Here is a 57671-nt window from a genome sequence, read left to right as displayed (position 1 = left end):
CTGACGATGGTTCCCCGTCGTATTCCGCCCAGAGAAGTCTTTCTCAAGCTCGATGGTGGTGTAGGTATCACTGGTGCTTTTGCCAATACCAAGGCTGAGACCTGGGAACAGAGCCAGCCTTATGTCGAAACCATCCGGTCAGTATTCCGAAAGATTGCTCTTGGTGAAGTCCCTCAAGGTTACACGTTGAACCGCATCCCTGCTGGTGCTGCGGTGCCGAGCTGCGCTCATCCTGGGGTAAAGGTGGATTTTAGCAAGGGGCAATACATGATGGGCCACCACCTTAACGTGTTCATCGGTGTCGCCCTGAACGTCTCTGATCAGCCTATTGAGTTCAAAGAGGCGTTGTGTGGGAGCTGGGATGTGGCTGCGGTGACTACGTGGCCGCTTAACGTGCTTGAGCCCGGCCAGAAGACGGAGATCTATGTGGCGAAGAAGCAGAAGCGTGGTCTCGCACCAACGTCTAAGCGTCCATCGCTGCTGGGAGGTGCCCAATGATTAAGCGATTTTGGACACAGTTAGACCCCAACAAGAAGCGTTGGGTGTCTATCGCTGGCGGCGTCTTCGTTCTTTTTGCGGTCGTGACAATGTTCTCTGGTGAACCCAAGAAAGAAGAGAAGCGCGGTCGCCAAGAAACCATCAAGCACGTTCTCACAGACAAAAACACCCGTGAGATCGGGATAGATTCGTTGTCTGCCGATGTGAAGATGGTGTCTCGTGAAAACTCCGACCTGAAAAAGGAGCTGGAACGAGTCAAGAAAGAGCTGGAGGAAACCAAAACCACTGCCGGGAAATCCAGTGATGTTGGCCGTGAGATGACCCGCCTTCGTCAAGATTTGGACCGCCTGACCCAGAAGAACATGGAATTGGCTAAGAAAGTCGAAACCGGCGCTGCTGGTGGAAAAACATCCTCTTCATCAGAGGATGCCAGAGCCGATGTTAATGGTGCATCTGGTGGTGATGGTCAGTTCATGGAGAAAAAGCTCGACTACAAAGATCCAGCATCCTTTTTTCGGGACGCACCGCTTCCTGACTCGAAGGGTGGGGCTCCTGCAACTGGCAAGGGAGACGGTCGTGATGCAACTAAACCAGGCATCCAAATAGTGAGCTACTCGCAGAAAGCGCCAGAAGTTGAAGAGAAGGACAACAAGGATGATGAGTCTATCTACCTACCTTCTGGCTCCATCCTGACAGGGGTGCTCATCAACGGTATGGACGCACCAACATCTCAAGGTGCTCGTCGAGATCCGTTCCCTTCGACCCTCAGGATTCAGAAAGAGGCTATTTTGCCTAACCGCTTCCGTGCGGATGTTCGTGAGTGCTTCCTGATTGTTTCAGGCTATGGAGATCTCAGTTCAGAGCGAGCGTACCTGCGTGGCGAGACCTTCTCGTGCGTTCGGGATGATGGGGGGGTCATAGAAGCGAAGCTGGATTCCTATGCAGTGGGTGAAGACGGTAAGGCCGGTGTCCGTGGTCGCGTCGTATCGAAGCAGGGGCAAATCATCGCCAAGAGCTTGATGGCAGGCTTCCTTGGTGGCGTTTCCGAAGCCTTTGACGTCAATCCTGTGCCGGTCGTCAGCACTAACCCTGGCTCAAATACCCAGTACCAGTCTGTGTTCTCCGACCAGATGTTGCAGGGAGCAGCAGTGAAGGGGGCCAGTAAGGCGCTAGATCGCATCGCTCAGTTCTATATCGACATGGCCGAAGGCATCTTCCCCGTTATCGAGGTCGATGCTGGCCGTCAGGTAGACATCATCGTGACCAAAGGAACCAAGCTACAAATTCGTTCCACCGGGGGAACCAAGAAATGAAAAATTTGAACATTTTGACCAGAAAGGGCAGTTCCAGAGGCGAGGCTCAAAAGGAACAGGCAGTAAGATCCGCAAAGATGTTGGGGGTGGGTGCAGCGCTACTTATTTTGTCGGGCTGTTCGACGTTCAACATCGGCAAGGATGAGTATAGCTGTCCGGGAATGCCGAATGGTGTTCAGTGTATGTCAGCGCGAGACGTTTACGCCGCAACCAATGACGGAAATGTCCCGCGCCCAATGAAACCAGAGGAAGTCGAGGCCAAAGCGGAAGCGGATGGCGAAGGTTCCTCAAACGTTTCAGCGAACTCATCTAGCTCCGGAGACCCGGTGATTGACAACTATGTCGCACCGCGTCTTCCGGATCGCCCGATTCCAATTCGTACACCAGCACAGGTTATGCGGATTTGGGTAGCTCCCTGGGAGGACACCAATGGTGATCTCATCGTGACAGGGTATGTCTATACCGAAATCGAACCGCGCAGGTGGGTGATTGGGGATGGCACACCGCAAAGTGAGCCAGTTTTGAGACCGCTGCAAACGGTACAACACGAACCGAAGTCTGAAACAACCAAATAGGAGATGTTCTTGATGAACGCAAATCAGTTGGCGAATGCCTCAAGTAAAAACAACGCACTCTTCCTCTTCCTGGGGTTGATGGTGGTAGCCTTCCTGCTCGTGCCGGATCAGGCCCACGCTGGTACTGGTGGTACAGCGTTTGACGACGTATGGGTAACTCTCAAGGATTGGACCCAAGGTACTTTGGGTCGAATCGTTGCGGGTGCGATGATCCTGGTCGGTGTTGTTGGTGGTATCGCTCGCCAGAGCCTCATGGCTTTCGCTATGGGTATCGGTGGCGGTATGGGCCTGTACAACTCCCCGACCGTAGTGGAATCCATCATGTCTGCTACTCTGGAACATGCAGAGAAGGTCATCCCGGCTGTTGTGCAACTCAGCAATGGCCTGGGGGTGTAAAAGACACCTTGCCGTTAATCAACGGGTGATAGGGGCAGCCTAAAAGCTGCCCTTATTTTTTGGCAAAAAGTCCAGTCATAACAAATTCCAACTATTTCCTTATTTGCTCAAAAAGGGCACTTCCACAGCCCATGTTTATGCACTCCCTCCCGTAACCTCCAGCATTGGGTTCTTGTAACTCAAAACGAATGGAGAATGCGATGATCAATTTCAAGCCTAAAATTCCGGCGATGCTTGGGGCTCTGGCGGTTCTTACCGCTGGTGCTGCTCATGCAGAGCTGCTGGAATACACCTTTAAGGCTCCAGATGGTACGCAACGGTCTCTGACTCCGAATGCCAACTATGCCAACCCAACGGGCAATATCTCGTTTGCCTTGAGTGCCGGTATCGACCGAAAGGTAAAGATTTCGGTGATTCGGTCGGATGGAACAGTGGTTTCGACAGCGACCAGCCACCTTCTTGGGGCTACTGATCGCATCACAGTGGGTGGAAAATCCTACTATGGTGCGGAACTTCAACTACCGGCTCCTTCCGAGGGAGTCTACAAACTAAGGGCCGAAATACTGGCGTCAGACGGAAGTTCCGTTCAGACTGATGAATACCCGCTTCAAGTCGATACGACAGCGCCAAGTTTGGCAAACGTGACAGTAAAAGGGGAATGGAACCGGGCGCTTTCTGATGGAACGCTACTGCGAGGTCCTAACCGATTTTCAGGTATAGATGTGTCTGCATCTGATGCCGGTTCTTCGGTTTCCTCTATACAGGCGTATGCTGTAGATAGCAAAGGCAAGAGGAGTCCTGTTGTCTCGGTTAATTACGCCAACGGCCAAGGCCAGTTGTTGAACTGGAGCACTGTGTTCCCTAATGGGGAGGATCTATATACGCTTCATTTCGAGGCCCTGGATAAAGCAGGGAACAAAGGGTCAATAGCCTATCCTATTGCTTGGGATTCAGTAGGTGCAAAGTCTGGAGAGAATCCTGAGCCAGTAGCAGTGTATGACCCTAAGAACCCGCAGGCCTCAACTTTTAAGGTTAATGGTCAGGCCCTATCAGGTTTTGCGCCTTATCAGAACGGAATGACCATTTATTCCGATACCTACAGGGTGCTCTACCGGATACCCAAAACAAACTCCTATCCTTCTTCACCTTACGGTGCTCAAAGCGGTAACTGGTGTGATTATAAAAACTGTATTGAAGGCAATATCATTGCCGAAGACGGTACATATGATTATCGGCAGACGCAAGCTGATGTATTCCAGCAACATGGGACAAAAACTAAGTCGTTTATTATTTACGACTGGGTTATGAACTCTCTTGGTAATACATCCGTCAGTGTGAAAGCTGATCCATCGGTTAGCTTGGCTCCCATCGGTAAGTATGTTGAATATCTTAGGGATGATGGTCAGTGGGTCCGCGGTGAAACCATTAATATGAGCTCAGTTAACCATTATAAAAAACTGAGATTTCATGTTGAGCCGAGACCTTACGCTCAGGAGTTATGGGGATCTTGGTTGCCTACTACTAAAATTCCGGCAAATGCTTCTTATGCAGAAGTGGATACGGATATATCGTTCAGTGGGCGCTCATGTTCATGGCCTGGATATTGGTCTCGACCGGAAGGGAAGCCTGAACTTCCGTCTGATCGGATTGGGGCAACGTTCTGCTATGACCTTAACCCTCCTGAAATTGCTGGGTTAGAACGAAATGGGCGGATTTTTAAAGCTCATTTCCGTGAGCCTGATTCATTTGACGGTTGGGGTGTTAACCAGTGGGTTATTTCTAACAACTCAAGTGCGTCTGCGATAACCTCGACTGGCGAAGAACGTCCGTTGTCTCGTACTGAAGTTCTTCGTAGTAGCACAAATGATTGGTTTTTCACATTTTCTGCTGAGAATCTGTCAGAGGGCACATATACCGGCATATCTCTCGTAGCTAAAGATGCTTTCGGTAATGAGGTTAAGCAGGTATTCACTGGCTCCCAATATGCTATGAGCATAGATAATTCAGCGCCGACACTAACCGTATCGATCAGTGATGGAGCACCAATCCAGTCTTTGGATGATGTTGTAATCACCTTGACTGATACTGCCGACCCGAGTCCTAAGCTGACCTCTATTGCCCTCGTCGGAGGCCCAGCCGATGACAAGGTGCAGTTGTCTTGGCGTGAGGAGTCGAAAGGTCGATTCCGCCTTGAGTACCCGGTAATGTTCCCGTCTTTGAAGGAAGGGGAATCTTACACGCTGACTGTTTCCGGTGAGGACGCACAAGGCAACGCGGTTCAAAAGGCGGTTGGCTTCGAGTACAAACCGCGTCAGGTGATGCTGGCGGATGGGATGGATGGCAAGGTTATGGTCCCCGCTGTCACTCATGAATTTGTTCATGCAGATGGCAAGCGGATCATCGAGACCAAGCCGCTGACGCTCAGTGATGGTGCTGTCGTGACAGGTTCATACGACGTGTTTGCGACCCTCCGTTCTGATGCGAAAGTGCCGCTGGTGGTGAATGGGGTGCGTATCGAGCCGGGCCAGACAATGGGGATCATGAGCCAACATGATTTCGGTGCATCAGGTGGTCGTTTGAGCATTCCGGTTAAACCGGCTGTTCCTGATGTGGTCGGCTCTTCCAGTCTTCTTGTCATGACCTCCGCGCCGAACTCACCCATCTTGGTTGTGGACATCAATACCTGGAAAGGGACGGCCAAGCTCTCGGCTGAATCATGGACAATTCGCCAGGTTATTGACCCGGTGAAAATCTATGCCCTGCCAGAGTCGGGTGTGCCTTGCCGGTTCACCACGAAAGAGGATGTGGCTATGGCCGCAGACCCAATTCGTGACCCGGTGTGTTTGCTCCAATGGGACAGAACTCCGGATGAGGCTGAACAAACTACGCAGGACAACAACGGGATGAAAGTTGCCGGGCTGGTGGGGCAGGCTGTGAGCATTGGTGAACAACCTGTCGAATACAGCCTGTACCTGTTCAGTGGTGACGGTTCCAAGGTAAAAGTTGGGTCTGGCTCTCAGAACCTGACGGTAACTACTGCCTATGGCTCTGTTGGTTACACCCCGATTGATGACATTGCTCAGGTGAATCGCGTCATTGAAGACTTTGATGTGAACTTCAAGCAGAGCAAAGGTCCTGATTGTTCAATCACTCTCAGTGCTGACCGTGCGAAAAACGAGGCCGCGAACAAAGCTGTTGGCAGTGCAAGCCGCACCTGTCTGTTCGAGTGGCAGCAGATCCCCGATGGACTGGTCCAAGACCCGTTATCGGAATCTCCTTCGTTGTCAGGTTCCCTGGCCGAGAACGGTGATCACCCTCTGGGGTGGCGGGTAAGTATTTTCACCCGTAACGGCACTCGGGTGACGTTGAACGACGAGACTTTCAATGTCGAAGCGGTTGACCCACCAGCTCCGACCGTTGAACTAGCCTCCGACTACAACTTCAAAGACAACATCTACTTGGTGCCGATGACAGGTAACTACCTGGGTGATGCCATTATCAACTCTGAACGAGCTGATCTGGATATTGCCATATCGCGCAACTCTGATGTTCTTGAGTCTGAGACCTTCACTCCGGGATGGGGTGCCACCAATAAGGTGTATCGCCGCATCAATACCGATGAGCGAGCGTTGTGGGAGGAGACCACCTACAAGGTGAACGCGGCCTACAACAAGGTGCCTGATGTGAAGACTGAGGTTGTCTACCGGGCTATCTCTGCACCTTCTGACAGTATCCGTCCTATCGTTGAAGTTAAAGGTGATACCGCGATTGACACCCAGGCATTGCCGGTTAGGGTTCTCATCCGTGATCAGTACAAACCTGATGGTGACTATGACGCTAACACGATGGGGGTGTGGAAAGTACGCCTGATCCAGCAAAAGGCCTACAACGAGACGGTTGCGCTCACTGATTATGCGGAAGCATCGAACGGTGAAGCTCAGTTCTCAGTAGACCTGTCTGGTGTGGATACTTCCTCCGTCCGTATCGCTGCTGAGGCTGTTCTGGAAAGCCCTGTTGAGGGTTACAACCGCACAGAGTTGTCTATCAGACCTGCCTTCTTGACAGTGCTTCGTGGTGGTGCCATCGGTGCTGGCGTGGAGGCTCGCAAGTTGTCTGGTGAAGCTCCGTTCACTGCTGTGTTCAAGCTATCTTTGGACGACCGTCAGGATCTCCGGGCTACCGGCCAGGTTGTGTGGGAAACCAGTAAGGACGACGGTAAAACCTGGGAGCAGTTCATCCCAGAAGATCGATACAAGTATCAGCTTGTGAAGACCTTCGACAAGGGGGAGTACCAGGTTCGGGCCAAGGTGGTGAACGTCAACTCAGGTGCGGAAAAGTACACCGAAGCGGTCAGTGTTGTCGCTTACGACAAACCTGATATTGCTGTTATCGGCCCGACCACGTTGTTTGTCGGAAGTGAAGGCAAGTACACAGCGAACCTGACGTTGAACGATGAGCCAATCTCCGGTGGCAATGCCATTGTTGAGTGGTCTACTGACGGTGGCAAAACCTACGCGCAGACAGGGGATAGCATCACGCTTTCGAGCGATGAAGAAACCCGATACCGCCTGTGGGCTCGTGTGCGCTCTGCCACTGCACCGGCTGATGACGGCTATGCCTATGAAGTTGCGAAAACGGCAGTTGACTTCCGAGCAGTGAAGGCCCCCCGTCCTTACGTGACAGGGCCGCGAGTCATTGAGACCGGTAAGAAGTATGTGTTCAAAGCCGAAACCAGCCTGCCTTACCGTGGGATGGACGTGAAGCTGAACGGGTTCTTCACGCTGCCTGATGGCTCAATTGTGCAGGGTGATACTGCTGAGTACGTGCCTTCGGACACTGACCTCAACCAGGCTACTGTAGAAACGAAGTACACCACCTGGATCGAAGGATACCGAGATCAGGGTGCAGAAGCCTCGCATAGCCTACGCTCCCGCGTGTGGCAGTATGTATGGCCGAGCTTCGGAATGCAGGTCAGGAAGAACGCTGACGTGGCTCCTGCGACGATCACCGCGTCAGTGCGGCCAATTGCCTTCAACGGCAAGCTGGAAGAACCGACCTACGAGTGGGAGTTGCCGGAAGGCGCAGTGATTCAGGATCAGCGGCAGGATATTGTCCGGTCCTTTGTGATCAATGAGCCGGGCGATTACAACATCAAGGTGACTGTCCGTGATGCTCGCGGCCATGAAACCGTGATCGAGCAACCGCTCAAGATCGGCCAGGCAGAGCCCTATGCTATCGACCTGCAATACTCTGGCTCGAACAAATACGAGCGTGAGCCTCTGGATGTGCTGTTGCGACCGTACATTTCTGGCGGCCACCCACGCGACCGTATTTCGACTCGCGTCTACTCGGTAGATGGTACGCCGTTGGAAAGCAGCGGTTACTACGGCAGAGCAACTCTGGGCGCTGGTGAGCACAGCATCAAGCTGAAAATAACCTCAGAAATGGGGCATGAAGCTGAGGGCGAGGTGAACATCAATGTGGCAGAGAACAAGTTGCCTGCATGTAGCCTGAGCTCACGAGAGACCGTTGGGTCGTGGATCGTTTATGCGAACTGCGAAGATACCGATGGCCGCATGAAGTCCTACGAATGGACCATTGCCGGTGAGTTGCAGAGCATCAGCTCTGATCGAGTGACTATCAGCAAGGGCACCTATGAAACGATGCCGACCATCTCTCTGGTTGGGGTCGATGACTCTGGTGGCAAATCCGAAGCTGTTACCATGAACTAAGGTTCATTCCTCTCAAAGCCCGGTTCAGACCGGGCTTTTTTTTGTATCGCGCTGGAATTGTCCAAATTGGGCTATTACAGAGGCGAGTCTATTTCCCTCCCCCGGATACACTGCCCAGCATCCAGTAATCCAATCTTAGGGGATAGACATGCGGACAAAATTACTCGGGGCGCTGATGGTGTTCGGGATTATTACCGGCACGGCTCATGCGTCATCGAAATTGGAAATCACCGATCCCAGAGCGGCGAAGATAGAGGACATCGTAGAGCTACCCATCAAAGGGGTTCGAGCCGTCCAAAGTGATGGGCAGATCATGTTCCTCTCTGAAAACGGGCGATTTGTTATTTCAGGACAAATCTACGACCTGTGGAGCAAGAAGCCCCTCAACACGATGTCCCAAATGAGGGATGTAGCGGAGCGTATCCACTTCAAGAGCATGGGCATGGATGTGGACACGCTGAACACCGTTTCGATGGGGCGTGGTGACAAAGAGGTGGTGGTCTTTGTCGATCCTAGATGCGCGGTTTGCCATCAGCTCATGGGTGATGCCAAATCGCTGGTGGATGATTACACCTTTAAATTTATCGTGATTCCTGCTCTGGGTGCTGAGTCCAACCGCTTGGCAAAGAACTTGTACTGCGCGAAAGACAAAACCCACGCGCTCGATGCGCTGATGAACAACACCTTGGGTTCCCTTCCTTCAAAAGAAACCTGCGACCCCGGCCAATACGATCAAACGCTGCTGACAGCTCATTTCATTGGGATTGAGGGCGTTCCGTTCGTGGTTGCTCCGGATGGTCGTGTCAGCAAAGGACGTCCGAAGAACCTGAAATCATGGTTGGAGAGTGTTGAATGATCGTAACCATCAAAAAGAAACTCGAAGAAACGTTGATCCCGGAGCACTTGCGAGCTGCCGGGATTATTCCTGTCCTGGCCTATGACGAAGACGATCATGTCTTCCTTATGGATGACCACAGTGCAGGCTTTGGTTTCATGTGTGAGCCCCTGTGTGGTGCCGATGAAAAAGTTCAGGAGCGAATGAACGGTTTCCTGAATCAGGAGTTCCCGTCGAAGACTACGCTCCAGTTTGTTCTGTTCCGCTCCCCGGACATCAATCAGGAGATGTACCGGATGATGGGGTTGCGTGATGGCTTCCGTCACGAGCTGCTGACATCTGTCATCAAGGAACGGATTAACTTCCTCCAGCACCACACGACAGAACGCATATTTGCCAAGACCAACAAAGGTATCTACGACAATGGCTTGATCCAAGACCTCAAGCTGTTCGTTACGTGCAAAGTCCCCATCAAGAACAATAACCCGACTGAAAGCGAACTCCAGCAGCTCGCACAGCTTCGCACGAAGGTCGAATCATCGCTTCAAACCGTTGGTCTGCGTCCCCGCACAATGACGGCGGTGAACTACATCCGGATCATGAGCACCATCCTGAATTGGGGGCCGGATGCTTCATGGCGACATGACTCTGTGGATTGGGAGATGGATAAGCCCATCTGCGAGCAAATCTTCGATTACGGCACTGATGTGGAAGTCAGCAAGAACGGCATCAGGCTGGGGGACTACCACGCGAAAGTCATGTCAGCGAAAAAGCTGCCTGACGTTTTCTACTTTGGTGATGCGTTGACCTATGCCGGGGATCTCAGCGGCGGCAACTCCAGCATCAAAGAAAACTACATGGTTGTGACCAATGTGTTTTTCCCTGAGGCAGAAAGCACGAAAAACACTCTGGAGCGCAAACGCCAGTTCACTGTAAACCAAGCCTACGGGCCGATGCTCAAATTCGTGCCGGTGCTGGCGGACAAAAAGGAGAGCTTCGACACTCTCTATGAGTCCATGAAAGAGGGGGCTAAGCCAGTCAAGATCACCTACTCGGTGGTTTTATTTGCTCCAACCAAAGAACGTGTTGAAGCGGCGGCGATGGCCGCACGAAACATCTGGCGTGAATCTCGGTTCGAGCTGATGGAGGATAAGTTCGTTGCTCTGCCGATGTTCCTCAACTGCCTGCCATTCTGTACAGACCGGGATGCAGTGCGAGACCTATTCCGCTACAAGACCATGACAACCGAGCAGGCGGCTGTGGTCCTGCCGGTGTTTGGGGAATGGAAGGGGACCGGGACCTATCATGCAGCGCTGATTTCCCGCAACGGCCAGCTCATGAGTCTGTCTCTTCACGACAGTAATACCAACAAAAACCTGGTGATCGCAGCCGAATCCGGCTCGGGTAAATCGTTCCTTACCAACGAACTGATTTTTTCCTACTTGTCCGAGGGTGCTCAGGTCTGGGTTATTGATGCCGGTAAGTCCTACCAGAAGCTGTCGGAAATGCTCAATGGCGACTTCGTTCACTTTGAAGAAGGAACGCACGTCTGCCTCAACCCGTTCGAGCTCATACAGAACTACGAGGACGAAGAAGACGCGATTGTCAGCCTCGTTTGTGCAATGGCGTCGGCCAAAGGCTTGCTGGATGAATGGCAAATCTCTGCGCTGAAACAGGTCCTTTCTCGCCTGTGGGAAGAGAAAGGTAAAGAGATGAAGGTTGACGACATCGCTGAGCGCTGTCTGGAAGAAGAAAACGACCAGCGCCTCAAGGATATTGGTCAGCAGCTCTACGCCTTTACGTCGAAAGGTAGCTACGGGAAATACTTCTCTCGCAAGAACAACGTCAGCTTCCAGAACCAGTTCACTGTACTGGAGCTCGATGAACTGCAAGGGCGTAAGCACTTGCGTCAGGTTGTACTGCTCCAGCTTATTTACCAGATCCAGCAAGAAGTATTCCTGGGTGAACGTAACCGCAAGAAAGTCGTCATCGTGGATGAGGCCTGGGACCTGCTCAAAGAGGGCGAGGTCTCGGTCTTCATGGAACATGCCTACCGCAAATTCCGTAAGTACGGTGGCTCCGTTGTCATTGCAACGCAGTCCATCAACGACCTCTATGAGAACGCAGTGGGCCGCGCCATCGCGGAGAACTCGGCCAGCATGTACTTGCTCGGCCAAACCGAAGAAACCGTGGAATCTGTTAAACGTAGCGGTCGTCTGACCCTTTCAGAGGGCGGGTTCCACACCCTCAAGACGGTACACACCATCCAGGGCGTGTACTCAGAAATCTTTATCAAATCGAAGAGCGGCATGGGCGTCGGACGCTTGATAGTGGGCGACTTCCAGAAGCTGCTTTATTCGACCGATCCGGTGGACGTTAACGCCATCGACCAGTTTGTGAAACAAGGCATGAGCATTCCTGAGGCAATCAAGGCCGTGATGCGAAGCCGTCAGCAGGCTGCATAACCAGGGAGACAGTAATGGACATTAAATCAATCGCAATCGCCGCCATTCTCGGTGCCGCTGGTGGCTTCGGCGGTAGCTACTACGTGATGAGCGAACAAACGGCAAGCATCCATCAGCGTTTGAATCAAACCCCGCCAGTGGTCGTGGTTGACTTCGCTAAAGTGGCGTCGGCGTATCCCGCTGGTGCCTCTCAGGAGGAAGTTGAAAGACTGATGGTCAAGACCAATGACGCAATTTTGAAGTTGAAAGACGCAGGTTATTTGGTCCTTGACGCAAGTGCTGTCGTCGGTGCTCCAAGTGACGTGTACCTCCCTGATGAGGTGCTGAAATGAATTTTCCACTCAAGAAGTATTTCGTCAAAAAGGAATCCTGGAAGCGCTTCGGGGTTAAGGCCGGTGTGACACTACTGGTTCTTTGGGCTGCTGGTGCGGCCTTTGCCAGCCGCTACCGTATTGGCATTGATCCACAACAGGAGAAGTGCCTGCCGGGTTACACCTTCTTCCTCATTGATCTGAACGACCAAACTCTGGAGAGGGGAGCTGTTTACGCCTTCCAAGCCAAGAACATGCAGCCTTTCTACAAGGACGGGACTCGCATGGTCAAAATCCTCACCGGTATGCCGGGGGATAAAGTCGAGATCAACGATAAGTGGAAGATCACCGTCAATGGTGATGTCGTCGGAGAGGGGCTCCAGCTCGCAGGGAAACTACATCTGCCAGAGAGCCACTTTTACGGCAAGACCACGCTGAAAGAGAATAACTACTGGTTTATGGGCAAAAGCCCATTCAGCTTCGACTCACGTTACTGGGGGACTGTGAAAAATGATCAGATCATTGGCCGCGCATATCCCCTGTTCTAAGAGCGTTCTGGTGGCGTTGATATTCTCTGTGGCTGGCGGGGCATACGCTCAAGAGTCTCCGCTCACAGAGCAGGATAAGGCGCTTATTGAGAAAGGAAAGCAAATTGCCCAAAAGGCCCAGAAGATGGAAATGCCATCTCTGTTGCAAAACCAACACATGGACGAGGCTCAGGCCGAAGCCAAGGCATTTTTCAAGCAGCTCCAAACTACTAACCCAACGCTCAAGGAGATGCACCGGAAACAGGCTGAAAAGGGTATCTACTCTGACCATCGGATACTGGTTTTCGCCTCGTTGTCTCTTGGCGAACAGGGGTTAGATGACGTCCTAACGGCGGTGTCAGGCCAGCCTGATTCTGTAATTGTGTTCCGTGGCATCCCGGAAGGAATGAACTTGGGGCAGGGAGTTAAAGCTATTCAGGCGCTCGCGGCCAAAAAAGACCCAGTGCCGAACATCATCATCAACCCTACGTTGTTCAAAACGTACAACATCACAGCCGTTCCCACGATTGTGATGCTGGAGGATGAGCCGCTGCCTGGCGAACAACCAAACGTCGTCGCCCAGGTCTCCGGGTTGTCCGACCCGGTATGGTTGGCTCGGGAAGTGGATAACGGAGAAAAAGGCGATCTCGGCGTTAAGGGGCCGGTGGAGAAAATCAGTGAGCCAGACCTTATTGATGTTGCCAAGAAACGCCTTGCCAATATCGACTGGGAAGAGAAGAAGAAACAGGCTATAGAGCGCTTCTGGACCAAGCAGAATTTCAATGAGCTGCCCAGAGCGCCAAAATCTCGAACACGAGAAATTGACCCTAGCGTCATGATCACCAGTGACATCAGCACTCCGGATGGCACTGTGTTCGCTCACGCGGGTGACGTGATCAACCCATTGTGCGATCCGAAGGAAGTTTGCAAGCCTGGAACGCGGCCATTTACCCAAGCGGTCGTAGTTTTCGACCCGCTGGACAAAAAGCAAATGGAGCTGCTCGCCAAGAAGCTGCCTGAAATTAAGCAGGAACCTGGCGTACAACGGATTACCTATATCGCCACAGAGTTCGACAAAGACAAAGGCTGGGATTCCTACAAGAGTGTCACCGACAACTTTGACGCGCCGGTATATCTGCTGACGCCAGATCTGATTACCCGGTTCGAGCTGGAGCACACACCGAGCGTCATTACTGCCAGAGGCAAGAAGTTTGTTGTCCGCGAACTTGCTGAGGAGGGCGGTGAATGATTTTTGCCCCGGCTTTCCAACCAATTAAAGACGTCGGCACAGGTTCGTTTGTCGCTGCTGAGGTACTGGCTCGTTGGTACGACGAAGGCCGGGTTCTTACACCATCCTCTCTGTCATCACCTCCTTATTGGGGGCTGGTGGATATGGAGATGGCACGGTTCATTCAGGACAACCTTCATTATTGCTTGGATCTGTACCCAGCTCTTTTTCTGAATGTCTCTGAACATACTTTGCAATCAGACGTCATTTTCAAAGCGTGGTGGAGGGTTGTCCGCGACATTGCTAAGAATCACTCATCACGGCTTGTCATCGAGATTACCGAGGGCATTCAGGATGCCTCTCTCGCATTGAGATGGGAGGCTCTTACCGAAATAGGGGTTGAGCTGGCGCTGGATGACTATGGAGACAAAAACTCTTCGCTGGAGCGCCTGAGTCGTTATGACTGGCACTATTGCAAGTTTGACGCGAGAAGACTGCGGTCGCTTGAAGACTACTCGGCCATCCTCCACTGCCGCCGAAAAGGCATACAGCTCATTGCTGAGCAGGTGGAGAGCTTCCCATTGGGGGAGAGCGCCAAATTACTTGGACTGTCATGGCAACAAGGTTTCTATCACGGGAAGCCTGCTGTCATGGAGAAACACTTGAATTACGTAAAGGCCTTACCATGATGCAAAAAATTCTACGGGTCATTGCCGTTAGCGCGGTCTTTTGGGTTCGTTCGGTATCGGCTGACCCTGGGTGCCAGAATGCGGAAGTAATCGGCGGAAAACTGATTACTGACATCTGCTGGAGCTGTATTTTTCCCATCAAAGTAGCAGGGGTTCCTATAAGTGGTGGAGGCGGATCATTCCCGAGTGAAGCCGTAAGCAACCCTCTGTGTATGTGCGAGGATAATCTAGGGGTCCCTCGGCCTGGAGTCACCACTTCTATGTGGGAGCCAGCACGGCTTGTTGAATTTCAGAGAGTGCCTGGCTGCTCATCTGTCTTGAATGGTGTCAGGTTCCCGTTTGATAGGACTAACCAAGGGCATCATGGCATGGGAGACATGGATGGTGGTGATGGTTCTTTTATGCACTATCACTACTATGCGTTTCCTCTGTTGGTGATGCTCGATTTATTTATTAAGCAGACCTGTAATGCTGATGGGTATATGGATCTCGACATCATGTACATGTCGGAGCTCGACCCGACCTGGAACAATGATGAGCTCGCTTTTTTTACCAATCCAGAGGCGGCGGCAGTAGCAAACCCAATTGCGGCGGCTGCGTGTACTGCTGATGCTGTCTCATCAACCGCTGGAAAACCTTTAAAACAGCTTTTCTGGTGTGCTGGTTCATGGGGCACCCTGTATCCATTTAGTGGCAACCAGAATGGTGGAAAAGGTGTTATCCGCGATAGCAGTCTTCTTAGCACAAGGGTTCTGGCTGCTTTGCATCGCCGGGGGTTAGCGTGGAAGACAATGGGTTCTGAGGCTATGTGTAGAGGTGTTATTAGCCCAACACTACCCAAAACGCAGTACAAATTCACGCTATTGCATCCGGTTCCAGAGACAAACTCATCTCACGTAATTGGCGAATCCACTCTTACGTGGGGTCTGGCGCGAACTATACCGGCAATTGGGCAAGACCCTATTTACACCATCTGGCGATGGAATGATTGCTGTAACAATTGAGCAGACCCTAACGAATTTGCACGGGCATTTTAGATTATGCCCCAAAAGGGCCACTACACGTACAGGTGGCCCTTGTCTTCTCAGATAGCATGGGAAGGTTGAAATGGAGAACACAATGCGAAGTCATAATTACTTTATGAAAGCTGTGGCCTCGCTGTTGACAGTAACCATGTCTGCGCTGCCGATACATTCCTACGCTAACGGTAGCCAAGACCAGGACATCACAGCGGTGGGTAAAGAGGCCCAGGCTTTCGGACAAAACCTCTCAAACTCATTCAAGTCGAGCTCGGGGACTGTGCAAGATGGCACAATCTCTATGCCGACGTTGAAAGACGGTCAATTCCAAATGAACGGGGGGAGTCAGATTAATGTCAATGATCTATTCCCCGGAACGAGCGGGACCAACAATAAACCTGATAGTTATTACTTCCCTGATGCCAATAAACCTGATGTGGGCGGTCTGCAAGGCATTTACGACTCTGGCGATGACATGGACAGCGTGGGGAATAATGCAAAAGGGTCGCTGTGGAGTGATGCCAATAGTGCTAATCCATCAATCTCTGGTGCGGCATACAAGGTTCTTCTCGATGCCTCTAATCGATCACGCCCTGATTTCAGTAATGACCCTGTACTAAATCTAAGCAAAAAGACCTATGAGGATATGGACCTCATCGCAGGTGGCTTTGGGGATTGTTCTGCCGAAACAACCATCAATCAGAATACTATCAACGCCCACATTCCAGAGTATGAACGGTGTCAGCGTGTTGTAGATCAAAGCGCGGACTGTGAGGTTGTCCATGACTACGATGCCTCTGTGGTGAAGCACTATGATGGTCCATATAACCTCAAATCTTGTGGAGAAGGCTGTACTGAGTTGTGGATTGGCCGAGTTGGTAACGACTACTGGAGTGGCAACTGTTCGATTTATGAGGAATACACGCGGGTCCAAGTCAGTAATCCAGACGCCATAGTGTCTGCAACTCTTGAGTACGCCAAGTGGGATGACTACATGCAAGTTTGGGTTGGTAAATCAGGTCAGGAAACTAAAGTATGGTCCGGCCCTGACGGCAATTTCCCTCCAGAAACGGCTGGCCGATGTGAATTGTCAACAAGTTGGGAGCGAAACCCTAATATTGATGTCACTCCCTATTTCAAGAATGTGAAAGATGGTGATGTTGTTACGTTTAAGATCCGCGTTTCAGTAACTGGCGCAGGTGAGGGTTTTGGCCGCATAAAGCTACGCTATGACCCATCAAAAGCCATTACCAAGGATGAGTGGGCTCCACAGAGCTGCATGGATTCAGCCAAAGGGGTTGTAGATGGTTTTGCGGAAGGCGAGATCACATGTATAGATGACCCGACTGATGCTACGGGCTGCACAGTCATCAATGGGATCAAAGTTTGCGAATCTCAACTCAAGCCGTCACCTTTGCCTGGTATTCCAAAACTATGCAAAAAGGTTCGAGTTAAAGCTGACTATGACTTTTATAAGGGGCAAATGGACTGCTGGACAGACCCTCAAGGTGAAACGCACTGTCCGGTAAACACGGGCGGGAATCTCGATAGCTGTCAGAAATATGAAGAAAACCCTCAGTGCGGCTTCATCAGTTCCAAATGTGTTGATGGTGCTCAGGGAAGTTCTGGTACGTGCTACGTCCACGAGGATACTTATGACTGTGGTACAGATGTTTCTGTTCCGACCTTGGAAAAGGAAACTGAGTACCAGTGCGGTGGGCCTATACGCTGCATGGGAGATGACTGCCTTGATTTGACCAAAACACAAAGCACTGATTTTGCTCGCGCTACTGCGTTGCTCAATGCAGCCCAATTCATGACGCAGGATATGAGCTGCACAGGCCAAGATGGGGATGACAATCCTACCGGGGATGAAAACGTTATTTGCTCTGCTTTTGCAGGGGAAGCTGGCGAATGCAAGATAGCTGTTGGGGGAGTTTCTGATTGCTGTGAAAAGCCAACCAATATATCTCTTGCCGATTATCTGAACCTAATAATGGCCGTTCCAAAGCTCGATGGCGCAGTGATGGGGCTGACTGATGGTAATGCGCTTAAAGGTGCTTATCAGGTACTTAGGGAACCTGCCCTTCAAGGGTGGACAGAAGTCACAAAACCGTTCACAAGTTATATAGAGAACGTTTCAGGTGCTGTTGATTCGTTCTTCCAGCCTGTAGAGCAGTTTGTTGATCAACTCATTGACCAGCTCAAAGAGCAAGTCAAAGAAGTGATGATGGATGTCATGAAATCAGCAGGCCAAGATGCAGCAACAGAGCAGGCGGCTGCCGCAGCATCTGAACAAGCTGCCGAAGCAATGATGGAGACTGCGACAACATGGCTTAGCACTGCCATGACGATATATACCGTCTATGTCGTTGCGATGGTGATGATCCAGATGATTTATAAGTGCGAGGAAGAAGAGTTCACTATGAACGCCAAAAGAGCGCTCAAGAATTGCACCTATGTAGGCTCTTATTGTAAATCTAAGGTGTTGGGCGCTTGTATTGAAAAAAGAGAAGCGTATTGCTGCTTCAATTCTCCGCTCTCTCGTATTATACAAGAACAGGTTCGCCCTCAATTGGGGCAGAACTTTGGAGACCCCAAAAATCCTCAGTGTGAAGGGATTCCACTAGATAAAATTGCCGAAATTGATTGGAGCAAAATTAATTTGGATGAGTGGCTTGGGATATTACAGCAGAACGGTAAATTCCCTGATCCGGCCTCAATAAATCTCGACTCGCTGACTGGAGCAGGGAATGACTTCAATATTGACGGGACGCGGAAGAATGCTCAGGAAAGGGCGTTGGAGCGGTTGGAAGGGATTGATATTGACGCGAAGCGAAAAGAGGCGACAAACAGCATAGACCCTCAAACAGGCGCGCCAACTGGTGGTGGTGGATAAAAAAAGGGGCCTTTCGGCCCCTTTCTCATGTAGATTGATTACGCTTCTGGGTAAACAAATAACTCTGCTTTTCCCTGATCAAGAAGGTAAGGGAAAGCAACTTTTTCGCCATTATCCAGCTCAACCGATTTTGGAGCAAGGTAGAGGTAGGCCCAAGCTGGTAGCTGTTTGCTAATAGCTGCGTAGATCGCTTGCTGAGGAGCATGGCTTGCTGCCCCATTACCGACATTCACAAAGTTGTATGCGGTCTCATGGCCTGATGTGAAGGCATACGCTGTACCTTGAACGCCAGAGACAAAATTAGGAGCTGACCCTAGGCGAGGCTCCACGATTTTCACCTTAACGGAACACATGTCAGCTACCTTACTTTGTCCGTTCACCCACGTCGGGCAACCCCATTCATTCTTGTAGAACTGATAGGTTAGGCGACCATCTTTGTCATACAGAAGCGTGAAATTGGCACCCAAATCAGTCAGCGCTGACTCAATGGAAACTTTCACATGTGAAAGAAATTTGGCCTGAGCGTCTGCCGGTGAAACTGCTTCGTTAGCAGGCATCCAAGCGATCAAGCTATTGCGAGCGCCATGCTGTTTGGGGCCGATAGCCCAGTTCGCAAGGTTGACCAAGCCACCTTGCCAGTCGGTCATTCCGAGCTGAGGGGACATGTAGCCAGACAGCACGTAGGCTGCCCCAAACGTTTTGGTGTCGGTCAGACGCTCCAGCTTGTCACGCGGAACAGAAGCGTCTTGGATGCCTGTTACCAGGCCACCGGCCTCCGCGATGTTGTAAGCGCGACTGTGATTGGTTTTGTACGCTGTGGGTTCGTAACTGCTGGTGGATGCACAGCCAGATAGAGCTGCTACAGCCAGAGCCACGGTGGTGATTAAAGCCTTTTTCATGTTGTTCTCCGTTCTTACCTGAGTTGAATCTGATTTACTTCGATAATATCACAGCATCAAAAAATGCAACCATAAAAGACAAAAAAAAGCCCCTCGGGCGAGGGGCAAAGGTTTGGGCTGGGTTATGCTGCTTTTGTTTTCTCGGCTTCGTCTGCGATTTCCTTGTCGCCGGTTGCAGATTCCGGAGCGGCTTCGGCCACTTCACCTTCTTTGCCTTTGCTGTGGGCGGAAATGCGAGCCCGTTTCTCGATGCCGATGATTCGACCGGCCAGCTTGATGAGGCGTTGCTGCCATTGGTAAGTGGCGTCGGTGCGCTGCTTGCTGGTCAGTACGGTGTTCAGCCAGAGAGTGTCAACGATCCCCATCAGGGTATCCAGTTTGCGGATCAGGTGTGCAAACTGAGCAACCTGAGGAGAGTTGATCTCGATGGTGTATTCATTCGGGTTGGTGTAGCCGGGCATCATGTCGATGCCGTTGTCTTCCATCAGCTTGTTGAGCTGGGCGGTAGCTTTGTCCAGGTCTTCGGAGACCTTGGAAATGTGTTCCAGGATGACGGTTTCAACCTGGTCGATTTCGTCCTGCTCACCGATGATGCGAAGGATCACGTCGATGGAGAACAGGGAGTTGGAAACTCGCTCAAAGCTGCGTTCCATGACGCGCTGAGCTTGGAGGCTGTTTACTTTCAGAACTTGCTTGAAAACAGGGCGAGAGTAGTGGTTGCTGCGGTCGTTGTTTGTGTCCAGTGCTACTTGTGCTTCTGCCATTAGAGATACTCCTAAATTTGAGGTACAGATAAACGCACTGGAAAGGATAAATGCGGTCAATCTGTAACCTGACCTCTCGAAGTGCCCAAAATGGACAGTTACAGCGTTTTCTGTTTAGCAAAGGTGAGCTATATTTGAATCATCTTAGTCGCTCTGCGGCTATAGGTGAGATAGCTGGTCTCCGAAAACAAACAGCATCTAGTCTTATGCCGTATGGCATTACTTAACCCCAAGCCGGGGGCTTCTCCCGGTTTTCGGGTGTTGCCCCTGTTTTTTTACATAGGAGCAACACCATGCACATCATCACTTTCATTGTAGTTCTGCTTGCATCTCTGGGCGCACTGTACGTAGGCGCGAAGGCATTTGCTTTTTCCTTCATCGTTCTCGCTAAAGTGTTCCAGCGTATCGGTTTGTTCCTTTGGAACAAATTCGCAGTTCCTGCAATGCGGTCTGTACAGGCCGTCATCAAAGAACGTGCTGCCAAGGCTGAACAAGCCAAAGCAGTCGTTGAACCTGAGGTAACTCAAGTTCAAGAAGTCGCTAAACAAGAACCTGACTGGGATTATCTCGAAATCCCGACTTACCTTCGTAAGGGCAAGGAACTTGTTTGGTAATAACTGTCGCTGAGTAATCTTCGACACTTTCAAACCCATCGGGGCAACCATACCCCGACGGGGATGTTGCCCCTTTTTGCTTAGGAGCAACATCATGGAAATCGCTATCATCGCTTTGTGTATCCCTACTGGTTGGGCAATCTCTCGTCCTTTCGTGAGAATCGCTGAATCGTTCGGTTACTGCTGATAGTCAACGCAAAGGGAGGGGGCAACCCCTCTCTTTCTGGTCAAGCCTCTGTGGCTTGTCCTCAAAGTCTTCTGGTGTCAGTTGGCTTTGACGACAAGCTACAGGGGGAATGTCGAATGCAACAGAATCTTCATGTTTACGACGATCACGCAGGCATCATCTATCTGGCTGATGGACGCGAGGTGAAATTTGATCCGAAACTGTATTCCAGCTCCTACCAGGCGCACAGTGAAGCAGTGAAGTGGGCCAAAGAAACCGGGGTCATTGGTCAAAACGACGATGTGGTGATGTTCGTCCATTGAGGGAGTGGCCTCCAGGAGAGGCTACTCTCCTCGCTCCTTAAAAGTCTTCTTACTCATGGTGAATACCATCAGTAAGCAGATTTTGTTCTCTTCGGAGAGCGAAAAGTGCGATAGCTGGTCGCCAAAAACAAACAGCAAATTAACGTTAATTTACTAGCCCAACCGGGCGCATCCGCCCGGTTCGGGACGTGGTGCGCCTGTCACAATAGGAGCGCACCTATGTCTCAATACTCTCAATTCTCAGTAAGCAAGGTTTTCGGTATGCCCAGCATTCCGGAGAAGGTAACGGCCATCGGCTACGCTGACGGTTCAAACCCTTTCATCCCTGCCACTGATACCAACTACGTTTTCCGCAAAGAGTTTCTGCGAGAGGTCTTGGCCTATCTCAAAGAGCCTGGCGGTGACGCATTGTTCGTAACCGGCCCTACCGGGTCTGGCAAAACCTCAGGTATCACCGAGATCGCTGGTCGTCTCAACTGGCCTGTTCAGCAAATCACTGCCCACGGGCGGATGGAGCTGACAGATCTGATTGGACATCACGCTCTGGTCGCGGAAAAGCCTGGTCAACCACCTGTCATGAAGTTCATGTATGGACCTCTGGCAGTCGCTATGCGTGAAGGTCATCTGCTCCTCATCAACGAGGTGGATTTGGCCGACCCTGCCGAGCTGGCTGGTCTCAACGATGTCCTTGAAGGGCGTCCCCTTGTGATCGCTCAGAATGGCGGGGAAATCATCAAGCCGCACCCGATGTTTCGTGTGGTCGTTACTGGTAACTCTACGGGGTCCGGTGATGCTTCTGGTTTGTACCAGGGGGTGATGATGCAGAACCTCGCAGCTATGGATCGCTATCGTTTCACCAAAGTAGGGTATGCGGATGAGGAAGCTGAACTCAGCATTCTTGGCCGTGTTACTCCGAAACTTCCGGAAAATGTGCGGAAGGGAATGGTTCGGATTGCTAATCAGGTCCGCAAACTGTTTCTTGGCGAAAACGGTGAAGATGGTCAGATCAGCGTCACCATGTCCACTCGGACGTTGGTGCGTTGGGCGAAACTGTCTCTAGCGTTCCGTGGTGCCCCAAATGCTCTTGAATACGCCCTGGATCAAGCTCTGCTTATCCGTGCGGCCAAAGAGGAGCGTGAAGCCATCCTGCGTGTTGCGAAGGATGTGTTCGGGGACCAATGGCGCTAAGGGGTGACGCATGAAGAAAAATGACTGTTTGTGCCGTCGTTACACTGCTAAAGAGTGGGGCAATGACGAAACCACAATAGAAGTCTTCATTGGCTACAAGTTGCTCCGGGAGCCCAGCTCCTCGGAGCCAGGCCAATTCACGATGGTCGAGCTACGCCGAACCGTCACTGATGGGAAAGCTGAAAATTGGTCTGAGACAAAGCTCGAAGGACCTTTTGAAGCTAACGGCCCAGACACGATCCCAATGTCCTACAAGGACAAAGAAAGCCAGTATGTGTCACAGTTTCTCAGCCAGGGGTACACCTTTCTGGATGAGGTGCTGGTAAACGCAGAGACACAGACGGTGCTGGAAGGGGGGAATGTTTCAGCCGGACAAACAGCCAGCTTGGGATCTCTCAACTGGCTGTTATCTCCGCCCTCTGAGTTACCTCCAGGTGACATAAACCTCTTCAAAGGTTTTGTTGCTGGGGTTTTTGCCAAAGGAGCCGGTTTAATCGGCTTTGAGGTTGCTCGGAGCGAAGGCTCAAATGACTTGCTACCCAGTGTGCTGATGCGTACTGACAGCGGTTATGAGCTTGGGGTTAGCACTGGACTAGGCGAAAACACTATCCATCCAGCTACGCTGGAAGGCGCTGGTGAACTCCGCCCGGAACATGGTCACAAACCCCTGCTGATGTTGGTTTACCTGCAACAGCGTTTCGCGGATGACTTTTCAAACGTAGAGAAGCCGCTGGTGGCATTCTGTGATGAACAGGGTGATACCTTCGACTACGAGCGTTTTGATTCACTAAAACCCCTCATTGAACGGTTTGGTTTCAGCTACGACGAAGTAAGAGCAGATGCAGAAAGGCTTGGCCTTGTATCTGAGCTGATTCGCCTGGCAGAGATCGACGCCGAACAAGAGGATCACTTTTTTTAACCCTTACGGGGGCTTGCTCCCCGAAAGGGGCGTTGGCCCTCTCCAAATAACTTGGAGGTCATGATGTCTAAAGGCGTCAACAAAGTAATTCTGGTCGGTAATCTCGGTTCTGACCCGGAAATTCGCTACATGCCAAGCGGAACTGCCGTTGCCAACTTCAACGTTGCAACAACGGATACGTGGCGCGATAAGCAGTCTGGCGAGCAAAGAGAGCATACTGAGTGGCACCGTATTGTGCTTAAAGGTCGTTTGGCAGAAGTCGCTGGTGAGTACCTGAAAAAGGGCTCCCAAGTCTATCTCGAAGGGAGCAACCGCACCCGGAAGTGGACTGACAGCCAACAAATCGAGCGCTACACCACCGAAGTACACTGCGTTGAAATGCAGATGCTTGGTGGTCGTGGAAATGCACCTCAGGACAACTCTCAACGTGCAGCGCCCCAAAAAGGGCAACGTACAGGAGCCGGTACGCAATCTGCTCCTGTGCAGCAATCAGCACCGCAAGGTGGTATGGGCGGAGGCTATGGTCCCGCTCCTGATGGCTGGGATGATGACATCCCGTTCATGCGGCTGCACCACTTGGCTGGCGGGTAACACCGCCAACTCTTACTAAACCCCACGGGGGCACTCATGCCCCGAGGGGGTCATGGTGTCCTCAAACCGTTCATTCGTGAATTGGAGAAACACCATGTCTGATAACAAATCTCTTGTAACCCGTATCGCAAGCCGGTTTGGCGTGGACACCCGAAAGTTCTATGAAACTTTGAAGGCGACCGCATTCAAGCAGCGAGATGGAAGTGCCCCGACCGATGAGCAGATGATGACGCTCCTGATCGTGGCTGAACAGTACGGTTTGAACCCTTTCACTCGGGAAATCTATGCGTTTCCTGACAAGCAAAATGGGATCATTCCGGTAGTAGGTGTTGATGGTTGGAGCCGCATCATCAACGAGCATCCCCAGTATGATGGCGTCGAGTTCGTGTATTCGGACAAGATGGTCAGAATGCAGGGGGCGAAAGTTGACTGCCCTGAGTGGATTGAATGCGTGATTTACCGTAAGGACAGATCTCGCCCTATCCGCATCAAGGAGTTCATTGATGAGGTGTACCGTGAACCGTTTCAGGGTCAAGGTCGCAATGGTGCTTACACTGTTGATGGCCCCTGGCAAACGCACACCAAGCGTCAACTCCGGCACAAGTCGCTGATCCAGTGTTCTCGTGTCGCATTTGGTTTCTCTGGTATTTATGACCAGGATGAAGCTGAACGCATCCGTGAAATGGAGCAGGCATCGGCCATTAACCCGGCTATTGCCAATCTCCCTTCACCATCTCAAGTTCAAAGCCAAGAGCCTTTGGCTATTGAGCACAAAGAGCTTGACCCGATCCTAACCAAACTCGCAAATCGCGCCATTGCTGAAAACGCATGGTCTGCGGCGCATGAGTATGTGAAGGGACGGTATGAAGGTTCGGAACTGCAATATGCGACTCAATTCCTTCGTGACAAGGAGATGGATCAAATGGAGCCTCCGAAACCTGACTACCAGGAAGCGCACGAGCAAGAGTCCGCCGCTGGTGGTTCTGCAAATGCTGAACCTGGTGCCGAAGAAATGCCGCCTTTGAGTGACGAGGACATGATCCCTGTTACAGAAGAGGAGGGCGCGGAAGGCAGTTACTACTAACCCCAACGGGGGGGACTCCCCCGCTGGGGGAGATCTCCCTCCTAACCATTGGAGAGAGGTCCATGAAAATAGTCAACCTATCGCAACGAGAGGAAGATTGGCTTGATTGGCGGCGTCAAGGTGTAACAGCCACTGACGCCGCTATCCTGCTCAATCGGTCTCCGTACAAAACACGATGGAGACTGTGGGCCGAGAAGACTGGGTATGCGCGTGAAGTCGATCTGAGTCTTAATCCGCTGGTTCGCCGGGGGATAGAAAACGAAGATGCTGCAAGACGCGCTTTCGAGGAGAAGTATGATGACATGCTGCTCCCCGCCTGTGTCGAATCGGTTCAATACCCGCTCATGAGGGCCTCCCTGGATGGCCTGAGAGATAACGGGGAGCCCGTCGAGCTGAAAAGCCCGAGTGCGACTGTCTGGGAAGATGTTTGTGCTGAGAAAGCAAACAGCAAGGCATACCAGCTTTATTACCCGCAGGTGCAACACCAGCTCCTGGTAACGGGGGCCAAGCAAGGCTGGTTAGTCTTCTACTTTGAAGGTCAGATTCAGGAGTTTCCAATACTCCGAGACGAAGCCATGATTCAAGAAATCTTGGCCGAGGCTAAAAAGTTCTGGCAACAGGTAGTAGACAAGAAGGAGCCCGACAAAGATCCAGAGAGAGACCTGTACATACCGCAAGGTGAAGAGGTCAACCGTTGGATTGCTGCTGCTGAGGAATACCGCCTCTATGATGCTGAGATTCAGGAGCTGAAACAGCGACTGTCTGAGCTTCAAGAAAGGCAAAAGCCTCATCTCGACACCATGAAGTCCCTCATGGGGGAATACTTCCATGCCGACTACTGCGGTGTGATGGTAACGAGATACAAAGCGGCTGGCCGGGTAGACTACAAAAAGCTGTTGGCTGATAAGGCGTCAGGCGTGAAGCCTGAGGATGTTGACCAGTACAGAGAGAAGTCATCAGAGCGGTGCCGTGTAACGGTTACTGGCTCTGTGAAGCCACGGTACATTGTTGATGAGGACGTGCTTGCTCCTCTTGATGATTTGCCGGAAGAAGTAGAGACGTTCTACTGGTGAGTGGGGGATTTTCCCCCGCTTTCCCTTGGGGATTCTGGGAGTCTCCAACGGAAAGCAAGATTTTGTTCTCTTCGGAGAGCGAAAAGTGCGATAGCTGGTCGCCAAAAACAAACAGCAAATTAACGTTAATTTACTAGCCCAACCGGGCGCATCCGCCCGGTTCGGGACGTGGTGCGCCCCCAACTTTTTGGAGTGCATCATGACTAAAGTGAACCATCTACAAAGCCTCTGTGTTATCCACGTAGACTTTGACATCTGGAGTGGACAAACCCGTTTGTCTGCATCTGATCTCAAGCTGGGCGAGGGTGGTGAAATTCCACCTGAGAAAGTAGCTCAACTGGGAAGTAAGAAGATCTGTGATCCGGCTAAGCTGAAAGGCTTTCATCGCCTGAAAACAGAAACTCGTCGCCTCCTGCTGAAATTCGGTATGCCGTTCATGAACGGATTTGCCGTACCCGTCAGCAAGACCGATGAAATCTGTAACAAGCTGAATGACATAAACTTTCAGTTTAACCAACTGAAACAGGATTTCATCAAAGGTTACAACAAAGCCGTGGATGAATGGTGTCAGGAGAACCCTGAGTATGAACGAGCTATCCGTGCCGGAGCCCTTCCAAAGGAAACGGTCGAGGAGCGGATTGGCTTTGAGTACCAGGTGTTCATGATCCAGCCTGTGAACGAAGATGAGGCCAACGCCAAACGCCTTAACCGCAAGGTTGAGCGCTTGGGTGACGATCTCATCTCCGAAGTGGTTCAGGAAGCGAATAAGTTCTATATGGAACGTTTGGCCGGTCGAGACCAATGTGCGGTCACTACTCGGCAGACACTCCGTAACATCCGCGACAAGGTGGATGGGCTTAGCTTCCTGAACAGCGCTTTTAACCCTCTGGTCAAGCTGCTCGACCAAACCCTCCGGGGATACGAGCAACATGCCGATGGCCGAAACATCGTTGCGCCTTTCTTTTATCAGGTCGTGGCCGCAGTGCTGATCATGAGCGAGAGGGACCGCATCGAGCAGTATGCCAATGGCTCGATTACTGTAGAGGGCATGGCTAATGACATTGGCGGTTCGGGAGCCCAGATGGGGGACCGTTCTAAAGATGAAAAGGCCGAACAGAAAAGCGATAAAGCCGGTGAGCTTATCCCTGCAACAGAGGGTGGCGAAACCAAGCAGCAACAGGTAGGTGGTACTGAATCTGTTCAATCAGAACAGACTAACAGCGGTGGTAACGCTGTTGACCTGGATGAAGACATCGACAACTTCTTCAAGAGTTTTGCAGAACGAGGCGAGGGTGAATCGGAAGATGAATCCAATGCCGGTGATGTGGTTCGAGAAGAGCGCGTTGATGTTGAGGATGAGCCGGTTTTGCCTGAGGAAACTCCGGTAGAGCAAGAGCCTGTCCAAGAGGAGCCGACAGAGGAGCCTCTCAACCAGGAGCTGCCTAAAACTGACGACGATGGCGACTATTTCTTCTAATAGTCACTTCAACTAAACCGACCCGGAGGGGATAGCCATTCCCTCCAGGGGTGGACTATCTCCTTCCCTACCAGGAGAAAAGATATGTCCAAAAAACGCACCATTTACAGCGCTCTACCAATCGTGGCCGCAGCCTATGGTGAAAAACTCGGTGTCAAAGTCGCCATCGGTAACGATGACGCATACACCGATGGTAAGACCATCGTGGTTCCGAATATCCCCGACGACTATCCTCACATGGATGCTGTCTGGGGGTATTTGGCCCATGAAGCAGCCCATGTCCGGTTTACGGACTTTGGTGTTGAGCGCCGCAGAGGTCTTCATGCTGAGTTGTCCAACGTTTTGGAGGACTGCCGCATAGAACGGGCCATGATGGAACTCTTCCCCGGTACGTCGCAGACCCTGAATGAGGTTGCTCGCTATATGGCTCAAGCTGGTCATTACGAGCACGTCACAGACAAAGAGGCCCCTGCCTCCATTCTGACAGGGTTTTGTTTGTACTGGTTGCAAACCAAGGCTGTAGGGCAATCCGTCCTTCAACCCTATCTCGATTCGGCTACCCCCGTATTCGAGCGCGTGTTCCCTCAGGGTGTTGTTGTTCGGCTGAACGCTTTACTGCGTAAGGCTGTGAACACTAAGTCAACCGCAGAGGTGACATCCTTGGCCGACCAAATCATCAAGATGATCGAGGAGGAAAAGGAGAAAGAAGAGCAAAAGCCCCTGAATGGTCAGGATGGTAACAACCAGCAGAATGCTGGTGGCAACCAACCTCAGAACAGTCAGGGCGGAAGTGGTAACGATCAAAACCAAGGGCCTGATGCCAATGGTGGTGATCAGCAAGGTAAAGACCAGAAGCAAGACGATGCTAACGGGAAATCTGATCCGAAAGGACAGGGCGACCAAGGCAAGTCGGATACTGATGGTGGCAGCAAGGCAGGACAAAGCCAGGCTGGTGGCAATTCTGACGCGGCGAAACAAGACGCGGCCAAAATGCTCCAGCAGGTTCTGAATGCCGGTGCCGGTGATTTGCGTGGTGACGCGCATGATGCACTTAAAGCCGAGCTCAACCGGGTGGCTCAAGATAAGGGGGACAGTAGCTATATGACTGTTCGCTCTGCTGTGAACACCCAGGACAACCCTGCTGTTGGCAAAAGCCTGGTAGGGGATGTGAAGAGCACCACTTCAAAGATAAGAACGCAGCTCTACGGATTGGTCCAGGCCAGCCAGCGAGTTGCTCACCGTAACCAACGATCAGGGAAGCGTGTGGATGCTCGGAAACTACATCGTGTAGTGACGGGTGATACCCGCGTATTCCTCAAGCCGGAAGCCAAGAAACGCCCTAATACGGCGGTTCACATCCTGGTTGATATGAGCTCCTCGATGGCCTACAAGGCCGCCAATGGAAAGGAGCGTCAAGACATTGCGCGGGAAGCGTCCTTGGCTATTTCGATGGCTCTGGAAGCAATACCCGGCGTAAACCCGGCAGTCACCTTTTTTGGTGGCAACCGGAACCAGCCAGTGTTCAGTGTCGTGAAGCATGGAGATACGGTTCAGAATCGGGCCGGTTGGTTTGGGTTCAAAGCAACTGGCGGTACGCCTATGGCGGAAGCTATGTGGTATGCAGCTTTTGAACTCACCAAGACCCGTGAAGAGCGAAAAATGTTGATCGTAGTGACTGACGGGCAGCCTCAAAGCGCCCCGGCATGTCGCTCAGTGATTGACCTCTGTGAACGAAGCGATGTTGAGGTGATCGGCATAGGGGTAGAGACTACCGCAGTGTCAGGACTGTTCCAAAAGAACATTGTCATTGATGATGCGGCAGCTCTGCAACGCACACTGTTTAAGTTGATGGAGCGGTCATTGACTGCTTTTGCAGCTTAACAGGAAGTGAAACGACAAACGGCTATCCCTTCGGGGGTGGCCGTTTTTATTTGGAGAGTCTATGAACCAATTCCATTCATCTTTGGATTTGTATCATCGGAACAAAGGTAGAAGGGCTACAGTGCCGGAGACGCCTTTTTTACTGCTTGCTAAGCGCATTCCTCCGATGTACTGGAGACTGTTCCAGGGTGTTACTTTGGATAGTCGTATGGGATACACAGGCAGGCGGCAGTTCCACAGTCTTGGGCAAGCAATCGACTGGGCAAAGTCATCAGTTGGCGATTCCTGGTCAAATAAGCGCTTTCACAAGCCGGTAGGCCTCGATGTATTGCTGGCCTGTACTGCGAGTAAGGTGCCTGAACATCTGGTCGAAGAACTGAAAAGACGGGGCAGTTGATGCGTCTTTGAGCTTTGCACCCGAAAAGGGCAGTTTGAGCGTTCCTGTTCACACAGCTCTCGTGGAACAATCAAAGTGAGGAGGGAATACCCTCCCACTTTCTCAGAGGCCTTCATTGAGGGTTGCTGAGAAAGTGAATTTTGTCCTCTCTGAGGGCGAAACGTGCGATAGCTGGTCGCCAAAAACAAACAGCATTCAACCTCAGCCTAAGGGCGCACTGCGCCTGACAGGCTCTGTGTGCCCAAGTTACTTTAAGGAGCACACATGTCTCATCTGAACAATCTCAAATCCGTAATGATCTCTCTCGCCGCCGAACATAAGCTGCCTGAAATCTACCAGGATGACATCACTACCGATGTGGAGTCTCTGGATCGATTCGATGGTTTACGTCTGGTCTGGCTGTTGCGGTCTTGCGGCAGCGTATTGGTGCCAGCGGAAGTTGGCGTTAATCCGATCTATATCACCCATTGGTTGTGGTCTAACCACGGTCAACAGGTGGTTCCATTCTCTGTGGATACCCGCACGGGGTTGATTGAAAAAATCGACTTCGAGCAAGCTGAAAAGCTGATCATGCAGATGCCTTGCAACCTCTCTTCATTGCAGAACAAGGAATACTTGGTTGACCAGGTAAACCGAGTGTTGCAACGAGGTTGTGAAATGCGTATCTGGGGTATCTTCGAGTCTCCAAGCTCGGTGGAATCCGTTGGTGGTTGGAAAGAGTGGCAGAGCTATTTCAGCTCTACTGGGAATCGACTGATGGCCGATTTCGTTGGTAAAGCCATTCGATTCACCAACCCTCGATAAATCGCCGTTCAACCATTAACCCTAATTAACCCTATGGGGCTCCGATAGCCCTGAGGGGACGGGGCTCCGCAATCGCAATAAGGAGTCCCTATGAAAAACCTATCAGCTTTGGAAGCAGTTCTTGACTACGACAAACCTTCTCGACGTTTTCTTGATGAGCTCAACGAAAACCAGATGAAGGATTTGTCCGGGGAAATCTTCGCCAAGCTCTACTGGAGCAAGCGTAATCCCCAGTGGTACGAGAAAGACACCAATCGGCTGTTTGCACGACTTCGTTGGGTTCAGCGCATCATCAAGAAGCGCTTGAAAACCGGCAAGGTTAAACCTGAACTGACAGAAAATGGTTCAGTGATGGAGCGCTTCAACTTCCCTTATGGTGACACTCTCGATTTCTTCCATCGGTACTTGCGACATCCCAAATGGGAGGTTGTGTATCAAGAATCGGGGTGCAGTGCCTTTTGGAAAAATGAAGCAACGCTTGAGCTATGCACCTACTGCGAAGGTGATGTGGTCATGATGAAGGCTCCTGATGAAGCAACCTTCTTTCGTGATTGCAATCGCCTTAGCTGGTGGTATGCAGATAACGCTTGATCTTAATCCCTAACCAGGGGCGAACCGGCCCCTGATGGGAGCATGGTGCGCCCCATCTATGATGGAGGACGCCATGTTCAAATCATCAGTATGCTCCTACGAAAACAGGGGGCCTTACGGAAACAACAAGTACCGAGGCAACTGCTCGGGCTTTATCGTTAAAGACTTCATTGAGTCTTACATGAGAAAGCCGAACGGGCTGGTGGCAGACCCAAGTGTTGGGGGTGGCTCTAGCATCGACGTTGCCAATGAACTTGGTGTCCGTTTCAAAGGGACAGACTTGCATCAGGGGTTCAACCTGTTGCGGGATGACTTCCTTTCGTTCCTCGGAGAGCCTGCACACCTGATCTGGTGGCACCCTCCTTACTGGGACATGATCCAGTATTCAGGTAAGCAGTGGGGCGAGCCCAACAAATGGGATATGAGCCGCATGAATTTGCCTGAGTTCGTTGAAGCCCTTGAGCTGGCCGTTATGAATATTCATGACGCCTGTGAGCGAGGAGGGCATTACGGAATCCTCATGGGAAACCTGAGGCGCGATGGGGATTATTTCAACCTGTCCAGCCTTGTGGAACGTATCGCACCTGGGAAGCTGGTGGATGAGATCATCAAAACACAGCACAACTGTGTGAGTGACCGAACTCAGTATTCCGGGAAGCTGGTGCGTATCGCCCATGAAAAGCTGTTGGTGTTTCGTCGTAACGACGTTGCCTCATCGCTCTGTCTTCTTGCTGCCGTACACCGTCGAGCAACCAATATGGTTTCGACTACGTGGAAAGCTGCAATACGCCGAACCCTACAGGGGAAAACGTTGAAGCTGGAGCAGATTTACAAAGAGATTGAACCCTACGCAAAGCATCGAGAGAACAACCACTGGCAAGCAAAGGTCAGGCAAGTTCTTCAAGATGCCAGGTTCTTTATTCGCATCGAGGTAGGTGTCTATGCACTTGCTGAGTAGCCCAACCGGGGCGTGACATCCCGGAGGGGATTGGTCGCGCTCATCAACAACAAAGGAGCGTGACCATGAACGTACAACTTCAAGCCAGCAACAATGTGCTGTTGGCGCAAATCGAAAGCAAAGGCCTCACTGTTGAAACGCATTGTCGCAGTGGCTTTTGTGGCATGTGCCGGGTTCGTCTACTCGAAGGTCAAGTGGCCTATGACGAGACGCCCATCGCATTTGTCAAAGAAGGGGAAGTGTTGGTTTGCTGCGCTAAAGCAAAAACCGATGTGACCTTGGAAATTTAACCCATCCGGAGGAGCCTTTCCTGCGGGTGGGGCTCCTCTATCCATTACGAGGAGAAACACTATGTCTATCAATACCAAAGTTGAACAAATCGCATACGGTCATGCTACCGCTCTAGTGCTCAGTGAACTGGGCCAACAAGAGAATTGGTGCAAGGCTTATGAGTATTTGTCTGAGTGTGTCGAACGGGGAGACGAGCCTGAGGATCTGGTCGTTTGGCAACCGTTTGAGCACTGGGAATGGAAAGACATTCTGGAGCAAATCGAGAGCGAAGCCGAGTCTCTGCTTTCGACTATTAAGTCCGTTTTAGGCTTGGCCCACAAAGGCATCATTCAGTCAGCAATTGACTGCTCTCTGGATTCGGACATGACCCAGCTTGACCTGATTGGAATGGTCGAGCTCGGAAGTGAAATCGAAGATGGGGAGTGTGCTGGAGGTGGCTATGCAGCTTAACCGATACACGGCCAGGGAGTCTGACAAAAGTCGGATACTTCGGACCATCGGCTGGTGCAAGCGCAATCACCTTACACTTGCCGGTCTTCCATACGAGGACAATCTTGCAGGAAGTGACGGGATCAGCATAGAGATCATCACTCCTCCTGGTATGTCGCGGGAAATGTTGGAGCAAGCCGTCAGAGAGGGGTATTCAGAGCGAGATGTCGTAAGGCATCGCATTCTGGAGTGCCCTGTCGGTTGGTTCATGGAAGCTGATGGCAAGGCATTTGATCATGAAGTGTTCCACGATTACGTGGTGGCTCATGGTTATGGCGAACCTTCCAGCGAAGCCTATGAGCTGGCGGAGCGGTGGTTCTGGCAGGGCAACGATTATGCGTTGATAGCTGCGGAAATAGTTGCTCGTGATCTTTGTGTTCGTGATGACGAAGATGAGGACTGATCCTATGGATGCTGTAGCGCATATAGCAGCAGATAACCTTGTACCGGCATGTGGAGGTGCAGAGAAGCCGTTTACCGTTAGTGGTAGACAGTGGCTTTACTGCTATCACCCAGCCAGTGGGAGGCACTGCTACTTAGACCTCGATAATGACCGTCCAGTCTGGCATCGAGGATTTCATCCTGCTTTTCATCCTGAGCTTGAGTTCGCTGATGAAGCTGAGTTGCTTCGACCAGTTGAGCGAAAGCCTGACCATGAAGAGCTGGAGGATTTTTACTTTTAACCCACGGGGCCGCTCTTCCTGATGGGAGACGGTCCTCCATTCTCAAAGGAGAAGACCATGAAAGATCACAGTCAAACGATTGTGTTCCCTGGGAACAATGTTGAATCACTTGCTGAGGCTAACGCCATGTTGAGCGCTGTGTCGGAAGATGCACGTAAAGCCAGCAATACGGAAGACAAACGTGACCTTGAATCGCTTCAAGGCTGGCTGGAAGAGAACATCAATTCTCAACTGGCAGGCGTGAAGTAACTATGACTGTAACCCCACTGGGGGCTTCATGCCCCTGTGGGGGCATGGTGCCCGTAAAAGGAGTCACCATGAATGCAGTGAAGATGATCCAGAAGGAAAACCAGCTTGAGCTGCCGCTTTTCTTCCTGGATGAAGAGCCGAAGACCGCAGAAGTCATTCCATTTGAGCCAAAGCCTGAATGGACTGATGATGAGGTAAGGCAGTTACGTGATGGGCTTTTATGGCATAGCCTTAGAGTCCTTGCTGATGGTCGAGCTGGAAGTGAAATCAAGCAGGAAACGATGGCTTGGGTGATGTCCGATGAGGTACATCCATTCTCATTTGTGGTCTGCTGCGATGAAGCAGGTTACGATCCATCTGGAGTAAGGGAAGGCGTGAAGTCTATCCTAAACCGCTTAGCGCGGGTTAAAGCGGGGGGTTAACCCCCTGCTTTCCCAGTGGCATCGACTTTCACATGTGAAAGTTTGTGCCCCTCGGAAAGCAAGATTTTGCTCTCTGTCGAGAGTGAATAGTGAGGTAGCTGGCCTCCCCAAACAAACAGCATTCTACATAACCCTTGGGGGATCACTGCCCCTCGGGCTGGTGGTTCCCTGACAAACATGGAGCCACAACTATGACTACTCTTGCCAGCTTTGCGAATCCGATTTCTGTTATTCAACGCTCACCAACCAGTGGGGTGTTTGGCACAAATCAGTTCGTAGGAGACAAAGAGGGATTTGTACAAAAGGTGCTCGGAAAGTGGTACTGCAATCCAGGGAATACCATTCCCGTTGAGAGCATGTCCCACCTTGAGCAGGCGGAGAAACTGTATGACTTCTATGTCAAGTATCTCCAAGTGAAAGAAAAGATCTCTGTGAACCTTGGCCGGGTGCTGCATAAGCTGTACAGCACTGGTTCTATCAAGGAAGCAGAGATCGTGCTTGAAGCAATAAAGGCTCAGGCTGGCGTAACAGCTTGAGCAATCTACTAACCCTAAACCGGGTGCATCCGCCCGGTTCGGGACGTGGTGCGCCCCCAAACTATTTGGAGTGCATCATGGAAAAACATAACCTCAAATCCGGATTCAGCATCTATTTCGCTGACGTCCATTTCGAGAAACAAGTCTACGCATTCGGCTCAGGACTTGGCTTCACCTCTGTGATTTACGCCTACTCGCTGGGCCGAGATCCGGAAGAAGCTGAGAAGCTGGCGCTTGAAAAGTACGACTCTGACGAAACGAAGGTGAAGAAGGTGCATGTCAATCTGGCTCGCAGCCAGGACATCAACCGCTACACCTTCCCTGAACAAATGGCTGGCTTTGCTAATGCCATTCAGTCTCACGGCATCGCTGTGAACTGAGAACCACTTTAAACCCATCGGGGCCATTACTTCCCGATTGGGACGGTAGTGGCCTCTCAACCGAAAGGAGAGAGCTCATGGCTACTATCGTAAACACCAAGTTAGGAGAACATCGAGGCAAGAAGCGCGTCTGGCTGGAAGGCCAAAAGCTACTGCGTGAAGGTTACTATCCTGGCATGAAGTATGATCTGGAGCTGAAAGATTCCCAGGTTGTGCTTCGCGTCAAAGAGGAGGGTAAGTTCACCATCAGTAAGCGCGAGCGCAATGGCCGGGTGTCTCCAATCATCGATCTGACCGTGCAGGAGCTTGCTACCGTTTTTGACGGTGTAGAGATGCTCCGCGTGTTCATCCGTAACGGCGCAATTGTGATCTCTGCTCACCATCAACAAGAGCGAGTGATCGAGCGCGTCAACCGGCTTATCAGTAAGCTGGAGAATGGAGAATCGCTTTCGGTATGCAGCCTCTTTCATGGGGGTGGTGTGCTTGATAAAGCGATTCACGCCGGTTTTCACAAGGCGGGAATTGCCAGTGCCATATCTGTGGCCGTGGAGATGGAAGGGAAATATCTCGATTCGTCTTTGGCAAATAACCCGGAGCTTTGGAACGAAGATTCTATTGTTATCGAATCGCCAATCCAGGCTGTGAATCTCAGCAAACGCCCACCACAGGTGGATGTTTTGATGGGGGGCATACCGTGTACCGGCGCGTCAAAGTCAGGTCGCAGTAAGAACAAGTTGGAGTTTGCCGAATCGCATGAGGCGGCAGGTGCCATGTTCTTCAACTTCCTGCAATTCGTAGAAGCGCTAAACCCAGCCGTTGTGCTGATTGAGAACGTGCCTGAGTACCAGAACACCGCTTCGATGGAAGTGATTCGTTCGGTGCTCTCTTCGTTGGGTTACTCCCTACAAGAGCGCATTCTCGACGGCAATGAGTTTGGGGTTATTGAGCGCCGCAAGCGTCTTTGTGTTGTTGCGCTTTCCCACGGGATCGACGGGTTTGAACTTGAGAAGGTTCAGCCTGTTCGCACCAAGGAAAGTCGCATACAGGACATCCTGGAGCCAGTTCCGCTCGATTCTGAACGTTGGAAGTCATTTGACTATCTGGCTGAGAAGGAGTTGAGAGACAAAGCTGCTGGCAAGGGGTTCTCTCGCCAGCTTCTGACTGGCGACGATGAGTTTTGCGGCACCATAGGTAAGGACTATGCAAAATGCAGAAGTACCGAACCTTTCATTGTTCATCCAGAACAGCCGGAGTTGTCTCGCATCTTTACACCGACAGAACATTGTCGAGTGAAAGGGATACCAGAGGAACTCATCCAAGGTCTGTCGGACACTATTGCCCACCAGATTCTCGGGCAATCGGTAGTCTTTCCCGCGTTCGAGGCTTTAGCCCTCGCATTAGGGAACAGCCTGTGGAGCTGGGTTGGAATGATGCCAATCATGGTCGAAGTCGTGGATGAATCACAGCCGGTGATCGGTGGTGAAGACTTCCATTGGGCAACGGCATTGGTTGACGCAAAGGGCACTCTCAAGCTGTCACCGGCAGCGAAAAAACAGGGGATGCCCTTCAACATTATGGATGGTCAATTGGCTGTCTATTCACCTAACGGAACTAAAAAGAGCTGCGGCCATGAGCCTTGCGAATATCTCCCGGTAATGATGTCCGGAGACGCAATCATGGTCACTTCATCTTTGGTTCATTAGTAACTCACCGGGGCAATGCCGAAAGGCCTTTGCTCCGGCCTATCCGAAAGGAGAGTAATCATGAAAATCGAAACTGTTGTGCCTTTACCTCCCGAGGATTCAGGCCTTCAACACTGCATTGCCAGGTTCCATAACCGCAACATGGATTCCAAGCGAAAAGACAAGACCCGTTTTTTCAGGAGGGAGCCGGTTATGATCGTAAACCCAGAGACCAAAGCAAAGGTTCTCCGGTATGCGATGGGCAACCCTGGGAATTTATCCATCACAAAGCTGGCGGTCGCGCTGGATTACGATGCGGTAGATGCTCTGGGTGTTCGTTTTAAAGACACTGTAAATCTTGAGGTTCGCAGAGCCAGGCGCTGGGAAGTCTGGCAGTGGTTCTGGAACCATCCGGATCAAAGTGTCCAACTGTCAATCAAATTGGGCGTGGTTGGCGCTGTGTTGGGAGTCATGGGCTTCCTGACTGGCGTAGCTCCGTACCTCTTGGGATAAACCAATAAAGCCGTTAACGGGCAATGTAAGTCCGGAGACGGCTTGCATTGCTCTCTCGAAAGTGGAGAGTCAAATGAACACATTAGAACAACTTGTAAATCAGAGAGTGCTTGAGGAAGGTCTGAAAAAGGCGAAGCCATTGGCCGCGCAAATGGGGCTTGAATCTGTACCTGATGAGATGCTTGAAATGATCTGCCCAAACTTGAACTACTCTGGGCAGTTTACGCCAGCTCTGTACGCGAGATTTCAAAGCGTAAAGCGATTACTGAAAGAGTTGTCGGAACAAACCTCACCTAAGCACGGGCATATTGTGAAGTTTACCAACCAATATGGGAGCTACGATGAGTCAGCTTTGCTGTTCAAAGAAGGCGACGTCAGAAACCAGAACTTGGTTGCTTGTGTGGGCGGGAAGACGCTAAATCTCGGAGAGCTAGAGCTTCGAGATTATGGGCTCAATATGCACATCGGTTGCGGTGGACCATTTGAGCCGATCTCAGAAGCGCAGATTCAGTCCTTGTCTGAGTTTGACTTCTATGAGACGACCTACAGATTCTGGGGCCAGAATCCATGTGGAAACGGGATGATAGACATCACCGTCCCTATGAAACGTTGGTTCTTGACTGTGTAGCTTCAACCTGAGTGCGCCGAGAAATCGGCGTACCGGCCCCTTAAAAAGGTTCATCGCGGCTTTCCGGGGAAAGCCGCTTTTATCTTTAAGAAGAAGTAATCGGTGTCTCGATAACCATATCCCATCCGTTTGATTAACTTTATTTTGTTGTTTATCCCTTCAAGGGTACAGGTATTTAGCGGATAAACTGCTGAGGCGGTTATTCCATGAAGATAAGGACGGAGCTTTCGAGCAAACTCTTTTAACGGCTTTATATCACTTTCATTCACTTGCTCCCACCACACTGTCCATAAGTTCTTAGCCTCAAGCTCAGACTCACAACGCCACAGTTCTTTTAATTGCGCCCCCAGTACATAGGTGGTCATCAACTCCTGATTCATTTTCAATATTTCAGTGAGATAGCTGCCCTGTTGTCTATTTAAATTATCTCTATTTTTCAATAATACCCAGCGTGAACGCTTAACCCATTGCCTTGCTTTTTTATCATGCTTTAGCTTGTTGGCTTGATCGACTCTGACTCTATCCATGACCTCACGACCGAACTTAGCCACAACGTGGAACAAGTCGTAAACGATACGTGCATTTGGACAATGCACTTGGACTTCAAGGTCAAAAGCCGTATTCATATCCATTGCCACCGCTTCGATGTTTTGGCCATGTTCGCCTAATTGCTCGAAGAACGGTCGAATATCCTTACGACTACGACCTAGTCCTATCCAAATAACCTGATGACTCTTAGCATCAGCAATGACGGTGGCATAACGATGTCCCTTAAAAAGGGCAAACTCGTCCATGACGAGTTGCCTTAATTCGTCCCATTTAACTTGCGGGACAGCTTGTTGAAGTCGACGCTTATCGATTTCTTTGATGGTGTGCCAATGAACACCGGTTATCTGGGCGATATGCTTAATGGGTAAAAGAGGCAGTAACTGCTCGATATAGCTTCGCAAGCGATGAGTGATACGGGAATAAGGCGCCAGCCAAGATAACGATTCTGTTTTAATGCCGCAGTGACGGCACTTAACTCGTCGAGTTTGAACAAGTAGCTCAACGGGGATTCCAAGCAGTGCAGCCTCTTTAACGTTACGCCATTGGTGCTCATGGATTGCTTGAGCTTTAAGCCCGCAGGGGCACTTAGCGATACAGTTAGGTTTGAGAGTGAGCGTAATAAGTGATGCTGTTTGATGGGACTTTACTATCTGAAAGCCTTCCCAGAATGAAGACAGGAACGTATGATTCGACATGAAAACGGTAGTTTGTGTAGGTTTTGTTTGGCGATAAAACTCTATCACTTACTACCGTTTTGTTTCCAGTTCCCGCTTATCCGCGATGAACCCTTAAAAAGGGTAATCAGCGCAGGGGGAAACCCCGCGCTTTCCCAAGCATCTCGGTTTCCCAGGGTGCTTCGGAAAGTGCCTTAGGCGCTCAAGTGCGGTAGCTGGCTGCCAAAAACAAACAGCAAATTATCAACCCTGACGGGAGCACCTCCTGTTAGGGGGGCTCCGTCATAAACTGAACGGAGATATAGCATGTCTAAAAACGTCAACGATGTTTTTTCAAACCGAACTTCTTTGGAATGTACTGTAAATGCAGCGCTGGATCGTCGTATCGGTCTGCGTGTCGGGTTCCCTCATTACAGAGAAGGAGCAAACGGTGTGGTTTGTGAGATCGAAGCAGAGTACCCATTGCTCAACACTCATTCGAGTGTTGCATGGCCCCTGCTCGATGAACTCAACAGTTACACCATCCAAAAAAACCAATCGCTCATTGATCACATTGATAATGCGGTCGCTGAACTGTTGAAACACAAGGCTCGTCTACAGCTTGATATTCAAAAGCTGCAAGACGGTGACATTGATCTGGTGAAACAGGCCAAGCAGCAATACGAAGACAACCAGATGTCGAGTAGCAGCTAGTTCAGGTCTGATAGCCAGGATTCAATTTTAACCCTACCGGGGTGCTTTCCCGGAAGGGATGGGCACCCTGCTAATCCAGGAGGCCCTATGCAACAAACATTAAACTTTGATCTATCAGAACAACCCATCCCAGTGCTTTTGCGTGGGGATAAGTGGGATTCTGTTTGGTCAGAACTGACTGATAACGAGGATTTGAACTTCGTTGATGCCAGTAGAGGAACCAGTCTGTCATCGTTGATCACGTCATCGGTTGAGTCCATTCACACGGCCTTAATTGATGGGTGGACCATGATGATCGGCTATTCCAGTGGTAAAGATTCTGAAACGGTCTTGCACCTGTTCCTGATGGCCCTGATCCGGGCTGTAAGGAGTGGGGCGACCATCAGCCAGCACCACTTCATCTTGCACACTGACACACTGATCGAAAGCCCAGAGGTAAGGTGGCTGGCGGATCAGAAACTGGCCGAGCTGGAGCGTTTCATTGCGAAGGAAAACCTTCCTCTGACCATCGTTCTAGCAAAGCCTGGGATCTCGCAGAGTTGGACGGGCCGAATCCTTACTGGGAGGGGGTTGCCTACGTTTTCCAACTCCACGGCCCGCCAGTGTAGCCAGGATTTAAAAATCACCTCTGCCAAAAGAGCGAAGGCAGCTTATATGCGAGAGCTTCCCAAAGAGGTTCGACAGAAAGTCTGCCTTTTGCTGGGCAGTCGTGATGCTGAAAGCACTATTCGTGCGGCCAACATTGCAAAACAGCGAGGAAGCTCAGATCGCGTCATTAAGACGAAAGATGGGGGTGAGCTGTATGTGGTGAAAAACTGGTTGGCGAGTGATGTCTGGGAGTTCTTACTATCCGCTGGCATGGGCTCAGCATATCCTCTGCCAAGTTACTTGGAGAGCAATGTCACTACGGCAGAGCTTTACAAGGCGGCAACAGGGGAGTGCGTGTGGTCGGCAACAGAGAAGAAGGCCAGTGACGCCTGTGGCGCTCGCTTCGGTTGCTGGGCTTGCCAGGCTGTTGGGTTGGATAAGTCAATGGAGACGTTGCTTGCCACGGACCCTGAAAGGCATGGCTATATGTCGGGGCTGAACCGCATCCAGCGCTACTTGGCAAAACGCCGGTACGCATGGGAAGACCGCCATCCCGTAGGTCGAACGATTTACGAGGGCGGATACATCAAAATACAGCCGGACGTTTACAGTCCTGTTTTCCTAGAACGATTGCTTCATGTCTGTTGCAGCATGGACTACATGGAGCAAAAGAGAGCTGATGAGCTGGCATACAAGCTGGCTACTGGTCAAGCAGAGGATAACGACTGGAACCGTCGAATGGCAGAGCCACAATTCCGGATCATATCGGAAGAGGCTTTAGTCCATATCGACTTCATGTGGGCCTTCCATCATTTCAATGATAAGCCTTTCCATGCCCTGGAGATTTACCACAGGGTTTGGTCGATGGGTGATCTGGACTTGCTGGAAGACGAGCCGCAGTGTGAAACCGTTCCTCAGTCACCAATTCCGAAGCCATTGTGGTTGAAGGTTGGTCGCTGGGGCGATGGTTCGCTTTCTGATGGCTTGGCCGATCCGTTAGCGGAAATGGCTTACTTTGACGGCGGGGATGACCCGTTGGCAGCGCAAGTGATCAATACCGCAGACGGAAAGAGAAGGGTGGTTTGCTTCGCAGAAGATGATGAAGTGAAAGTCGATCCCGACTCCGCTGCGTTCATCATCTGGAACGAATACCCGCGACTAAGGGAGTCTGTACTAAAGGGACATTATACGCCCGGTAGTGCAGCGCAGTTCTACCTTCGGTTCGGAGCAATCCAGCTTGCGAAAGGAAAAGGCGCTTTGTATCACCGTATGATGCAAAGAGGTCAAACCTACCACCAGATGGGCCTTACAGGGCTACAGACGATGGAAGGAATCCAACAGCGCAAGGATGTCAAAGTGCTTAGCGATGCTAAGTACAAAGATCTGGTGAAGCGAAAAATCAAGGGAAGACTGGCAACGGTACGCTGGTGGGTCAACTTGCACTTAACGTTCAAGTACCATCTGCACCACCGTACTCCGACGGGGTTGTTCATCGAGAAGCAACTTGACCAGGAAGCAATGGAAGAACAGAAACGGCATCAGGAGCGATGGTTTAACTACGTGACTGACGCGATGCTTTGTTACTCCAGCGCATTCTGTATGAGCGTCATGGAAGGGCGAGAGGGGAGCGGAAACGCCAACATTCGTCGTTACATGGCCGCGACCAGAAGGAAGGCTTATACGGCCCTCTGCGAGCTCTTGGACAATACTGACGCCCAGTGGGTGAATGATGTGGTCCAGAGTGCCGTAGGGCAGTATGAGGCGATACAGGCAGCCCTAACCGAAGGTTCCGCGCTTGCTATCTATCTCGACTGGATCAACCTACTGTCAAAACGCCATCCAGCCTCTTTGGAGCGACATGTCAGAACGATGATCAAGGCGGTTCAACGCTTACATCGCCGCGACGACACAGAGTTGCAAAGAGGACAGCAAGGCTTGTCCTTGGCCGCATAAAAAGCCCTCCTTCGGGAGGGCTTTTTCTTTTGCACCCCAAAAGGGCAATTACAGCGTTTTACCCTTTTAGGTGGCTGTCATACTCTTTGTTCATTGTCAGCGCTTGCTGGCTATAACGGTAGCTGGCCCAAAACAGCAATAACCTAACCCCTCGGGAGGAAACCCCTCCTGGGTTCTCTCCCACAAACAAAGGAGAGAAGCATGAGCCTAGACAAGTTAAGTCGGCTGGTGGACCAACAACGAAAGACCCAGGATGAAATCGACAATGAAATCATTCTGGCCGTCAAAGAGGTGTTGGCTACAAACTCAGTCGGTTTAGCCCGTGAGCTTGTTGGGGGTGTCCCGCAAGATCATCCATTCCATCCGTTTTTACTCGCTATAGCTAAGCAGCTTGACCCGAGATAACTAAGTAACCCAACCGGGTACACCAAGGCCCGGTCGGCTTTGGTGTACCTCCAACCAATTTTGGAGGCACTATGTCTAATTCAAATTTCGGCTTTCTAGCTCTGGCCTTGCGCCAACGCCTGATCAAACGCTGGTCACTGATGCACTCTGTTCAACCGGAGTCTGTGTTGGAACACAGCGCTGTTGTTACCCTGCTTTCCTACCTGGCTGGCAATATTGCCATTCAGCAAGGGAAGTCGGTGGATCTGGCAGTCATGCTTGCTCATGCTTCGTTGCATGATGCAGCCGAGGTTCTCTGTTCGGATGTTGTAACACCGGTCAAGAAAGCAAACGCTGTTTTGCAGCGTGAGTTTGAACGACTGGAAAAGGCCGCAGAGGACAAACTCATCCAGACTCTTCCCGAAGAACTCCAGGATGCAGTCGCCATAGCCTTCGCTCCCGGTGGCTATGAACAATCACTGGTTAAGGCCTGTGATACCTACTCCGCTTACATCAAGTGCAAACTTGAGGTGGCCGCAGGTAATGGCCTTGAGTTCCAGGATGCTCTCAGCAAAATGGAACGTGTTGTTGCTCAGGTGAAATCGGACTTCCCGGAAATCGACGCTCTGGACAAATGGTTTGGTAACGGACTCGGCCATTCAGTAGATAAACTGCTGGCAGGGGGTAACGATGACTAATCCAATCCCTGGCGACATCAAGATTAAGGACTTTGGCCGCGACCGGAAATTCCGTTCGGTTGATGAGCTTCAAAGCACTTTGTCAGAACAGTACAAAGGTCAGCATGTCAGCATCGTTTACCCTGCAAAGCCCAGCGGTTTACTCCGCACGGTTTTTGTCAGTGTCGATGATGCTGGTGGCGTGAATCGAACCTATGGGGACCAGTCTCCTGTCGATTTTTCTGCCATCAAAGATGACCTGTATGTACCAAGTGACCTGTAGGAGAGCACTAGCTATGGTGGTGATCATCGTAAACACAGGACACTATGAGTTTATCGGCCTTGGTGAGACCCACGGACAAGCCACAGAAGGGCTTTTGAAACGCTGGGACGAACACTGCGAACGTAATCCGGATGCTGAGTCTGGTTACATGCAGGAGCTGATAGAAGAAGGAAGCGCACAAGTTGTCGAGATGGAGCCCGGCTCCGCCGTAATTTACGGACTTGACGGCTAAGCCTTCTCAACTAACCCACTCGGGCGCATCATCCCGAGAGGGTGTGGTGCGTCCTAACCAAAAGGAATGCACTATGTCTAACTTTGAACAAGCTCTGGAGCGTACTGACGGTAAAACACTGATTCTCAGCAATGGGAGTAAGTGGGCAGGCCAAGACCCGGACAGCATTCAGACTTTACTGGATGTCCTGGGTGACAACGTTCTTGACCCGATGTTTGAGCAGTATCACTGTTATCGCCCATACCCGTTTGAACCAATGGTGAGGACGGGGCGAAATGGCGAAATGTTCCAGCCTTGGCTTGGGGCAGCCTGCTTCTTTGGGAACTTCCTGACCGTCTCTCATGTTTTCAACATCATCACGAAAGATGACGGTGTTGTTGAGGCCTTAACAGAGGCGATCCGGAAGAATATGGCGACTGAACAGTACCAGCAGAATGCCTATGAGCGTTATGCCGGTTGGTTCTACGCTGAAACCAGCGAAGGGTTAAGGCTAGTCTCTCCAAGTGAGGCTGCCGACATCCGAGCTGGCGCAGTTTCAAAGCTGCGTTACCCAAGAAACTTCGAGGTTATGAAAACTGCGGTTCTCAAAGGTCCTCGATTTGATACTGAATTAAACCGCAAGGCTTCTTAACCCAAACATTAACCCCACGGGGGACATCGGTCCCTGAGGGGATGGTGTCTCCCTCTGAAATTAAGGAGATACCAATGATTAAACAGCATTTTCAAAACGAACTGGTTAAGTGTGGATACCCGGATGATCTGACGATTGAGTACAGTCTCGGATACTGCCAGGGGGATGGCGTAGCCTTCTACGGGGATTTGAGCGTTGATGACGTCAAAGCTCTCATGAATCGCCTATTCAGCACTGAGCCCGGCCAAGTGGATGCTGTCAGCCGCGTGAAGAACCTGATGGCACAGAAAGACATTGAGAATATGCTTTCTGTCCTCCGCGAATATGGTTCCTGTGACCTGTCCATTACTCGGAATAGTCACGGGCATCACTACAGCCATTGGAACTGCATGAACATCGACGACAACGTGGACTTCACAGGGATCTTCCCTGATGATGATTCCATGATTGGCACCGGCATTGAAGGGATTAACCAGGATATGGTCGAGCGCTGGCAAGACCTCTGGGAACGCTTTGTGCTGGAGCTGGCGGATGATGTAAAAAGTCTTTCCAAGAAGCTCGAAGCGGACGGGTACTCGCTGATCGAGGCCTCTCCATGCGAAGATGAAGTGGTTTGGGAACGGGCCACTGAAAACTACCTGGTGCGTGTTACTGAACTCCCTGAGCGGGATTTCGATATGGGCCACTGGGATGACGAAGTAAGAGACCAAACAATTTGTTCTATCCTGGAAGGGAAAGAGCGAGTGCTTGGCCTACGTGTTGAGGTACTCTCTCGTGAAAACGAGATTGTCCTGGGTGAAGAGAGTCTGCACGGCTTGACCGTTGCCAGTGATGACAAGAGCTACGCTGGCTACAGACGAGAACTTCTCCGGGGCGCTATCCAGCAAACCAGGGACTTTTTCTCTCGCCACCTCAAAGCGGCATAACAAGGCAGGGGGAAACCCCTGCTTTACTTCCCAAGTCTTCTTACTCATGGTTAAGCCATCAGTAAGCAGATTTTGTCCTCCCTGAGGGCGAAAGCGTGCGATAGCTGGTCGCCAAAAACAAACAGCAAATTAACGTTAATTTATTAATCCCTGCGGGAGTCTATCTCCTGCTGGAGATACCTCCCGTTATTTCTGGAGGTATCCATGAACAAATTCCAAGACTTTAAGTTGGTTTATCGTCAAGGTGGTCGTCGCTTAGAGCGTGTCTTTAAGGACACTCTTTACGCGAATGTGAAGCGTGTCGCTGACTCGTTTCCTCCGACCGTTCTTTGGCGCATTCAGCCAGCGTAAAACTCGGAACCTTAAAGCTCGGCTTTGGCCGTGACCTTTCAATAACCCATGCGGGTACACTTCCCCGCACGGGGTAGGTGTACCCATTAACTTTGGAGTACACCTTATGAACCAAGTAGCTAAATTGGACCTCGCCCAAATCCGTCAACAAGCCATCAATGATGGTCTGCTGGTGGACCAATCTTCCATCGGTAAACAAGCTGGTTTCCTGACCAATGTGGCAGTGACCCCGGCAATTGTCGATGGAGTATTTGGTGCAGATGGTAAGCACTCGGTAGAAGACTTCCTTTTCATGTTTTTGCAGCTTTGTGTTGCTCAAACAAAGGTCGCTTTTACCGACAACAAGAATTGGGGAAAGATTCGTCTTTATTACCCCATGCCCACTGTAGATGGCTTTTTCAAACCCACTGAGGTTGTGATTAAGTCAGATCCTGTAACCGCAGATGTCACAATCATGATGGCCTCGGAAGATGGCACTCATTTGTGCTTGTGATATTCACAAAATTCGCCTCCGTTTCGGGGGCGACCTTTTTAAACCCCTCGCCGGGGAGTTCTCCCCGGCTGGGGAGCCTCCTTGGCACATTCTCCCGGTGTCGGGGTTTCCTTAAAACCCTGGCGACGGGGGTTTAAGGAAGCCTCGATGCTGGGGTTCACGCTAAGGAGAAAACCTATGTCTTACTACAAAGCTGACACCGTTCGTGAAGCTGCAAACGGAAACTGGCTATTCATCCTGGCGGCCCTAGCGCCCCATCTTGAACCAGCTCTCCGTAAACCTGGTCGTCATGTTTCTTGTCCTATCCACGGCGGGAAAGATGGCTTCCGACTGTTCAAGGATGCCCACCTGACTGGTGGCGGCGTATGCAATACATGCGGTGCCAATCATGATGGTTTTGAGCTGCTGATGTGGCTCAATAACTGGGACTTTAAACAGTGCCTGAGCGAGGTTGGTGATTATCTGGGCGTTGAGAAAGAGCAACCCCAGTATCAACAAGCCGCTGCACCGACACGAGCTCCTGTCCAGGCCAAAGCGCCTGTTCAGCAAGAGCCTATGAAGGTGAATAACAAGGTTCTCGATTCCAAGAATCGTAAAAAATCCATTGCCGGTACTCTGATTGCCCACGGTAAAGCTCCTTATGAGCATAACGAAGACAACGAGCTCAGCTACTTTGCCTTCATCCGTGACAAGAGCGGTTTGGAACGCACCATCTGGGGCGTGGATCTTGAAAGAGCCATTGGTGAAAGTGAAGCCAAGTATGGGGATGAGATCGTCATGACAAACCTCGGGCGCGAGCCTGTAACTGTCGTCGTTGAAGTTAAGGACGAGCAGGGGAATGTTGTGAGAGAACAACCTATGCAAACGCATCGCAACACCTGGCTGGTGGAACGTCGCGGCGCTACGGTAACGCAGTTCCGCGCTCGCTCGAACGGTGGTGTTGAGCCGGTGAGTCACCATGTTGAGTCGGCCCCTGTGGTCAACCGCACGGTAGAAGCTCCGGCACCGCAAGTACAACATGCGGCCACACAACCGGAAGAGCAAAGCAGCGAAAACAAGCCGAAAGTTGTTCCGATGTTTCGTGAACAACCTAAGCCTTGGCTGCTTGAGCTCCAAGAAGAAATGGAGAAGAGAATGGAGCGCGAACGCGCTTACAGTGCTCGTCTCCGTGAGAAAATCGAGAAGGTATGGAACGAGTGTTTGCCGTTCTCCAGTCATGTGACTGAGCCAATGCGTCTGTACTTCAAAAACCGCGAGCTTCTGTTCAAGGTTGATGAAGTAGAAAAAACAGACTGTCTGCGGTTCAATCCGGCTATGGCCTACTACGACGAAGATGGCAATGAAGTTGGGAAATTCCCGGCTATCGTCTGCGCTATCCGAGATGTGGAAGGCAACCTGGTAACGCTCCACCGCACCTATCTCACCCAAAACGGTAAAAAAGCCAAGGTCGGCAACGCCAAGAAGATGATGCCCATTCCTGACGGTTTGGATGTCAATGGCGCGGCCATCCGCCTCGGTGAACCGACTGAGGGTATCCTGGGTGTTGCAGAAGGGCTGGAAACAGCCCTGTCAGCTTATCGAGTCACTCAAATCCCGGTTTGGTCAACGGTCAATGCGACCCTGATGGAGTCCTTCGAGGTTCCAGAAGGTGTTCACACCGTACTGATCTGGGCTGACAAAGATAAGTCTGTGACTGGTGAGAAGTCAGCGAACGTGCTGAAAGCCAAGCTGGAGAAGCGCGGCATTCGTGTGTACGTCCTGCTGCCTAAACTCCCGATCCCGCCCAGAGCGAAAGGGATTGACTGGAACGATGTCCTGATGAGTCAGGGAAGCCTCGGTTTCCCGAATGCTCGCTACCTGCGCGATTTCATTGCGAGAAGGAGAGCTGAGTATGGCCGTCATTGATGTCTCGAAGGTTGATACAACGCCTGGTAACGACGCGGTGTGCCCCTTTTCTCCCCCTGAGGGGTGGGAGGGGGCCTCTGCGGCCTACGTTGAGCTTATGCGGTCTCGGTATCGTCATCTGATGCACGGCCAGAGAATGATGGTGACAGCCTCCTTCGCAAGAAGGGAGCCTATCCAAGTTACTGGCCCGTTTGCTGATGAAGCGACGAAGATCATTAACTCAATGAAGATGAACAAGGCGAAGCCAACAGCTTTGTCTGCCTAAAACTTTAACCCTGAGGGGGTGTTCATGCCCTCTCGGGCATGATTCGCCTCCTCTTCAACTATGGAGGTAATCATGAAAAAGTTTTTGCGTATTAAGACGTGGTTTGTGCGTCTTTTCTCTCCTGACAAGAAGACTCTGGGAGCTATCGGTGAAGACCTGCGTAAGGTCGCCGTAACAGCCATCGGTGTCGGTATTGTAGGATTGGCTGTATCTGGGGACACTATAACCGTCAAAGAAGCCGGTTTGGTGTTGGTCATTGGGGTTATCCTGTGGATCTATGGTATAATCTTAACCAAGGTCAGCAATTCCTAAGGGGGTCAAATGGACGCTTTCACATTAGGCATGTTGGGGTTGCTCATTTTTTTCACTGTCGTCACTGGCGGCAGTCTGTATCTCTACCATGAGAAACAGAAGGAAAAAAAGCATCACAACGCCTAAAGAGTAACTGCGATAATGAACGTAAAGGCCAGCAATAGCTGGCCTTTTTTTATACTTGCAGTTTGAAGTGTTACATGTCACGATGAAGTTGGTGTGACATGTAACGGTAAAGGTGTTTTTTTGAAAGTATCCAATGAAGATGCTCAGGCTACGGCGATCTATCTCCTCAGAGCTGCTTCGCGCCCAGCTTTCTGGCGTGACGTCCCATTCGATAAGAAACTTGAAGCCGTGGACAGCCTGAACAGCATGGGGCGATCACCATCAGAACTCACTGAATGGATTAATAAATATCTGACAGCAGAGCAAATCAATAAACTCGGGACATCAATTAGGCAACGTCGCAGAAGGGGATATGGTGTTGGTAAAAGCATAACTATAAGCGATAAAGCCCACAGGATTTTGAAGCGGTTGGCAGAAGTCGATGGTTGCAATTTGTCAGAAGTGATAGAGAAACGCCTAGCCCGAGCTTATAAAAATACTTGGGACCACAAATAGAGTGGCACTAGGGGTTGCATTTTTAAAACCCGTGGTAGCATCTAAATGAACCCTAACGAATAGGGGTGCTGGCGGCGATGCCGACCATTATCCCGATAATGGAGAAATAGACCATGATGACACTGACTACTGTCTCGAAGAAAACTTCTAATAATTCAGCCCTTGTATTCTGGCGCGTTGGTACAAAACGGAAAGGCATCCTTGATGTTCGTATTGATTTTGACAACGAGGAGGCAGATCTTTTGGCTGAGCTCGTAGCCATTCGCTATCTGGCGCTGGACAAACAGGTTTTTTGCAGAGAGCCAGGTGCTGGTGCTGGTTACAAGCTGGTGGTATCCAAAGGTGCGATTAAAAAGCTGGCGCTGGGCAAATCCACCAAGGAGTTTGCATTCAAGTTTGCGGCTTGCCTCACTGGACGTTTAAAGGGCGCTACTATTGAAGTTTCGCAGAGCATGGAGTTTATGGATGAGCCGGGTGAGGGCAACGTTGAGCTCCTCGATGTGGACAAGCAAGCCTATACTCAAACCCATGACGAAATCTCTACACCGGCCATTGGTCCCGTCCTTGTTACTCAACATGCCATCGATCAGTATCAGGCCCGGATAACCTCTGGAGACCCTAAAAAACCGTGGGCCTCACTCGTTGGTCGCCTCCAGCATCCAGAGTTACAGGTTCAACCCTTTGACGAGAAAGTGGCTCGCCATAAAGCCAGAAAGTATGGCCGCGTAGATAACGTGGAAGTCTGGGGCCATAGAGATTCCAAGTTCAAGTACCTGATGGTGATCAACGACGACAACCAAAAACGTGTTCTTGTCACAGTGTTTGAGCGAAATGAGTAACCTGCTTCTCATTTGTTCTGAATACACAACCTCTCCAAATCACGTATTCATACCCTAAAAGGGCAAAAACGCAGTCGTTGATAACGACTCTCCCACCTGAAAATAGCTCCAGCATAAAAACTGGAGCTGTAAATGAGATCGAGACCTTCCCTTTTACTGATGCGAAACCTGCGGTCATTGGCCGTTGTGGTGCTCGCAACTTTGCCATGCGTTGCTTTTGCACAATGGCGGGTTGTAGCCGTGAGCACCGAAGTAGACAAAATGCGCTTCAACACCATCATAGACGCGCATTCCTTCATGAAGAATTATCGCTCTGGTGAGGAGCAAGGGAAGGGAACGCCAGTTGGGGATGCGCTTTATCCGGTTGCCAGTTATGGTGATGGCCGTTATGTCTCCAGGATCTGTTTTAAGTATCTAGGTGCTACTGGCGATTATGACCCCACTACCTGCACTGGCGACCCAGCTACGGTCTACTGGCGCTCAACCTATGTTCTGCCGGGTGAGATGGATAAAACACCGTTCCTGGACAGGGATCTCGGCTTACCAACAACGACCATGTGTGTAGGGAACCCTATCCATCTTGGCACCGGCAACAAGTTCCAGGCTGAACTGGATTATCAAAGCGGAGGCTCCGACCCTTTCACATTCACCAGATACTACAATAGCCACCTTCCTGATGAAGAGCTCGGCGGCTGGCGGCATACCTACTCGCGGAGCGTCGAGGTCAACGCCTCGAAGTACGGTGAGAACATGGTTGTCCTGCACCGGCCAGAAGGGCAACAACTCGCGTTCTACAACTCGTCCTCTGTCTGGGTGCCAACATGGAAAACCGATGATACCTTGACGAAGGATGCTACCGGCTGGCGTTACACTCAATCTGACGGGGTAGTCGAGGCCTATGATGAAACCGGACGACTGACCGGCATCGAGAAGCCCAACGGCAATCACATCACCCTGAGCTATCTGAACGGAGAGCTATCCTCGATCACTGACGGCTTTGGCCGCAACATCCAGTTCCAGCATCAAGATGGCCGCATGGTCAGTGTCACCGATCCTGCTGGTGGCAGTATTCAGTACCAGTACAACAGCGCTGGCAAGCTGGCGGAAGTGATCTACCAGGACAATACGAGCCGCAGCTATCTCTACGATGACCCGAATGCACCGGGTTTGCTCTCTGGGCTGGTGGACGAGAACGGCAACCGTTTCGCCACATGGGGATATGATGCTCAGGGGATGGCAGTTCTAAGTGAACACGCCGGGGGCGCAGAGAAGACTCAGGTAAGCTACAACGCTGACGGAAGCGTCTCTGTCACCAACGCCCTCGGCCACGTTCAGCGATATACCTACAGCCGTCACAACGGGATGCTCAAGCCTGATGTTGTTGAGGGTGCGCCGTGTACCGGCTTTGTGGGAGGCAAGGAAACCTACGTCTACGACAGCAAAGGCCTCGTCTCCAGCATTACAGATCGTGCTGGACAGAAGCGCACGTTCACCCATAACGACCGGGGATTGGAAACCACCCAGATAGACCAGGATGGGGGCAAGGTTACGACCGACTGGCTTCCTTCCAAGTCGCTCCCTGCAAAAATCACGGAACCAACCAGGATCACTGAGCTTACCTACGACACTCATCTCCGGGTGATAAGCCGCAAGGTCACAGATCGCAGCTCGGGCGCTTCCCGGACATGGACCTACACCTATGCCCCTGTTGGTACAGGAAAGCCGAGCCTGTTGGCCTCGGTTGATGGTCCGCGCACCGACGTCAGCGATGTTACGACATTTGACTACGATGACCAGGGCAACCTGATCCGGACAACAAACGCGCTGGGGCAGGTGATGCAGTTTGGTGACTACGACGCGAACGGTCGCGCCGGGACCATTCAGGGCGTCAACGGTGTAACCCAAACCCTCACCTATGACGCCAGAGGAAGACTTGTCAGCTCCACTGGACCAGAAGGAACCACGGCCTACAACTATGATGCTGTGGGCCTCCTGAGCTCGCTGACTAAGCCAAATGGTGCAACCGTCAGCTATGAGTACGACGCTGCACATCGGCTGGTGGCGGAAACAGATGCACAGGGCAACCGGCGCGAGCTTGAGCTCAATGACCTCGGGAACCCAGTAGAAGAGCGACTGCTCGATGCGCTGGGCCAGACCCGTTGGATAGAGCGCCGGATCTTCAACGAAATCGGCTGGCTCTCCAGTGTCTCCGACGCCTATAGCAATCAGTCATCGTTTTCCTACGATGTGGTGGCAAACCTGATACAGGAGACCAGTCCCTCTGGTAACACACACTCCTACAAGTACGACGGCTTCCATCACCGGACACAAACGACCGATCCACTCGGGAAGGTCACGCAGGTGCTCTACAAGGATACCGGCGATGTTTACCGTGTCTCCGACCCTCGTTCGCGCCTGACCTACTACAGCTACAACGGCTTTGGCGAAGTGACTCAGGTCCGGAGCCCGGACACCGGCACCACCGACATTACCTATGACGAAGCCGGTAACGTGGCAACGCGCAAGACGGCCAAGGGACAAACCACAAGCTACAGCTACGACGCGCTGAACCGGATCATCGAGGCATCCAGCGGTGTCGCTGGCGAATCGCCAATTCTGTACGGGTACGACGAAGCAACCTCACCATACGGCATGGGCCGCTTGACCTCAGTCGATGATGGCAACGGTGTCCGGAGATATGGCTATACACCCGAAGGATGGTTGGCTTACGAGACCTGGGAAACCCACGGGCAGAGCCTTACTACCCAGTACCAATACGATGGTGCAGGCCTCATCACGAAGATCACGTATCCCAGTGGTCGTGAGGTTTCCTACACCCGTGATTTAGCCGGTGACGTCATCGAGGTGGCAACGACACAAGCAGGCACCACAACAAGCCTGGCAAGCCAGATCGAGCGAGCGCCCTTTGGCCCCGTCACCAGTATGGTCAGATGGAACGGCATTTCAGAAAGTCGCTCTTTGGATCTCAATTACCGAGTCACCGGCATCGACGCTACTAGAGTGCATTCGCTGGTCTATCGGTACACGCCAGACTCGTTGATTTCAGCCATAGACGACAATCTCAGCTCATCAGTCAATCAGTCACTCGGTTATGACGCGGTTGGCCGCATCACCTCTGCTGAGGGGCTCTATGGCGTTTTGGGCTATGGCTATGACGCCACCGGCAACAGGACCTCGATCACGACCGATGGCCTGAGCCAAAGCTACACCATCAACTACATGAACAACTGGCTGGTGAAGACTGGGCAAACCTCCAGAAGCTATGACGCCAATGGCAACCTGACGAAGCAGGGGGCGGATACCTTCACCTATGACAGCCAGAACCGGCTGGTGGCCGCAACGGTCGCTGGAGTGACAGCAGCTTACACCTACAACCATCTGGATCAGCGTGTAACTAAGACCCTAAACGGCCAGACCCGCCTACTGATTTACGGCTTGGCAGGAAACCTCATCGAGGAGCTGGACGCAGCCACTGGAGACGTGCTGGCGGAGTATATCTGGCTCGATGGCACCCCCTTGAGCTTTGCTCAGTCAGGACAGACCTATCAAGTCCACGTCGATCATCTGGGCACCCCGAAGGCGCTAACCGACGCCAGCGGCCAAGTGGTTTGGAAGGCGAGCTACAGCCCGTTCGGTAAGGCCAGCATCACCACTCAGGGGCCGACCTTCAATTTGCGGTTCCCAGGACAGTATTACGACGCGGAGACCGGGCTCCACTACAACTGGCGGCGTTACTACGACCCGAATACCGGGCGTTACATCACCAGTGACCCGATTGGGCTGGCTGGTGGGATTAACACCTATGCCTATGCGCTGAGCAACCCGATAGGCAATGCAGATCCAACAGGGGAGTTTGTGCCGCTTCTTCTGGGGGCTTATGTTGCCATAGACTTTGCCTTGAGCGCTTGGGACGCCTATGACACCTTCAAGACCATCACCAGTGATTGTGCGACCTCAAGAGAAAAGTGGATTTCCGGGGGGCTTTTTGCTGCTGGGATTATCCTGCCTGGCAACTATAAGGCGCTAGGGAATGTTGCGGAACGCGCTTTTAAAAATACGGCTGATGATTTTGTAGACCTAGCCAGTTCCCAGAGACGTAAGCATATTCTTGATGGTGACGCCACTGGTGGAGGGCATCGAGCAGGAACAGGCAAGCCTGGAAAAAGTGAGTTTCCTCAAAGTTGGTCTGATGAAAAAATTATGCACGTCATTTCCGATATAGCTACCGATCCAAATGTTTCTCGAAAGGCTGGGCGCGGTGGTAGGACTATTGCAGAGGCAGTTAAAGAAGGTATTAATGTTCGTGTAATACAAGAATCTAATGGTGATATTGTTTCAGGTTTTCCAACAAACGTACCAAGGAATCCAAAATGAAAAATGAATATAGAGAAATTGAATCCACGCTAGATCTTTTGCTTATGGTGCTGTCTGATTCGTTTTCTGAATCTGAAAGTATAGAAGTGCAAGAATTTATTGATGTGGGTGAGTATGGAATCGCACTAGAAACTATCATTGACATTATTAATGAAGAGTCAAAGAACATAACAAATGAAGCTGAGTTTCTGATTGAAAAAGCAGGGAGGATAATGAATATGGATACTACATCCATTGTAGATAAGATTTCAAAACATATAGATAAATAATAAGATGAAAAAAACCGGTTTAAAATATAGAGCAGTATATCTGCTTGGATTTCCGTTAGCTGGAGCCTTTATAGGAATTGCAGTGTTCGCTTTATTAAATTATGTGAATGGGCCTCTAAGCAAATTCGCCTTATATCTGTCCGTTGGTGTTTGGGGGGGGTATGGAGTGTTCTCAGGAATCTATGGATACTTAAATCTAAGGAAAATATTAAAGTTAAAGAGAGCTAATGAGGAATCCAGGGATTAAATACGGCTCACATGGTTCTGCTATTGGCGCAGCATTGGGGACGGCTTATGGAAATCAATAACTGGTTTGATTTTATTATATACACAATTTATTTCGGCTATTTGCATTCTAGGGTTGGAATTCATCCATTCTAACCCTTGATTCTTAGTCGGACAAAAAGCAGCCTCTGGTTGGATTTTTCTGTTTTTCACCACTCTGCGAAAATCTAACATTGGTTGGATTCTCAGACGCGCCCTCTCTCGCGTTAATCCAACTCCCCACCTTCTGCCTGCTTCAACAATGTCGGAATGTGCGGCCCATACTCGACCTTGCCTCGTCCTGCTCGAATACCACTGCCGACCTTGCGGGCTTCTTTGGAGTACAACGTCTTTGCACGGATGATGTCATAGCTGTAACCCCGACCTAACCGGTTGGACATCTTGATCAAGCCGTTGAGCCCTTCGGTATACCCATTGGTGATTGAGAACGGCGCATCCCAGTAGGCAAAGATGTCGTCGTAATGGTTGTGTACCGTTTTCACCAGTTTTTTGAAAGGCTCCATACCATAAGGCGGCAGGCTGTTCTCCCAAGCCTCAAAGGCGTTCTGAGCGCTCTGCTTATCGGGTTCGTCGTAGATGCAGAAGAAGGCTTCCTTGAAGTCATAGGCCACGGCAAGTTCTGGGATCGCCTGCTTTACAACCTCCAGCGCCTTTTGCTCCGCGGGCGTCAGGTTGCCGGGCCGCTTCAGGGTTAGCCAGCGAATGGACTTTTTGACATAAATCCGATCTTCTTTGCTTAACTGTGCCTGATAGTTCTTGCGCTCCGCTTCCAGGGCTTCAGAGGCCATCTTGACGACATGGAACTTGTCGATCACCAGTTTGGCGTTGGGCAGATACTGAGCAAAGGAACGCTTGAAGGGGCGCCACATATCCGTACAGACCCATTCCACCTTGTCAGCATCCGGCAAATCCTTGAAGAAGGGCATCAGGTGCTCTTGAGTACGATGCTCCAACATATCAAAGACATTGTTGGTTGCCAGGTTGGTGATTACACAGCGATACCCGCCGGCCAGATTCACTTCGTCGATTCCCATGATGACAGGGGTTTCGTAACGAACGGTTTGGGAGAGTTCCTCAATGAGATCGTGAGCGATGTTCTTGACGGTGTTCACCGCCACACCGGTTTGCTCGGCTAAAGCATGGAAGGTGGTTCCCAGGCACTGTTGCCGAATAACATCGACCAGCCGTTTGGTGGCTCGGCGTTTGTCATCCAGAAAACTCAACTCCGGCATGGACATTTTGCCGCACGACTCACAGCGAAAGCGCGGGCGCTGAACTTCAAGGCGGACGGGCTCCATGTACAGCGGCGTGTCCATGAACTTGTTTTTGCGCGTGCCATGTTTGTGCATGGGGGTGTTACAGTCCCCACATAACGGCACTTCGACCGTTACCGACTCAGCAATTATCACAAGGCACTTACTTTCGTGGCGCATATCGACCGGCTTGATGCCTGGCAGATTCAGCAGATCAAGCATTGGCTTAATCCATATCCAGGTCGATGTCTTTGCCTTCGCGCAGCAAGTCATACACCATATCAACCAATGCAGTCATGCCCTGACGGTCTGACTTGAGCACCTGGGTTGCCAGCTTCTGATGACTGGACAAAGCACGAACAACCGCTTGCTGAACAGCACCGGGGAGGTTGCCTTTCATAGCTTGCTCACGGGTGTTGCTTTCCACCTGAGCCATGACGACATCGCTTTCACCGGTAATCGCTGAAATCTGATTCACGAAAGCCACCTGATCCTGGATCGGCGTCGCCTCACCAAACAGGCTGTTGAGCCTCTCGATAATCTCTTTGACGAATTTCGGCTTGTCGCCTGCCGCGCCACCACCGCCTGCACCTATCGGTTGCAGTACCGGGGTTTCGCCTTCGTCTTCCGCGTTATCTGTACGAGCATTGATGTCAAAGCCGGTGAGCACCAAGCCGGTCAAGTCCACCGTTTCCGGTGCTTCGTGTAATAGACGCTTTTGCAGCAGCTTGGCGAACGCGGCGAAGTTCTCCAGCTCCGGGTCGCCAAAATCAATCAGTTGGGCGATATAAGAGTAGGTACGACAAAAACGCCCCAAATCCGACTTAAAGCCAATCAGCGCCTTGATTTGCTCGGCGTACTCATCCTGATGGTGATCGGCAGACTTCATACCTGCCTCATCACCCTTAGCACGGGCCTTCTCAAAAGCCGCTTCCCAGGTCGCCATGCCATCACGCAGCATTTTCATCTTGTCGTTATACAAGGCCGTCGCTCCAGCAGTGGCG

The 57671-nt window shown here is 51.2% G+C and carries 58 protein-coding genes (2 of these 58 cut by a window edge); 53 read left to right on the top strand and 5 right to left on the bottom strand.

Annotated features, from left to right (window positions below; translation table 11 throughout):
* The 13 genes from O6D90_RS24125 to traN form a co-directional block, all read left to right on the top strand.
* Positions 1-498: the 3' portion of a TraK domain-containing protein gene (locus tag O6D90_RS24125; protein ID WP_000794249.1), read on the top strand. Its footprint begins 420 nt before the window's first position; only the last 498 of its 918 coding nucleotides appear in the window; its start codon lies beyond the left edge, outside the window; its stop codon occupies positions 496-498.
* Complete coding sequence (locus tag O6D90_RS24120; RefSeq protein WP_024131605.1) at positions 498-1811, top strand: TraB/VirB10 family protein; 1314 nt, start codon at positions 498-500, stop codon at positions 1809-1811. Before O6D90_RS24125 ends, O6D90_RS24120 begins: the two co-directional genes overlap by 1 nt.
* Entirely contained in the window at positions 1808-2386 is a 579-nt protein-coding gene (gene traV, locus O6D90_RS24115; protein WP_000793435.1) for a type IV conjugative transfer system lipoprotein TraV, read from the top strand. The genes O6D90_RS24120 and traV overlap by 4 nt, the downstream gene beginning before the upstream one ends.
* A 78-nt stretch (positions 2387-2464) precedes the next feature.
* Positions 2465-2782, top strand: coding sequence for a TraA family conjugative transfer protein (traA, locus tag O6D90_RS24110; protein WP_064754699.1), 318 nt, complete (start codon positions 2465-2467; stop codon positions 2780-2782).
* Positions 2783-2982: 200 nt separating this feature from the next.
* Complete coding sequence (locus O6D90_RS24105; RefSeq protein WP_000606833.1) at positions 2983-8514, top strand: Ig-like domain-containing protein; 5532 nt, start codon at positions 2983-2985, stop codon at positions 8512-8514.
* A gap of 148 nt (positions 8515-8662) precedes the next feature.
* Complete coding sequence (locus O6D90_RS24100; protein ID WP_001259347.1) at positions 8663-9370, top strand: DsbC family protein; 708 nt, start codon at positions 8663-8665, stop codon at positions 9368-9370.
* Positions 9367-11814, top strand: coding sequence for a type IV secretion system protein TraC (gene traC, locus O6D90_RS24095; RefSeq protein WP_000637386.1), 2448 nt, complete (start codon positions 9367-9369; stop codon positions 11812-11814). The genes O6D90_RS24100 and traC overlap by 4 nt, the downstream gene beginning before the upstream one ends.
* A gap of 14 nt (positions 11815-11828) precedes the next feature.
* The gene (locus O6D90_RS24090) at positions 11829-12146 is read left to right on the top strand and encodes a hypothetical protein (RefSeq protein ID WP_000351984.1); all 318 of its coding nucleotides are present in this window, start codon (positions 11829-11831) and stop codon (positions 12144-12146) included.
* Positions 12143-12673 carry a S26 family signal peptidase gene (locus O6D90_RS24085; protein ID WP_001010738.1) on the top strand — a complete coding sequence of 177 codons (531 nt, stop codon included), beginning with the start codon at positions 12143-12145 and terminating at the stop codon, positions 12671-12673. Before O6D90_RS24090 ends, O6D90_RS24085 begins: the two co-directional genes overlap by 4 nt.
* Positions 12636-13901, top strand: a complete 1266-nt coding sequence (locus O6D90_RS24080) for a TrbC family F-type conjugative pilus assembly protein (protein WP_000621288.1) — start codon at positions 12636-12638, stop codon at positions 13899-13901. Before O6D90_RS24085 ends, O6D90_RS24080 begins: the two co-directional genes overlap by 38 nt.
* Positions 13898-14569: an EAL domain-containing protein gene (locus O6D90_RS24075; protein ID WP_001337754.1), complete on the top strand. Its 672-nt coding sequence runs from the start codon at positions 13898-13900 to the stop codon at positions 14567-14569. Before O6D90_RS24080 ends, O6D90_RS24075 begins: the two co-directional genes overlap by 4 nt.
* A complete protein-coding gene (locus O6D90_RS24070; RefSeq protein ID WP_000983283.1) occupies positions 14566-15573 on the top strand; it encodes a TraU family protein in 1008 nt (335 codons plus the stop codon). Before O6D90_RS24075 ends, O6D90_RS24070 begins: the two co-directional genes overlap by 4 nt.
* A gap of 115 nt (positions 15574-15688) precedes the next feature.
* Entirely contained in the window at positions 15689-18487 is a 2799-nt protein-coding gene (traN, locus tag O6D90_RS24065; protein WP_001256487.1) for a conjugal transfer mating pair stabilization protein TraN, read from the top strand.
* A 38-nt stretch (positions 18488-18525) separates the two neighbouring features.
* Here traN and O6D90_RS24060 read toward each other — a convergent pair whose 3' ends face one another.
* The gene (locus tag O6D90_RS24060) at positions 18526-19386 is read right to left on the bottom strand and encodes a hypothetical protein (protein WP_000709517.1); all 861 of its coding nucleotides are present in this window, start codon (positions 19384-19386) and stop codon (positions 18526-18528) included.
* A gap of 122 nt (positions 19387-19508) precedes the next feature.
* Positions 19509-20150, bottom strand: coding sequence for a hypothetical protein (locus O6D90_RS24055; RefSeq protein ID WP_000796664.1), 642 nt, complete (start codon positions 20148-20150; stop codon positions 19509-19511).
* Between the two features lie 293 nt (positions 20151-20443).
* Between O6D90_RS24055 and O6D90_RS24050 the strand changes: the two genes are divergently transcribed.
* From O6D90_RS24050 to O6D90_RS23940, 23 genes are all read left to right on the top strand, one after another.
* Complete coding sequence (locus O6D90_RS24050) at positions 20444-20764, top strand: hypothetical protein (RefSeq protein ID WP_000547566.1); 321 nt, start codon at positions 20444-20446, stop codon at positions 20762-20764.
* 303 nt (positions 20765-21067) lie between these two features.
* Positions 21068-21253: a hypothetical protein gene (locus O6D90_RS24045; protein ID WP_001186917.1), complete on the top strand. Its 186-nt coding sequence runs from the start codon at positions 21068-21070 to the stop codon at positions 21251-21253.
* A 219-nt stretch (positions 21254-21472) separates the two neighbouring features.
* The gene (locus tag O6D90_RS24040; RefSeq protein WP_000085162.1) at positions 21473-22441 is read left to right on the top strand and encodes an AAA family ATPase; all 969 of its coding nucleotides are present in this window, start codon (positions 21473-21475) and stop codon (positions 22439-22441) included.
* A 10-nt stretch (positions 22442-22451) separates the two neighbouring features.
* The gene (locus O6D90_RS24035; protein WP_000739139.1) at positions 22452-23360 is read left to right on the top strand and encodes a hypothetical protein; all 909 of its coding nucleotides are present in this window, start codon (positions 22452-22454) and stop codon (positions 23358-23360) included.
* 60 nt (positions 23361-23420) lie between these two features.
* Complete coding sequence (ssb, locus tag O6D90_RS24030; protein ID WP_000987165.1) at positions 23421-23951, top strand: single-stranded DNA-binding protein; 531 nt, start codon at positions 23421-23423, stop codon at positions 23949-23951.
* A 94-nt stretch (positions 23952-24045) separates the two neighbouring features.
* Complete coding sequence (gene bet, locus O6D90_RS24025; RefSeq protein ID WP_001282585.1) at positions 24046-25035, top strand: phage recombination protein Bet; 990 nt, start codon at positions 24046-24048, stop codon at positions 25033-25035.
* Positions 25036-25097: 62 nt separating this feature from the next.
* The gene (locus O6D90_RS24020; RefSeq protein WP_000706865.1) at positions 25098-26108 is read left to right on the top strand and encodes a YqaJ viral recombinase family protein; all 1011 of its coding nucleotides are present in this window, start codon (positions 25098-25100) and stop codon (positions 26106-26108) included.
* A 199-nt stretch (positions 26109-26307) separates the two neighbouring features.
* The gene (locus tag O6D90_RS24015; RefSeq protein ID WP_000170086.1) at positions 26308-27585 is read left to right on the top strand and encodes a DUF3150 domain-containing protein; all 1278 of its coding nucleotides are present in this window, start codon (positions 26308-26310) and stop codon (positions 27583-27585) included.
* An 84-nt stretch (positions 27586-27669) separates the two neighbouring features.
* Positions 27670-29466: a VWA domain-containing protein gene (locus O6D90_RS24010; protein ID WP_021598075.1), complete on the top strand. Its 1797-nt coding sequence runs from the start codon at positions 27670-27672 to the stop codon at positions 29464-29466.
* 61 nt (positions 29467-29527) lie between these two features.
* The gene (locus tag O6D90_RS24005) at positions 29528-29863 is read left to right on the top strand and encodes a hypothetical protein (protein ID WP_001071288.1); all 336 of its coding nucleotides are present in this window, start codon (positions 29528-29530) and stop codon (positions 29861-29863) included.
* 264 nt (positions 29864-30127) lie between these two features.
* Positions 30128-30667 (top strand): hypothetical protein, encoded by a 540-nt coding sequence (locus O6D90_RS24000; RefSeq protein WP_000018872.1) that lies wholly within the window; start codon positions 30128-30130, stop codon positions 30665-30667.
* A 90-nt stretch (positions 30668-30757) separates the two neighbouring features.
* Positions 30758-31258, top strand: coding sequence for a hypothetical protein (locus O6D90_RS23995; protein ID WP_000793769.1), 501 nt, complete (start codon positions 30758-30760; stop codon positions 31256-31258).
* Between the two features lie 73 nt (positions 31259-31331).
* Entirely contained in the window at positions 31332-32216 is an 885-nt protein-coding gene (locus tag O6D90_RS23990) for a hypothetical protein (RefSeq protein ID WP_000477209.1), read from the top strand.
* Positions 32217-32281: 65 nt separating this feature from the next.
* Positions 32282-32506 (top strand): class I ribonucleotide reductase maintenance protein YfaE, encoded by a 225-nt coding sequence (gene yfaE / locus O6D90_RS23985; protein ID WP_001102700.1) that lies wholly within the window; start codon positions 32282-32284, stop codon positions 32504-32506.
* A gap of 61 nt (positions 32507-32567) precedes the next feature.
* Complete coding sequence (locus tag O6D90_RS23980) at positions 32568-32957, top strand: hypothetical protein (RefSeq protein WP_000026577.1); 390 nt, start codon at positions 32568-32570, stop codon at positions 32955-32957.
* Positions 32947-33399: a hypothetical protein gene (locus O6D90_RS23975; protein WP_001176699.1), complete on the top strand. Its 453-nt coding sequence runs from the start codon at positions 32947-32949 to the stop codon at positions 33397-33399. The genes O6D90_RS23980 and O6D90_RS23975 overlap by 11 nt, the downstream gene beginning before the upstream one ends.
* Before the next feature lie 337 nt (positions 33400-33736).
* A complete protein-coding gene (locus tag O6D90_RS23970; RefSeq protein WP_000651508.1) occupies positions 33737-33928 on the top strand; it encodes a hypothetical protein in 192 nt (63 codons plus the stop codon).
* Between the two features lie 68 nt (positions 33929-33996).
* Positions 33997-34350 (top strand): hypothetical protein, encoded by a 354-nt coding sequence (locus O6D90_RS23965; RefSeq protein ID WP_000994741.1) that lies wholly within the window; start codon positions 33997-33999, stop codon positions 34348-34350.
* A 191-nt stretch (positions 34351-34541) separates the two neighbouring features.
* Positions 34542-34886: a hypothetical protein gene (locus O6D90_RS23960; RefSeq protein ID WP_000209093.1), complete on the top strand. Its 345-nt coding sequence runs from the start codon at positions 34542-34544 to the stop codon at positions 34884-34886.
* A 77-nt stretch (positions 34887-34963) separates the two neighbouring features.
* The gene (locus O6D90_RS23955; RefSeq protein ID WP_000410925.1) at positions 34964-35266 is read left to right on the top strand and encodes a hypothetical protein; all 303 of its coding nucleotides are present in this window, start codon (positions 34964-34966) and stop codon (positions 35264-35266) included.
* Between the two features lie 77 nt (positions 35267-35343).
* Positions 35344-36969, top strand: a complete 1626-nt coding sequence (locus O6D90_RS23950) for a DNA cytosine methyltransferase (RefSeq protein ID WP_000201432.1) — start codon at positions 35344-35346, stop codon at positions 36967-36969.
* A gap of 60 nt (positions 36970-37029) precedes the next feature.
* Entirely contained in the window at positions 37030-37461 is a 432-nt protein-coding gene (locus O6D90_RS23945; protein ID WP_000687894.1) for a hypothetical protein, read from the top strand.
* A 73-nt stretch (positions 37462-37534) separates the two neighbouring features.
* Positions 37535-38089: a hypothetical protein gene (locus tag O6D90_RS23940; RefSeq protein ID WP_001093868.1), complete on the top strand. Its 555-nt coding sequence runs from the start codon at positions 37535-37537 to the stop codon at positions 38087-38089.
* A gap of 50 nt (positions 38090-38139) precedes the next feature.
* Here O6D90_RS23940 and O6D90_RS23935 read toward each other — a convergent pair whose 3' ends face one another.
* Positions 38140-39333, bottom strand: coding sequence for an ISL3 family transposase (locus O6D90_RS23935; protein ID WP_222741256.1), 1194 nt, complete (start codon positions 39331-39333; stop codon positions 38140-38142).
* 285 nt (positions 39334-39618) lie between these two features.
* On the opposite strand from O6D90_RS23935, the gene O6D90_RS23930 reads away from it, so the two are divergent.
* The 17 genes from O6D90_RS23930 to O6D90_RS23850 all read left to right on the top strand — a co-directional run bounded on the left by O6D90_RS23930 (position 39619) and on the right by O6D90_RS23850 (position 55129).
* Positions 39619-40005 (top strand): hypothetical protein, encoded by a 387-nt coding sequence (locus O6D90_RS23930; protein WP_000042274.1) that lies wholly within the window; start codon positions 39619-39621, stop codon positions 40003-40005.
* Positions 40006-40092: 87 nt separating this feature from the next.
* Complete coding sequence (locus O6D90_RS23925) at positions 40093-42546, top strand: phosphoadenosine phosphosulfate reductase (RefSeq protein WP_001187970.1); 2454 nt, start codon at positions 40093-40095, stop codon at positions 42544-42546.
* 201 nt (positions 42547-42747) lie between these two features.
* Positions 42748-42951, top strand: a complete 204-nt coding sequence (locus O6D90_RS23920; protein ID WP_000050848.1) for a hypothetical protein — start codon at positions 42748-42750, stop codon at positions 42949-42951.
* A gap of 71 nt (positions 42952-43022) precedes the next feature.
* Positions 43023-43628 (top strand): 5'-deoxynucleotidase, encoded by a 606-nt coding sequence (gene yfbR, locus O6D90_RS23915; RefSeq protein ID WP_000071870.1) that lies wholly within the window; start codon positions 43023-43025, stop codon positions 43626-43628.
* Positions 43621-43890, top strand: a complete 270-nt coding sequence (locus O6D90_RS23910; protein WP_000184110.1) for a hypothetical protein — start codon at positions 43621-43623, stop codon at positions 43888-43890. Before yfbR ends, O6D90_RS23910 begins: the two co-directional genes overlap by 8 nt.
* Positions 43891-43903: 13 nt before the next feature.
* Complete coding sequence (locus tag O6D90_RS23905; RefSeq protein WP_000260293.1) at positions 43904-44122, top strand: hypothetical protein; 219 nt, start codon at positions 43904-43906, stop codon at positions 44120-44122.
* A 73-nt stretch (positions 44123-44195) separates the two neighbouring features.
* Positions 44196-44753 carry a pyruvate dehydrogenase gene (locus O6D90_RS23900; RefSeq protein ID WP_000064431.1) on the top strand — a complete coding sequence of 186 codons (558 nt, stop codon included), beginning with the start codon at positions 44196-44198 and terminating at the stop codon, positions 44751-44753.
* 74 nt (positions 44754-44827) lie between these two features.
* Entirely contained in the window at positions 44828-45679 is an 852-nt protein-coding gene (locus O6D90_RS23895) for a hypothetical protein (protein ID WP_000595210.1), read from the top strand.
* Positions 45680-46136: 457 nt separating this feature from the next.
* The gene (locus O6D90_RS23890; protein ID WP_001077335.1) at positions 46137-46523 is read left to right on the top strand and encodes a hypothetical protein; all 387 of its coding nucleotides are present in this window, start codon (positions 46137-46139) and stop codon (positions 46521-46523) included.
* A 177-nt stretch (positions 46524-46700) separates the two neighbouring features.
* Positions 46701-48428 (top strand): DUF7146 domain-containing protein, encoded by a 1728-nt coding sequence (locus O6D90_RS23885; protein WP_000122923.1) that lies wholly within the window; start codon positions 46701-46703, stop codon positions 48426-48428.
* Positions 48415-48693, top strand: a complete 279-nt coding sequence (locus tag O6D90_RS23880) for a hypothetical protein (protein WP_072647758.1) — start codon at positions 48415-48417, stop codon at positions 48691-48693. Before O6D90_RS23885 ends, O6D90_RS23880 begins: the two co-directional genes overlap by 14 nt.
* Positions 48694-48765: 72 nt before the next feature.
* Positions 48766-49005 (top strand): permease, encoded by a 240-nt coding sequence (locus tag O6D90_RS23875; RefSeq protein WP_000714162.1) that lies wholly within the window; start codon positions 48766-48768, stop codon positions 49003-49005.
* A 9-nt stretch (positions 49006-49014) separates the two neighbouring features.
* Positions 49015-49131: a hypothetical protein gene (locus O6D90_RS23870; protein ID WP_000338626.1), complete on the top strand. Its 117-nt coding sequence runs from the start codon at positions 49015-49017 to the stop codon at positions 49129-49131.
* A 120-nt stretch (positions 49132-49251) separates the two neighbouring features.
* Entirely contained in the window at positions 49252-49626 is a 375-nt protein-coding gene (locus O6D90_RS23865; protein WP_000868821.1) for a hypothetical protein, read from the top strand.
* Between the two features lie 113 nt (positions 49627-49739).
* Positions 49740-50465, top strand: coding sequence for a hypothetical protein (locus O6D90_RS23860; RefSeq protein WP_000988732.1), 726 nt, complete (start codon positions 49740-49742; stop codon positions 50463-50465).
* A 240-nt stretch (positions 50466-50705) separates the two neighbouring features.
* Complete coding sequence (locus O6D90_RS23855; RefSeq protein WP_014342219.1) at positions 50706-54860, top strand: RHS repeat-associated core domain-containing protein; 4155 nt, start codon at positions 50706-50708, stop codon at positions 54858-54860.
* The gene (locus O6D90_RS23850; protein ID WP_000787563.1) at positions 54857-55129 is read left to right on the top strand and encodes a MafI family immunity protein; all 273 of its coding nucleotides are present in this window, start codon (positions 54857-54859) and stop codon (positions 55127-55129) included. The genes O6D90_RS23855 and O6D90_RS23850 overlap by 4 nt, the downstream gene beginning before the upstream one ends.
* A 491-nt stretch (positions 55130-55620) precedes the next feature.
* On the opposite strand, the gene O6D90_RS23845 is transcribed toward O6D90_RS23850, so the two are convergent.
* Together O6D90_RS23845 and O6D90_RS23840 are read right to left on the bottom strand one after the other, a co-directional pair.
* A complete protein-coding gene (locus tag O6D90_RS23845; RefSeq protein ID WP_270956706.1) occupies positions 55621-56889 on the bottom strand; it encodes an ISL3 family transposase in 1269 nt (422 codons plus the stop codon).
* A 4-nt stretch (positions 56890-56893) separates the two neighbouring features.
* Positions 56894-57671, bottom strand: partial view of a type I restriction endonuclease subunit R gene (locus tag O6D90_RS23840; protein WP_270956705.1) — the 3' portion only. The gene runs 2480 nt beyond the window's last position; only the last 778 of its 3258 coding nucleotides appear in the window; its start codon lies beyond the right edge, outside the window; it ends in the stop codon at positions 56894-56896.

The organism is Citrobacter sp. 21OH12SH02A-Citro, from assembly GCF_027919895.1.
Classification (GTDB): domain Bacteria; phylum Pseudomonadota; class Gammaproteobacteria; order Enterobacterales; family Enterobacteriaceae; genus Citrobacter; species Citrobacter braakii.
The sequence above is the reverse complement of the archived record's forward strand: the minus strand, read 5'-3'. Positions and strand labels throughout refer to the sequence as shown.

Bases quoted from the DNA above. Each gene is read 5' to 3' on its own strand.
- traV (WP_000793435.1), top strand. From the start codon at position 1,808: ATGAAAAATTTGAACATTTTGACCAGAAAGGGCAGTTCCAGAGGCGAG.
- traA (WP_064754699.1), top strand. From the start codon at position 2,465: ATGGTGGTAGCCTTCCTGCTCGTGCCGGATCAGGCCCACGCTGGTACT.
- O6D90_RS24105 (WP_000606833.1), top strand. From the start codon at position 2,983: ATGATCAATTTCAAGCCTAAAATTCCGGCGATGCTTGGGGCTCTGGCG.
- O6D90_RS24100 (WP_001259347.1), top strand. From the start codon at position 8,663: ATGCGGACAAAATTACTCGGGGCGCTGATGGTGTTCGGGATTATTACC.
- traC (WP_000637386.1), top strand. From the start codon at position 9,367: ATGATCGTAACCATCAAAAAGAAACTCGAAGAAACGTTGATCCCGGAG.
- O6D90_RS24090 (WP_000351984.1), top strand. From the start codon at position 11,829: ATGGACATTAAATCAATCGCAATCGCCGCCATTCTCGGTGCCGCTGGT.
- O6D90_RS24085 (WP_001010738.1), top strand. From the start codon at position 12,143: ATGAATTTTCCACTCAAGAAGTATTTCGTCAAAAAGGAATCCTGGAAG.
- O6D90_RS24080 (WP_000621288.1), top strand. From the start codon at position 12,636: ATGATCAGATCATTGGCCGCGCATATCCCCTGTTCTAAGAGCGTTCTG.
- O6D90_RS24075 (WP_001337754.1), top strand. From the start codon at position 13,898: ATGATTTTTGCCCCGGCTTTCCAACCAATTAAAGACGTCGGCACAGGT.
- O6D90_RS24070 (WP_000983283.1), top strand. From the start codon at position 14,566: ATGATGCAAAAAATTCTACGGGTCATTGCCGTTAGCGCGGTCTTTTGG.
- traN (WP_001256487.1), top strand. From the start codon at position 15,689: ATGCGAAGTCATAATTACTTTATGAAAGCTGTGGCCTCGCTGTTGACA.
- O6D90_RS24060 (WP_000709517.1), bottom strand. From the start codon at position 19,386: ATGAAAAAGGCTTTAATCACCACCGTGGCTCTGGCTGTAGCAGCTCTA.
- O6D90_RS24055 (WP_000796664.1), bottom strand. From the start codon at position 20,150: ATGGCAGAAGCACAAGTAGCACTGGACACAAACAACGACCGCAGCAAC.
- O6D90_RS24050 (WP_000547566.1), top strand. From the start codon at position 20,444: ATGCACATCATCACTTTCATTGTAGTTCTGCTTGCATCTCTGGGCGCA.
- O6D90_RS24045 (WP_001186917.1), top strand. From the start codon at position 21,068: ATGCAACAGAATCTTCATGTTTACGACGATCACGCAGGCATCATCTAT.
- O6D90_RS24040 (WP_000085162.1), top strand. From the start codon at position 21,473: ATGTCTCAATACTCTCAATTCTCAGTAAGCAAGGTTTTCGGTATGCCC.
- O6D90_RS24035 (WP_000739139.1), top strand. From the start codon at position 22,452: ATGAAGAAAAATGACTGTTTGTGCCGTCGTTACACTGCTAAAGAGTGG.
- ssb (WP_000987165.1), top strand. From the start codon at position 23,421: ATGATGTCTAAAGGCGTCAACAAAGTAATTCTGGTCGGTAATCTCGGT.
- bet (WP_001282585.1), top strand. From the start codon at position 24,046: ATGTCTGATAACAAATCTCTTGTAACCCGTATCGCAAGCCGGTTTGGC.
- O6D90_RS24020 (WP_000706865.1), top strand. From the start codon at position 25,098: ATGAAAATAGTCAACCTATCGCAACGAGAGGAAGATTGGCTTGATTGG.
- O6D90_RS24015 (WP_000170086.1), top strand. From the start codon at position 26,308: ATGACTAAAGTGAACCATCTACAAAGCCTCTGTGTTATCCACGTAGAC.
- O6D90_RS24010 (WP_021598075.1), top strand. From the start codon at position 27,670: ATGTCCAAAAAACGCACCATTTACAGCGCTCTACCAATCGTGGCCGCA.
- O6D90_RS24005 (WP_001071288.1), top strand. From the start codon at position 29,528: ATGAACCAATTCCATTCATCTTTGGATTTGTATCATCGGAACAAAGGT.
- O6D90_RS24000 (WP_000018872.1), top strand. From the start codon at position 30,128: ATGTCTCATCTGAACAATCTCAAATCCGTAATGATCTCTCTCGCCGCC.
- O6D90_RS23995 (WP_000793769.1), top strand. From the start codon at position 30,758: ATGAAAAACCTATCAGCTTTGGAAGCAGTTCTTGACTACGACAAACCT.
- O6D90_RS23990 (WP_000477209.1), top strand. From the start codon at position 31,332: ATGTTCAAATCATCAGTATGCTCCTACGAAAACAGGGGGCCTTACGGA.
- yfaE (WP_001102700.1), top strand. From the start codon at position 32,282: ATGAACGTACAACTTCAAGCCAGCAACAATGTGCTGTTGGCGCAAATC.
- O6D90_RS23980 (WP_000026577.1), top strand. From the start codon at position 32,568: ATGTCTATCAATACCAAAGTTGAACAAATCGCATACGGTCATGCTACC.
- O6D90_RS23975 (WP_001176699.1), top strand. From the start codon at position 32,947: ATGCAGCTTAACCGATACACGGCCAGGGAGTCTGACAAAAGTCGGATA.
- O6D90_RS23970 (WP_000651508.1), top strand. From the start codon at position 33,737: ATGAAAGATCACAGTCAAACGATTGTGTTCCCTGGGAACAATGTTGAA.
- O6D90_RS23965 (WP_000994741.1), top strand. From the start codon at position 33,997: ATGAATGCAGTGAAGATGATCCAGAAGGAAAACCAGCTTGAGCTGCCG.
- O6D90_RS23960 (WP_000209093.1), top strand. From the start codon at position 34,542: ATGACTACTCTTGCCAGCTTTGCGAATCCGATTTCTGTTATTCAACGC.
- O6D90_RS23955 (WP_000410925.1), top strand. From the start codon at position 34,964: ATGGAAAAACATAACCTCAAATCCGGATTCAGCATCTATTTCGCTGAC.
- O6D90_RS23950 (WP_000201432.1), top strand. From the start codon at position 35,344: ATGGCTACTATCGTAAACACCAAGTTAGGAGAACATCGAGGCAAGAAG.
- O6D90_RS23945 (WP_000687894.1), top strand. From the start codon at position 37,030: ATGAAAATCGAAACTGTTGTGCCTTTACCTCCCGAGGATTCAGGCCTT.
- O6D90_RS23940 (WP_001093868.1), top strand. From the start codon at position 37,535: ATGAACACATTAGAACAACTTGTAAATCAGAGAGTGCTTGAGGAAGGT.
- O6D90_RS23935 (WP_222741256.1), bottom strand. From the start codon at position 39,333: ATGTCGAATCATACGTTCCTGTCTTCATTCTGGGAAGGCTTTCAGATA.
- O6D90_RS23930 (WP_000042274.1), top strand. From the start codon at position 39,619: ATGTCTAAAAACGTCAACGATGTTTTTTCAAACCGAACTTCTTTGGAA.
- O6D90_RS23925 (WP_001187970.1), top strand. From the start codon at position 40,093: ATGCAACAAACATTAAACTTTGATCTATCAGAACAACCCATCCCAGTG.
- O6D90_RS23920 (WP_000050848.1), top strand. From the start codon at position 42,748: ATGAGCCTAGACAAGTTAAGTCGGCTGGTGGACCAACAACGAAAGACC.
- yfbR (WP_000071870.1), top strand. From the start codon at position 43,023: ATGTCTAATTCAAATTTCGGCTTTCTAGCTCTGGCCTTGCGCCAACGC.
- O6D90_RS23910 (WP_000184110.1), top strand. From the start codon at position 43,621: ATGACTAATCCAATCCCTGGCGACATCAAGATTAAGGACTTTGGCCGC.
- O6D90_RS23905 (WP_000260293.1), top strand. From the start codon at position 43,904: ATGGTGGTGATCATCGTAAACACAGGACACTATGAGTTTATCGGCCTT.
- O6D90_RS23900 (WP_000064431.1), top strand. From the start codon at position 44,196: ATGTCTAACTTTGAACAAGCTCTGGAGCGTACTGACGGTAAAACACTG.
- O6D90_RS23895 (WP_000595210.1), top strand. From the start codon at position 44,828: ATGATTAAACAGCATTTTCAAAACGAACTGGTTAAGTGTGGATACCCG.
- O6D90_RS23890 (WP_001077335.1), top strand. From the start codon at position 46,137: ATGAACCAAGTAGCTAAATTGGACCTCGCCCAAATCCGTCAACAAGCC.
- O6D90_RS23885 (WP_000122923.1), top strand. From the start codon at position 46,701: ATGTCTTACTACAAAGCTGACACCGTTCGTGAAGCTGCAAACGGAAAC.
- O6D90_RS23880 (WP_072647758.1), top strand. From the start codon at position 48,415: ATGGCCGTCATTGATGTCTCGAAGGTTGATACAACGCCTGGTAACGAC.
- O6D90_RS23875 (WP_000714162.1), top strand. From the start codon at position 48,766: ATGAAAAAGTTTTTGCGTATTAAGACGTGGTTTGTGCGTCTTTTCTCT.
- O6D90_RS23870 (WP_000338626.1), top strand. From the start codon at position 49,015: ATGGACGCTTTCACATTAGGCATGTTGGGGTTGCTCATTTTTTTCACT.
- O6D90_RS23860 (WP_000988732.1), top strand. From the start codon at position 49,740: ATGATGACACTGACTACTGTCTCGAAGAAAACTTCTAATAATTCAGCC.
- O6D90_RS23850 (WP_000787563.1), top strand. From the start codon at position 54,857: ATGAAAAATGAATATAGAGAAATTGAATCCACGCTAGATCTTTTGCTT.
- O6D90_RS23845 (WP_270956706.1), bottom strand. From the start codon at position 56,889: ATGCTTGATCTGCTGAATCTGCCAGGCATCAAGCCGGTCGATATGCGC.